The 57,671-nt window shown below is 39.5% G+C and carries 45 protein-coding genes, 3 rRNA genes and 4 pseudogenes (1 of these 52 only partly in view); 31 read left to right on the top strand and 21 right to left on the bottom strand.

Going from position 1 to position 57,671, the window contains the following annotated elements:
• Nucleotides 1-64: 64 nt before the first annotated feature.
• Nucleotides 65-1,036 (bottom strand): annotated as a pseudogene (locus CA730_RS11620) (tetratricopeptide repeat protein); the annotation flags it as partial.
• A 460-nt stretch (nucleotides 1,037-1,496) separates the two neighbouring features.
• The gene (locus CA730_RS11610; protein WP_096667399.1) at nucleotides 1,497-1,955 is read right to left on the bottom strand and encodes an NADAR family protein; all 459 of its coding nucleotides are present in this window, start codon (nucleotides 1,953-1,955) and stop codon (nucleotides 1,497-1,499) included.
• Between the two features lie 159 nt (nucleotides 1,956-2,114).
• Between CA730_RS11610 and CA730_RS11605 the strand changes: the two genes are divergently transcribed.
• From CA730_RS11605 to CA730_RS25590, 3 genes and pseudogenes are all read left to right on the top strand, one after another.
• Nucleotides 2,115-2,366, top strand: a complete 252-nt coding sequence (locus CA730_RS11605) for a hypothetical protein (RefSeq protein WP_197705522.1) — start codon at nucleotides 2,115-2,117, stop codon at nucleotides 2,364-2,366.
• Nucleotides 2,367-2,578: 212 nt separating this feature from the next.
• On the top strand, nucleotides 2,579-3,034 hold the full coding sequence (locus CA730_RS11600; RefSeq protein ID WP_231940089.1) for a DUF4350 domain-containing protein: 456 nt from the start codon (nucleotides 2,579-2,581) through the stop codon (nucleotides 3,032-3,034).
• Nucleotides 2,979-3,209, top strand: a pseudogene (locus CA730_RS25590) (DUF58 domain-containing protein); the annotation flags it as partial. The gene CA730_RS11600 and the pseudogene CA730_RS25590, both read left to right, overlap by 56 nt.
• Here CA730_RS25590 and CA730_RS11590 read toward each other — a convergent pair.
• Nucleotides 3,210-3,554: pseudogene (locus tag CA730_RS11590) on the bottom strand (stage II sporulation protein M); the annotation flags it as partial.
• Nucleotides 3,555-3,802: 248 nt separating this feature from the next.
• On the opposite strand from CA730_RS11590, the gene CA730_RS11580 reads away from it, so the two are divergent.
• On the top strand, nucleotides 3,803-4,582 hold the full coding sequence (locus CA730_RS11580) for an RDD family protein (protein WP_096667395.1): 780 nt from the start codon (nucleotides 3,803-3,805) through the stop codon (nucleotides 4,580-4,582).
• 86 nt (nucleotides 4,583-4,668) lie between these two features.
• Here the strand turns inward: CA730_RS11580 and CA730_RS11575 are convergent, their stop codons facing one another.
• A complete protein-coding gene (locus tag CA730_RS11575) occupies nucleotides 4,669-5,454 on the bottom strand; it encodes a DUF1868 domain-containing protein (protein ID WP_172891178.1) in 786 nt (261 codons plus the stop codon).
• Nucleotides 5,455-5,536: 82 nt separating this feature from the next.
• Between CA730_RS11575 and holA the strand changes: the two genes are divergently transcribed.
• Both holA and CA730_RS11565 read left to right on the top strand, forming a co-directional pair.
• Nucleotides 5,537-6,523, top strand: a complete 987-nt coding sequence (holA, locus tag CA730_RS11570) for a DNA polymerase III subunit delta (protein ID WP_096667392.1) — start codon at nucleotides 5,537-5,539, stop codon at nucleotides 6,521-6,523.
• A 107-nt stretch (nucleotides 6,524-6,630) separates the two neighbouring features.
• A complete protein-coding gene (locus CA730_RS11565; RefSeq protein WP_096667390.1) occupies nucleotides 6,631-7,119 on the top strand; it encodes a DUF4168 domain-containing protein in 489 nt (162 codons plus the stop codon).
• Between the two features lie 398 nt (nucleotides 7,120-7,517).
• Here the strand turns inward: CA730_RS11565 and CA730_RS11560 are convergent, their stop codons facing one another.
• The gene (locus CA730_RS11560) at nucleotides 7,518-8,693 is read right to left on the bottom strand and encodes an ISH3 family transposase (RefSeq protein WP_096667389.1); all 1,176 of its coding nucleotides are present in this window, start codon (nucleotides 8,691-8,693) and stop codon (nucleotides 7,518-7,520) included.
• Nucleotides 8,694-9,320: 627 nt separating this feature from the next.
• On the opposite strand from CA730_RS11560, the gene CA730_RS11555 reads away from it, so the two are divergent.
• The 3 genes from CA730_RS11555 to rrf all read left to right on the top strand — a co-directional run bounded on the left by CA730_RS11555 (nucleotide 9,321) and on the right by rrf (nucleotide 14,194).
• A 16S ribosomal RNA gene (locus CA730_RS11555) occupies nucleotides 9,321-10,807 on the top strand.
• Nucleotides 10,808-11,097: 290 nt separating this feature from the next.
• Nucleotides 11,098-13,923: ribosomal RNA gene (locus CA730_RS11550) — 23S ribosomal RNA — on the top strand.
• A 153-nt stretch (nucleotides 13,924-14,076) separates the two neighbouring features.
• Nucleotides 14,077-14,194, top strand: a 5S ribosomal RNA gene (gene rrf / locus CA730_RS11545).
• The 16S, 23S and 5S rRNA genes sit together here, the layout of an rRNA operon.
• Before the next feature lie 406 nt (nucleotides 14,195-14,600).
• Here the strand turns inward: rrf and CA730_RS24880 are convergent.
• Nucleotides 14,601-14,873 (bottom strand): annotated as a pseudogene (locus tag CA730_RS24880) (Gfo/Idh/MocA family protein); the annotation flags it as partial.
• A 457-nt stretch (nucleotides 14,874-15,330) separates the two neighbouring features.
• Between CA730_RS24880 and CA730_RS11530 the strand changes: the two are divergent.
• Complete coding sequence (locus CA730_RS11530; protein ID WP_096667387.1) at nucleotides 15,331-18,486, top strand: hypothetical protein; 3,156 nt, start codon at nucleotides 15,331-15,333, stop codon at nucleotides 18,484-18,486.
• 739 nt (nucleotides 18,487-19,225) lie between these two features.
• Here the strand turns inward: CA730_RS11530 and CA730_RS11525 are convergent.
• Complete coding sequence (locus CA730_RS11525) at nucleotides 19,226-22,009, bottom strand: efflux RND transporter permease subunit (RefSeq protein ID WP_096667385.1); 2,784 nt, start codon at nucleotides 22,007-22,009, stop codon at nucleotides 19,226-19,228.
• Between the two features lie 100 nt (nucleotides 22,010-22,109).
• On the opposite strand from CA730_RS11525, the gene CA730_RS11520 reads away from it, so the two are divergent.
• A complete protein-coding gene (locus tag CA730_RS11520; RefSeq protein WP_096667383.1) occupies nucleotides 22,110-22,784 on the top strand; it encodes a 5'-methylthioadenosine/S-adenosylhomocysteine nucleosidase family protein in 675 nt (224 codons plus the stop codon).
• Between the two features lie 69 nt (nucleotides 22,785-22,853).
• On the opposite strand, the gene CA730_RS24335 is transcribed toward CA730_RS11520, so the two are convergent.
• Nucleotides 22,854-25,931: a DUF4114 domain-containing protein gene (locus tag CA730_RS24335; protein ID WP_157749960.1), complete on the bottom strand. Its 3,078-nt coding sequence runs from the start codon at nucleotides 25,929-25,931 to the stop codon at nucleotides 22,854-22,856.
• Nucleotides 25,932-27,034: 1,103 nt separating this feature from the next.
• Complete coding sequence (locus CA730_RS11490) at nucleotides 27,035-28,204, bottom strand: glycosyltransferase (protein ID WP_096667379.1); 1,170 nt, start codon at nucleotides 28,202-28,204, stop codon at nucleotides 27,035-27,037.
• A 263-nt stretch (nucleotides 28,205-28,467) separates the two neighbouring features.
• On the opposite strand from CA730_RS11490, the gene shc reads away from it, so the two are divergent.
• The 6 genes from shc (at nucleotide 28,468) to CA730_RS24330 (ending at nucleotide 33,465) form a co-directional block, all read left to right on the top strand.
• Nucleotides 28,468-30,378, top strand: coding sequence for a squalene--hopene cyclase (gene shc / locus CA730_RS11485; protein ID WP_096667377.1), 1,911 nt, complete (start codon nucleotides 28,468-28,470; stop codon nucleotides 30,376-30,378).
• 445 nt (nucleotides 30,379-30,823) lie between these two features.
• Nucleotides 30,824-31,210, top strand: a complete 387-nt coding sequence (locus CA730_RS11480; protein WP_096671460.1) for a DUF2267 domain-containing protein — start codon at nucleotides 30,824-30,826, stop codon at nucleotides 31,208-31,210.
• Between the two features lie 266 nt (nucleotides 31,211-31,476).
• Nucleotides 31,477-31,917 carry an urease accessory protein UreE gene (ureE, locus tag CA730_RS11475; RefSeq protein WP_096667375.1) on the top strand — a complete coding sequence of 147 codons (441 nt, stop codon included), beginning with the start codon at nucleotides 31,477-31,479 and terminating at the stop codon, nucleotides 31,915-31,917.
• The gene (locus CA730_RS11470) at nucleotides 31,895-32,581 is read left to right on the top strand and encodes an urease accessory protein UreF (RefSeq protein ID WP_096667373.1); all 687 of its coding nucleotides are present in this window, start codon (nucleotides 31,895-31,897) and stop codon (nucleotides 32,579-32,581) included. The genes ureE and CA730_RS11470 overlap by 23 nt, the downstream gene beginning before the upstream one ends.
• A 5-nt stretch (nucleotides 32,582-32,586) precedes the next feature.
• Entirely contained in the window at nucleotides 32,587-33,183 is a 597-nt protein-coding gene (gene ureG / locus CA730_RS11465; RefSeq protein WP_096667371.1) for an urease accessory protein UreG, read from the top strand.
• 87 nt (nucleotides 33,184-33,270) lie between these two features.
• Entirely contained in the window at nucleotides 33,271-33,465 is a 195-nt protein-coding gene (locus CA730_RS24330; RefSeq protein ID WP_157749959.1) for a hypothetical protein, read from the top strand.
• A 94-nt stretch (nucleotides 33,466-33,559) separates the two neighbouring features.
• Here CA730_RS24330 and CA730_RS11460 read toward each other — a convergent pair whose 3' ends face one another.
• Nucleotides 33,560-34,135: a Uma2 family endonuclease gene (locus CA730_RS11460; RefSeq protein ID WP_096667369.1), complete on the bottom strand. Its 576-nt coding sequence runs from the start codon at nucleotides 34,133-34,135 to the stop codon at nucleotides 33,560-33,562.
• Nucleotides 34,136-34,504: 369 nt separating this feature from the next.
• On the opposite strand from CA730_RS11460, the gene CA730_RS11455 reads away from it, so the two are divergent.
• The gene (locus tag CA730_RS11455) at nucleotides 34,505-35,065 is read left to right on the top strand and encodes a sporulation/spore germination protein (protein ID WP_096667367.1); all 561 of its coding nucleotides are present in this window, start codon (nucleotides 34,505-34,507) and stop codon (nucleotides 35,063-35,065) included.
• 80 nt (nucleotides 35,066-35,145) lie between these two features.
• Here CA730_RS11455 and CA730_RS11450 read toward each other — a convergent pair whose 3' ends face one another.
• From CA730_RS11450 to CA730_RS11440, 3 genes are all read right to left on the bottom strand, one after another.
• On the bottom strand, nucleotides 35,146-36,240 hold the full coding sequence (locus tag CA730_RS11450) for a hypothetical protein (RefSeq protein ID WP_157749958.1): 1,095 nt from the start codon (nucleotides 36,238-36,240) through the stop codon (nucleotides 35,146-35,148).
• Nucleotides 36,241-37,089: 849 nt separating this feature from the next.
• Nucleotides 37,090-37,275 (bottom strand): type II toxin-antitoxin system HicA family toxin, encoded by a 186-nt coding sequence (locus tag CA730_RS11445; protein ID WP_231940087.1) that lies wholly within the window; start codon nucleotides 37,273-37,275, stop codon nucleotides 37,090-37,092.
• A complete protein-coding gene (locus CA730_RS11440) occupies nucleotides 37,272-37,511 on the bottom strand; it encodes a type II toxin-antitoxin system HicB family antitoxin (protein WP_096667364.1) in 240 nt (79 codons plus the stop codon). The genes CA730_RS11445 and CA730_RS11440 overlap by 4 nt, the downstream gene beginning before the upstream one ends.
• A gap of 446 nt (nucleotides 37,512-37,957) precedes the next feature.
• Between CA730_RS11440 and CA730_RS24320 the strand changes: the two genes are divergently transcribed.
• Both CA730_RS24320 and CA730_RS11430 read left to right on the top strand, forming a co-directional pair.
• Nucleotides 37,958-38,263 (top strand): hypothetical protein, encoded by a 306-nt coding sequence (locus CA730_RS24320; RefSeq protein WP_157749957.1) that lies wholly within the window; start codon nucleotides 37,958-37,960, stop codon nucleotides 38,261-38,263.
• 104 nt (nucleotides 38,264-38,367) lie between these two features.
• Nucleotides 38,368-40,017 (top strand): MBL fold metallo-hydrolase, encoded by a 1,650-nt coding sequence (locus CA730_RS11430; protein ID WP_096667362.1) that lies wholly within the window; start codon nucleotides 38,368-38,370, stop codon nucleotides 40,015-40,017.
• 138 nt (nucleotides 40,018-40,155) lie between these two features.
• Here the strand turns inward: CA730_RS11430 and CA730_RS11425 are convergent, their stop codons facing one another.
• The 6 genes from CA730_RS11425 to CA730_RS11400 form a co-directional block, all read right to left on the bottom strand.
• The gene (locus tag CA730_RS11425; protein WP_027403878.1) at nucleotides 40,156-40,467 is read right to left on the bottom strand and encodes a DUF6679 family protein; all 312 of its coding nucleotides are present in this window, start codon (nucleotides 40,465-40,467) and stop codon (nucleotides 40,156-40,158) included.
• Nucleotides 40,468-41,364: 897 nt separating this feature from the next.
• Entirely contained in the window at nucleotides 41,365-42,153 is a 789-nt protein-coding gene (locus CA730_RS11420) for a Nif3-like dinuclear metal center hexameric protein (RefSeq protein ID WP_096667360.1), read from the bottom strand.
• 36 nt (nucleotides 42,154-42,189) lie between these two features.
• The gene (arsB, locus tag CA730_RS11415; protein ID WP_096667357.1) at nucleotides 42,190-43,266 is read right to left on the bottom strand and encodes an ACR3 family arsenite efflux transporter; all 1,077 of its coding nucleotides are present in this window, start codon (nucleotides 43,264-43,266) and stop codon (nucleotides 42,190-42,192) included.
• Nucleotides 43,267-43,494: 228 nt separating this feature from the next.
• The gene (gene arsJ, locus CA730_RS11410) at nucleotides 43,495-44,757 is read right to left on the bottom strand and encodes an organoarsenical effux MFS transporter ArsJ (RefSeq protein ID WP_096667355.1); all 1,263 of its coding nucleotides are present in this window, start codon (nucleotides 44,755-44,757) and stop codon (nucleotides 43,495-43,497) included.
• Nucleotides 44,758-44,876: 119 nt separating this feature from the next.
• Nucleotides 44,877-45,893, bottom strand: a complete 1,017-nt coding sequence (locus CA730_RS11405; protein ID WP_096667353.1) for an ArsJ-associated glyceraldehyde-3-phosphate dehydrogenase — start codon at nucleotides 45,891-45,893, stop codon at nucleotides 44,877-44,879.
• A gap of 15 nt (nucleotides 45,894-45,908) precedes the next feature.
• Nucleotides 45,909-46,967: a PstS family phosphate ABC transporter substrate-binding protein gene (locus CA730_RS11400; RefSeq protein WP_096667351.1), complete on the bottom strand. Its 1,059-nt coding sequence runs from the start codon at nucleotides 46,965-46,967 to the stop codon at nucleotides 45,909-45,911.
• A gap of 270 nt (nucleotides 46,968-47,237) precedes the next feature.
• On the opposite strand from CA730_RS11400, the gene CA730_RS11395 reads away from it, so the two are divergent.
• Both CA730_RS11395 and CA730_RS11390 read left to right on the top strand, forming a co-directional pair.
• The gene (locus CA730_RS11395; protein ID WP_096667349.1) at nucleotides 47,238-48,671 is read left to right on the top strand and encodes a slr1306 family protein; all 1,434 of its coding nucleotides are present in this window, start codon (nucleotides 47,238-47,240) and stop codon (nucleotides 48,669-48,671) included.
• A gap of 332 nt (nucleotides 48,672-49,003) precedes the next feature.
• Nucleotides 49,004-49,435: a hypothetical protein gene (locus CA730_RS11390; RefSeq protein WP_157749956.1), complete on the top strand. Its 432-nt coding sequence runs from the start codon at nucleotides 49,004-49,006 to the stop codon at nucleotides 49,433-49,435.
• On the opposite strand, the gene CA730_RS11385 is transcribed toward CA730_RS11390, so the two are convergent.
• Complete coding sequence (locus tag CA730_RS11385) at nucleotides 49,403-50,035, bottom strand: Uma2 family endonuclease (protein WP_096667343.1); 633 nt, start codon at nucleotides 50,033-50,035, stop codon at nucleotides 49,403-49,405. The two genes, CA730_RS11390 and CA730_RS11385, sit on opposite strands and share 33 nt — an antisense overlap.
• Nucleotides 50,036-50,174: 139 nt before the next feature.
• Between CA730_RS11385 and CA730_RS11380 the strand changes: the two genes are divergently transcribed.
• The 3 genes from CA730_RS11380 to CA730_RS11370 all read left to right on the top strand — a co-directional run bounded on the left by CA730_RS11380 (nucleotide 50,175) and on the right by CA730_RS11370 (nucleotide 52,182).
• Nucleotides 50,175-51,530 carry a serine/threonine-protein kinase gene (locus CA730_RS11380; RefSeq protein ID WP_096667341.1) on the top strand — a complete coding sequence of 452 codons (1,356 nt, stop codon included), beginning with the start codon at nucleotides 50,175-50,177 and terminating at the stop codon, nucleotides 51,528-51,530.
• A gap of 179 nt (nucleotides 51,531-51,709) precedes the next feature.
• Nucleotides 51,710-51,934, top strand: a complete 225-nt coding sequence (locus tag CA730_RS11375; protein ID WP_196803142.1) for a DUF4258 domain-containing protein — start codon at nucleotides 51,710-51,712, stop codon at nucleotides 51,932-51,934.
• 17 nt (nucleotides 51,935-51,951) lie between these two features.
• Nucleotides 51,952-52,182 carry a type II toxin-antitoxin system MqsA family antitoxin gene (locus CA730_RS11370; protein WP_027403867.1) on the top strand — a complete coding sequence of 77 codons (231 nt, stop codon included), beginning with the start codon at nucleotides 51,952-51,954 and terminating at the stop codon, nucleotides 52,180-52,182.
• Nucleotides 52,183-52,544: 362 nt separating this feature from the next.
• On the opposite strand, the gene CA730_RS11365 is transcribed toward CA730_RS11370, so the two are convergent.
• Nucleotides 52,545-52,748: a hypothetical protein gene (locus CA730_RS11365; RefSeq protein ID WP_231940085.1), complete on the bottom strand. Its 204-nt coding sequence runs from the start codon at nucleotides 52,746-52,748 to the stop codon at nucleotides 52,545-52,547.
• A gap of 114 nt (nucleotides 52,749-52,862) precedes the next feature.
• On the opposite strand from CA730_RS11365, the gene CA730_RS11360 reads away from it, so the two are divergent.
• From CA730_RS11360 to CA730_RS11335, 6 genes are all read left to right on the top strand, one after another.
• Nucleotides 52,863-54,284 carry a serine/threonine-protein kinase gene (locus tag CA730_RS11360; protein WP_096667339.1) on the top strand — a complete coding sequence of 474 codons (1,422 nt, stop codon included), beginning with the start codon at nucleotides 52,863-52,865 and terminating at the stop codon, nucleotides 54,282-54,284.
• 484 nt (nucleotides 54,285-54,768) lie between these two features.
• Complete coding sequence (locus CA730_RS11355) at nucleotides 54,769-54,996, top strand: hypothetical protein (protein ID WP_027403866.1); 228 nt, start codon at nucleotides 54,769-54,771, stop codon at nucleotides 54,994-54,996.
• The gene (locus CA730_RS11350) at nucleotides 54,971-55,255 is read left to right on the top strand and encodes a type II toxin-antitoxin system RelE family toxin (RefSeq protein ID WP_053539305.1); all 285 of its coding nucleotides are present in this window, start codon (nucleotides 54,971-54,973) and stop codon (nucleotides 55,253-55,255) included. The genes CA730_RS11355 and CA730_RS11350 overlap by 26 nt, the downstream gene beginning before the upstream one ends.
• A 452-nt stretch (nucleotides 55,256-55,707) precedes the next feature.
• Complete coding sequence (gene purT, locus CA730_RS11345; RefSeq protein WP_096667337.1) at nucleotides 55,708-56,877, top strand: formate-dependent phosphoribosylglycinamide formyltransferase; 1,170 nt, start codon at nucleotides 55,708-55,710, stop codon at nucleotides 56,875-56,877.
• A gap of 160 nt (nucleotides 56,878-57,037) precedes the next feature.
• A complete protein-coding gene (locus tag CA730_RS11340; RefSeq protein ID WP_027403863.1) occupies nucleotides 57,038-57,334 on the top strand; it encodes a hypothetical protein in 297 nt (98 codons plus the stop codon).
• 97 nt (nucleotides 57,335-57,431) lie between these two features.
• Nucleotides 57,432-57,671, top strand: partial view of a M50 family metallopeptidase gene (locus CA730_RS11335; RefSeq protein ID WP_096667335.1) — the start only. Its footprint extends 510 nt past the window's final position; the window shows 240 of its 750 coding nt (coding positions 1-240); the start codon lies at nucleotides 57,432-57,434; the stop codon falls past the right edge of the window.

The raw sequence follows: 57,671 nt of genomic DNA, 5'->3' as shown, positions 1-57,671 counted from the left end.
TTTGAAACAAAACAGATTTCACCCTCATGCACCCTAAAATACCTTAAAACCCTCCTAATGCACGAATATTATCAAGAATGGTAACTTCTCCATAGGGATCGCCCACAGCCCGAATTAATGGTAAAGCTTGGTTGTAAAAGTCCAGTGCCTTTTGCTTTTCTCCTAAATCATCGTAGACACCACCGATATTATTGAGAGTGGTAGCTTCCCCACCGCGATCGCCCACAGCCCGACGTATGGGTAAAGCTTGGTTGAAAAAGACCAGCGCCTTTTGCTTTTCTCCTAAATCATCGTAGACACGACCGATATTATTGAGAGTGGTAGCTTCCCCACCGCGATCGCCCACAGCCCGATATATAGGTAAAGCTTGGTTGTAAAAGTTCAGTGCCTTTTGCTTTTCTCCTAAATCATCGTAGACACGACCGATATTATTGAGAGTGGTAGCTTCCCCACCGCGATCGCCCACAGCCCGATATATAGGTAAAGCTTGGTTGTAAAAGTTCAGTGCCTTTTGCTTTTCTCCTAAAGCAGAGTAGACACGACCGATATTATTGAGAGTGGTAGCTTCCCCACCGCGATCGCCCACAGCCCGACGTATGGGTAAAGCTTGGTTGTAAAAGTTCAGTGCCTTTTGCTTTTCTCCTAAATCATCGTAGACAGCACCGATATTATTGAGAGTGGTAGCTTCCCCACGGCGATCGCCTACAGCCCTAAGTATGGGTAAGGCTTGGTTGTAAAAGTCCAGTGCCTTTTGCTTTTCTCCTAAAGTATCGTAGACAGCACCGATATTACTGAGAGTGGTAGCTTCCCCACCGCGATCGCCCACAGCGCGACGTAAGGGTAAAGCTTGGTTGTAAAAGTCCAGTGCCTTTTGCTTTTCTCCTAAAGCAGAGTAGACACGACCGATATTATTGAGAGTGGTAGCTTCCATACTGCGATCGCCCAAAGTCCGATACAATAATCTAGCCTCCTGCCATTTTTGAATTGCTTGTCGCAAAGACTCTGCTGATCCTTGTTGATAAAGTGTCTTTCCCTCTTCAAAAAGCCGTTCTGCATTTTCCTTTGTTGCTGCTGGAGATTGAGCAATTTTTGAGGAATCATCTTTTGCCAAAACACGGCTAGAGTCAAGAACCCCACCCACCTCACATAACAACAGAATACTAATGGACAGAGTTATATAGCCACGACCTACCAGTAATACCAGCCAATTATTTTGTTGGTTTTTACTTTTCATAAAAATTACCATTTGGTAAAATTGCAACCTTTACTAAGTGTATCACCTTTTTCAAGGATATTCTCAGTAAGTGATTGCCCAAAAATAAATTACCCAAAAATAAATTATCCAAATCAACAAACCACTTCAGACATACAGGACGGGGAATAATGAGAGTTTGAGTGGTCACTAAGCTTGTCGAAGTGAGATTTTTTGCCTGAAGTGGTTGAGCGTTTTTTAAGTCCCTAAACAGTATTTTAATAGACAAGCAGTATAAAATTTTTCATATTTCTAATAACTGTAACCGTATTTCTGCCCGTACACTCATGAGGATTTTACCGAGGTGATTTTCTCCTGTATGATTTGCACCACATCCCCAGAAATAGTCTGTAGGCGAATTTTCTATGAGCATTTCATCACCTGTGATTAATAATATTTCCCTAATATGAGGATGAGTGATAAATTTCTTGAATACTGCCCTTCGCATCACCTGAGTTTTCACCAATTCCCAATCTGGACGGAGACAACGAGAGGGACAACGTCCTAAAGCAGCAGCTTCTTCAGGGGTAGGAGCAGCAAAGATTAAAGGTATAATCGGGGCATCTGGACTACCAACAAACTTTTGTCCTTGATAATAATGCTCAACAGTTGGCCAATAAGTACCTTCGACATCAATCCCGTGAGGAGAAAAATTAGAAAAACACCCGTATGGCTGGGAAACCTTATAAAAGTAAATAGTCATGCTATTGGAGGAGGTAGGGGTGCAGGGACTGCGCCCAGTCAGAAGGAATGCTGTAAGGCTTTTGACTTAATTTTTGGACTTCATTCAAGTACATACCGCTATAACATTAGCAAAATCAGTAATGATGTAAATAAATAATAGGTTGAGCCATTCTGTTTTATGACTACAGATGCTTTTGAACAAACAAATTGGGTGTGGGAGTTTTCCTTATTCCAACAACAGGTAGGGGAATGGGTAGAATACCAATTTTCCAGATTTGAAACTACATTACCAGAGTTGCCTCCTGGCTGGTCAATCAGTCCTTGGTTAAATGAATTACTAACAATCCTATTTTGGTCAGGATTGGGTTTATTCTTGGTATGGGTAGGTTGGCGCTTATGGCAGGAATTTAATCCTTATATCTATGGCTGAAGGCGGTGAGTAATGCTAGGGGTTCTAAAACCAAAGCTAATTCCAGAGAAACTTGCCTCTTGCCTCTTGCCCTGCCATAACGACAATTTTCAACGCCAATCTACTTATATTCGTTTTGACTTTTGACTTTTGACTTTTGACTTCCGCGAAGCGGTACTAGTGGTTCTAGTTATAATCGCAGCCCTGATGGCTATGGGGCGTGGTATGCTTTTATGCAAGATAAAAATATAAGTATTCAACGTTGGCAAAAACCATTTAGTAATTTACCAACTACAAAAAACCCTATCACCTTATTACAAGTTAATAGCGCCCTTCAAGAGATAGAAATATATTCAGAACAAGAAGAATGGGTAAAAAAAGGGAATAACCTCGTAATTTTAGGAATTAAAAAACCAGTAACAGCAGCAGCATTTAGTACACAGCAGCAATCAACCTTCGGAAACATCAAGATTGATACCCGTCGCCGATATCGTACTTCAAAAGCAGAACAAGTCATATTAGGAGACGAATTTGCAGCCATAATTTGGCAGAAAAAATCCGGTAAAGGCAAAGTAATTTTAGCAACAACACCATATTTAGCTGCTAATGCCTATCAAGACAATGACAGTAATTTTAAACACCACATTGTCCCTAGCATTAGCAGGATTGCACAGAGGCGATCGCGTTAGAGTAGGTATATTTGACAGCCAAATTCATACGTGGATACCCTTAGAACGCGGACAACATCACCTCAATCAACTCATTGATAAACTCACCCCCATTCAACCAGAATTAATCGAATCTGATTATCTAGGTGCAGTTACCCACGTCGTCAAACAACAAACCCGCAGAGCGCTCGTAGTCAATAAAACTCGGATCTTGCCAAGCATACCACCAAGCAATTAAGCCTCCTAAAATAAACATAGCGATCGCTGTGACAATGTATAAAAAAGTTCCCTGCACCACTAGAGGAAAACCCCACAAGTAAAACTCCTTCGCTGCTTGCCATTCCTGTCGCCGCGAACCCTGGTAGATTTGTGTATAGGCGCGAGTTGTCAATGATTGTAAACTTTGAATTAAAGTTTTACCAACTTGCTGAGTCCGCGCCCTAGCTAAATCCGCTGCTACAGAACGATATAAACTCGCCAGTTCCCTAATTTCTGCCGAACGCAGGGACTTTAAGCGTTTTTGTTCTACCTTCTTCAACAAAGCATATAAACGCTGCCAATTATGTTTTTATTTAACTATGTGCCTAATTTATTTCTCATCAAACTAGAGCCGGGTTCTACTATCTACACAGTGGTGTATCTCCTTTCCTTGCTTATAGGAGGAACGTTTGTGATGCCATTCTGGCAATCAATAAAAGCTGTGATTTACTACGACTTGCGAAGTCGTCGAGAAGGGTTGGGTTTACAATTACGTGACCACGATATTTAATTCAATTCAAATATAATATAATGCACCTTTTTAATCGCATTAAATTCACTACACCCGAAAGTGTGGAAATAGAATTTACCCTGGCTGGAATTGGTAGTCGGGCTTTAGTGCTAATGATTGACTACCTAATTTTAGCTTTTACTTTAGTAATATTGGCGTTAATATGGTCGTTTATTTTTCAGCAAATTACTGATTTGGGAGTTAGTATTTTTGGCTCTAATTTCGGCTTGTGGTTGATAGCTATATCTCTATTAAGTTTCTTCTTTATTTACACAGGTTATTTCGTCCTTTTTGAAACTCTTTGGCAAGGACAAACACCCGGTAAAAGAATTGCTAAAATTCGTGTTATGCGCGATGATGGTAGACCTGTGGGTTTACAACAATCAGCATTACGAGCCTTACTCCGTCCTCTTGATGAATCCTTATTTATTGGTGCTTTTTTAATTACTTTTAGTAATCGAGAAAAGCGTCTGGGTGATTTAGCTGCTGAGACAATTGTAATTCGAGCAGAAACGGTTGACAAATCATCAAGTCTAACCATTTCTGAAGCAGCTAAATCTTTTCATATTCAATTACAAAGAATAGCCAACTTATCATCTTTATTGCACGATAATTTTGCCATTATTCGAGAATATTTATTGAGACGAAATGGAATGTCTACAAAAGCCAAGATAGCACTTTCTTTAAAACTTACCCAACAAGTTCAATCTATTATTAACTTAGAAATTCTGCCAGGAAATATTGCTTCAGATATATTTTTAGAAGCTGTTTATCTTGCCTATCAAAACTCTGAATTATAGATTTAATTTTCATTTGTAATTCATAGTTACAGCACATTGCAATTTTTACTCCTGTAGGGATTTAGCAATGCTAAATCCCCATTGACCTAAAAATTTACACTCGGCCAGTCTGGTTGACGATAATAATGGGTCATATTATCAAATTTTCGTAATTCTACCTTATCAATGAGAAAATCCGGGGTATCCAATGGCAATGATTGATTAAACTCACAAAACATGGTACTCAGGTTTACCCGGTTTAATTCTGGGGGAATTTCGCCAAAGTAACCCAATGTCACATGGGCTGTAAAATTATAATGCTGCTCAATACCCAGACCCATTAATGTGCGGTTTTGATAAATTATCCGCCGGAATTGAATAATTTCCTCATAGGAACGTTTATCTTTTGGTACTAAACACACACCTACAGCCCTGGGCATGACAATCAACCCCAACATTTGCCAAGATATAGATGATCCCTTTGTCATCAATTTTTGATATTCTTGAAACCTTTCAGCTAATTGAGAATTCAAATCTTCAGCAAATTGGGGATTTTTTGTACAAGCATGATGAAAAGCACTATCCCAAATTAAATCTGCCACGGTAACATGAAAACTAGCAGGAGGAACAGGAACAATTAAATCACTAGCAATGGGTAGCTCTAATAATTGCTGTTGATAGGCTTGTATTTGGCTGTAAAAAGCAGCATTGTTTGCATCTTCTTGTGCTGGTGGGGTAATCAGCGTATAGCCGGGAAAGGGTGTAGCTTCTCTTACTCCAGCATGAACTCGGAATTTAGAAGATTCCTGAATATGCTGAATCTGGGTTTTGTAAGCTTCTGGTAGCGTCATACGTGCTACCCGATTTAAATAAGTTTGGTAGTTGTCGTCCAATCTTGATCACCTTGCGCTCTTTTGATAGATTGTAGGGAGATTTACTCAATTTGACCAAATTAATTTTTAATTTTAAATTGCTATGCCAATATATGTTTACTGGGGCGAAGATGATTTTGCTATGGAAAAAGCCGTACTCACTTTGCGCGATCGGATTCTTGATCCCCTGTGGACTAGTTTTAACTATACCTCATTTCCCCCAGACCAACCTGATCCTATCGTCCAAGCTTTAAATCAAGCAATGACACCGCCATTCGGGGCAGGTGGGCGTTTTGTGTGGCTCATCAACACCACTATGACCCAAAATTGTCCAGATCACATCCTCGCAGAATTACAACGCACTCTTAAGGTCATCCCTCCAGATTCCACCTTACTATTAACCAGTCGCAACAAACCAGATGAACGCCTTAAAAGCACAAAACTTCTCAAACAATTTGCGACAATTTCCGAATTTTCCCTCATTCCCCCTTGGAAAACCGAACTTTTAGTCCAATCAGTTCAACAAACCGCTCAAACTGTCGGCATAAAAATAAGTCCCCTCGTAGCCGAACTATTAGCTGAATCCGTAGGCAATGATACCCGTCTTCTCCACAATGAACTAGAGAAATTACGCCTCTACAGCCAAGGCAGCGACAAACCCTTAGACGTGAATACAGTATCTGAATTAGTCAGAAACACTACTCAAAATACCTTACAATTAGCAACAGCCATCAGAACAGGAAATACTCCAAAAGCTTTAGGAATCTTAGGTGATCTAAGTAATGCCGCCGAACCAGGTTTACGGATAGTTGCCACACTCATTGGTCAATTTCGCACCTGGTTATTAGTCAAAATGATGATGGACAGTGGTGAACGCAACCCCCAAGCGATCGCTCAAGGCGCTGAAATCTCTAACCCCAAACGCATCTACTTCCTACAGCAGGAAGTCAAATCTCTCCCCCTACAGCAACTCATATCTGCCTTACCACTGCTATTAGAATTAGAAGTCAGCCTCAAGCAAGGTGCATCCGAAACCTCAACACTACAAACTAAAGTCATCGAACTTTGTCAAATATGTCGCCGCACCTAATATCCCCATCAAAATATGCAATTTCAATCTCGACTGGAACTTCTAATTCAGAAAATAATTCAAACCCATTATGGTATTCCCTATTTTCCCTCTGTGTCACCTGTTATATGCTCAAAACTTATAGTCTTTATTTAACCAAACGGTTGCAGAGAACCCGCTGTCAACCCTTAATTTTGGCAACTATTACCAGTGCAAGCCTGATTTCCGGGACTTTCAGCTTCAACTCCAAAGTAACTGCTCAAACTTTAAACCTTAACAATACAGAAGTAACTAATTACGCAAAAGCCGTATTAGGCATGGAACCAGCCCGTCAGCAAGCCTTTAAAGAAATTAAAAACCTTATCGGTAGTAAAGACATTCCCCAATTAATCTGTAATGATTCCAAAAGTTTCACTACACTACCAAACAAAGCCAAAGATATTGCCGTAAATTATTGCAACCATTCTCAAAAGATAGTTGAAGATAGTGGTCTCACTATCGAGCAATTCAACAAAATTACCTTAGAAATCCAAAACAACAGTAATTTAAAACGACAGCTTTACAACACATTACTGCGCTTGCAAAAGGATTCCCCCCAAAAACTTCCCAATAAATAACGATAAATTACATGATCAGGACACAAAAATCGGCATTGTTGATAGCCTGTGTAGCATTCACCAGAGCGTACCGAGGCATCAGCAAGATGCCATATTCGGAAATAAAAATCGAATTTCCTTTCTCAACCTCCTACTCCTTTATGCCTTTCAATAACACAGAACTCACATCTCATTGACCAACACCCAAAAATCCATCAAGATTACAAGAATACCCGGTAAGCGTAAAGCTCAGTCACTTTATTGCTGAGATATAAGCAGTAAACCAAAAAGTTTTTTCCTGAAGGGAGATCGCCAAATACTGTGTAGTATAAAATACTTTTTTATTCCCGATACTCTAATCAGCAGACATAGTATAGATAATAATTACTTATGATTAGCTGGTTAATAATTTCTTGACGCTAACCGGATGGAATATAAATGCTTTCAACGACTTGATATTTCCTCTGTAGGGCTTGAGATAAAAAGGCTAACATCTGTTTGAGTGTAAAAAGTGTGCGATAAATTAATCTACTACCTTTCCTTTTACGACTGATTTTGAGCCATAGTAGATTCACCCAGATGTTAATTAGAAGAAAGGATATTCCAATGAATAGTAATCTCAAGACTGGATTTTTGTTATTCGTCTTAATTCGACAAATATTTTTCAGACGATAACTAGTTTCAATGCCAAATCTTTTTCGATAATCTTGATAGATGTAATTTAAATTTGTTTTTACCTTATAAGCAACATAAACAAAATATTGAACTCCATGCTTTTTATGCTTTCCCTTTCTATATTTACAGACAACCCATAAATCAAATGTGACGAAATCATCTTTATCTCTTGTAATGGTATAGGTAGTTTTATAACTTTTTTTACCCTTGAGGAATTGTTTGATTCCTCCTTTTTTTCCAGTCTTGATAGCAGGCATAAGAAAGGGAATATCTAATGCCTGTAACCATATAATTACAGGAGTATTAAAAAATCCCCTATCCAAATAGAGTTTTTTTACATTTATTTTTAGGGATTCAAGTTCGGCTAATAAATAAGTAATTAAAGCCACACTAGTATCTAATTGGCGAACACCTCTTATTGCTAGAGTTACACGCTTATTATTACTAATAACATATAAAGTGGCATAGGCATAAAATGAATTAGTACCAGATTTAGCTTCACTTCGATATATGTAGGGTAATTCTGACGATGTTGGTTGACCATAATAACAAATTAAATTTAAATCAATCGCTATTTTTAAACACCGTTTTTTTAATCCTAAAGGAATTCGACTTTTTAATGCTTGATTGATTTGCGCTTCTAATTCCTCAAAATTGTTAATTTTATTGAGATGATATCTAATATCATTAGCTGTCGGAATATTTTTTAACAATTTAGCAGTGTTTTCAATACTATCTCCACTGCTGGCTGCTTTAACCAGAATCTCGAATAAAGTTTGTTGGTTACAGGCTCCTTGAGTTTCAATGGAAAAATTTTCTACTAAACACTGAATAACCTCATCAAGAGTTTCTGAGTCGGTTAAAACGAGTTCTTCTGTAGACTCGCCCCGCGTGGCTTTTGTTAGAGATGAAACAGTCAATTTTTTCAGCCAATATGCTACACACTACTTTCATCATTTCATATTTTGATCCAGTGCAAATTATGATAACTATTTCTTATATATTTGGTATTCTATAGTACATGAGTATCTGTCGTATTTTGTTAGTGATGCCTGCTGCGTCTGTAGCAATAGCGTCAGCACTCCGTAAAAATCACTCTTTGGGAAAAACTTTTTGGTTTACTGTTGAACCAAGAATCTCAGTGGATTTAGCCATTAGAGTGTCAACAAACACATAAACACAGGATTTAAACCCCTTATTACCGATTACTTCTTTCCCTAACCTGCATCAAGCAGAAAATATCACTCTTAGTTTTTGCCACATCCATATCATTGATCCAATAACTCAAAAAATACCCTGAATCCTTCATTTCATAACGCTTTCAGTTATTTTCACTCCCTCAAAAAAAATATTTATCAAACCCCTTGACAGAAAGAGAAAGGATTGTTATATTAGATGAGTGCCGAAAAGAGAAACAACTTCCGGCAACTGAACCGAGAAAAAATAATACTTTGAAAGAATAGATTAAACCAATCCTCGTCGTAAAGACAATTGAAAGAGGATTCGAGATTTTAACTAATTTCGGAGCCAACAAACTCGAAAGAAACAAAATGGAGAGTTTGATCCTGGCTCAGGATGAACGCTGGCGGTATGCTTAACACATGCAAGTCGAACGGTCTTTTCGGAGATAGTGGCGGACGGGTGAGTAACGCGTAAGAATCTACCTTCAGGTCGGGGACAACCACTGGAAACGGTGGCTAATACCGGATGTGCCGAGAGGTGAAAGGCTTGCTGCCTGAAGAAGAGCTTGCGTCTGATTAGCTAGTTGGTGGGGTAAGAGCCTACCAAGGCGACGATCAGTAGCTGGTCTGAGAGGATGATCAGCCACACTGGGACTGAGACACGGCCCAGACTCCTACGGGAGGCAGCAGTGGGGAATTTTCCGCAATGGGCGAAAGCCTGACGGAGCAATACCGCGTGAGGGAGGAAGGCTCTTGGGTTGTAAACCTCTTTTCTCAGGGAAGAACAGAATGACGGTACCTGAGGAATAAGCATCGGCTAACTCCGTGCCAGCAGCCGCGGTAATACGGAGGATGCAAGCGTTATCCGGAATGATTGGGCGTAAAGGGTCCGCAGGTGGCATAGTAAGTCTGCTGTTAAAGAGTCACGCTCAACGTGATAAGAGCAGTGGAAACTACAAAGCTAGAGTATGGTCGGGGCAGAGGGAATTCCTGGTGTAGCGGTGAAATGCGTAGATATCAGGAAGAACACCGGTGGCGAAGGCGCTCTGCTAGGCCAAAACTGACACTGAGGGACGAAAGCTAGGGGAGCGAATGGGATTAGATACCCCAGTAGTCCTAGCCGTAAACGATGGATACTAGGCGTAGCTCGTATCGACCCGAGCTGTGCCGTAGCTAACGCGTTAAGTATCCCGCCTGGGGAGTACGCAGGCAACTGTGAAACTCAAAGGAATTGACGGGGGCCCGCACAAGCGGTGGAGTATGTGGTTTAATTCGATGCAACGCGAAGAACCTTACCAAGGCTTGACATGTCACGAATCCTGTAGAAATATAGGAGTGCCTTAGGGAGCGTGAACACAGGTGGTGCATGGCTGTCGTCAGCTCGTGTCGTGAGATGTTGGGTTAAGTCCCGCAACGAGCGCAACCCTCGTTTTTAGTTGCCAGCATTAAGTTGGGCACTCTAGAGAGACTGCCGGTGACAAACCGGAGGAAGGTGGGGATGACGTCAAGTCAGCATGCCCCTTACGTCTTGGGCTACACACGTACTACAATGCTACGGACAAAGGGCAGCTACACAGCGATGTGATGCGAATCTCAGAAACCGTAGCTCAGTTCAGATCGAAGGCTGCAACTCGCCTTCGTGAAGGAGGAATCGCTAGTAATTGCAGGTCAGCATACTGCAGTGAATTCGTTCCCGGGCCTTGTACACACCGCCCGTCACACCATGGAAGTTGGTCACGCCCGAAGTCGTTACCCCAACCTTTTGGAGGGGGATGCCTAAGGTAGGACTGATGACTGGGGTGAAGTCGTAACAAGGTAGCCGTACCGGAAGGTGTGGCTGGATCACCTCCTTTTAGGGAGACCTAATCCATTTAGATTGTCGAGAGCAATGTCAATTGCTAATAGAAACTAAATTGGTCTAACCTAGGTCGGTCGAGATTGGTAGATATCTTTCAAAGTATTATTCGGCTTAGTTCAAAAATTGAATTTTGGATCATCACTGAATCAAAGTCAGCACCTAACCATAACAGTTAGACTGCTGGGTGAAATTCCAGCCAGAACCTTGAAAACTGCATAAGAGAAAGAGAAATAGCAGGCAGACACAGACATTGAATGGATGTGAAAGCAAACAAGAAAAAATTGTGGTCAAGCTAATAAGGGCTAATGGTGGATACCTAGGCACACAGAGGCGAAGAAGGACGTGGTTACCGACGAAATGTTCCGGGGAGTTGGAAGCAAACTATGAGCCGGAAATATCCGAATGGGGCAACCCTATGTACTACCTGTTGAATATATAGACAGGAAAGAGCCAACCCAGCGAACTGAAACATCTTAGTAGCTGGAGGAAGAGAAATCAAACTAGAGATTCCCTAAGTAGTGGTGAGCGAAAGGGGAAGAGCCTAAACCAAGGGATTTATCCTTTGGGGTCGTGGGACAGCAATATCGAATCACTGAGGTTAGACGAAACAGCTAAATACTGTACCAGAGGAAGTGAAAGTCTTGTAGTCAAAAACCAAAGGATAGTAGCTGAATCCCGAGTAGCATGGAGCACGAGGAATTCCATGTGAATCAGCGAGGACCACCTCGTAAGGCTAAATACTACTGTGTGACCGATAGTGAACAAGTACCGCGAGGGAAAGGTGAAAAGAACCCCGGAAGGGGAGTGAAATAGAACATGAAACCATAAGCTTACAAGCAGTGGGAGTCCGATTTAACGGATGACCGCGTGCCTGTTGAAGAATGAGCCGGCGACTTATAGGCACTGGTAGGTTAAAGCGAAAATGCTGGAGCCAAAGGGAAACCGAGTCTGAAGAGGGCGAAAATCAGTGTTTATAGACCCGAACCCTGGTGATCTAACCATGTCCAGGATGAAGCTTGGGTAACACCAAGTGGAGGTCCGAACCGACCGATGTTGAAAAATCGGCGGATGAGGTGTGGTTAGGGGTGAAATACCAATCGAACCAGGAGCTAGCTGGTTCTCCCCGAAATGTGTTGAGGCGCAGCGGTTGTGATTAAATCTGGGGGGTAAAGCACTGTTTCGGTGCGGGCTGGGAGACCGGTACCAAATCGAGACAAACTCAGAATACCCAGAGAACACACAGCCAGTGAGACAGTGGGGGATAAGCTTCATTGTCAAGAGGGAAACAGCCCAGACCACCAGCTAAGGTCCCCAAATCATCACTAAGTGATAAAGGAGGTGAGATTGCCTAGACAACTAGGAGGTTTGCCTAGAAGCAGCCACCCTTGAAAGAGTGCGTAATAGCTCACTAGTCAAGCGATCTTGCGCCGAAAATGAACGGGGCTAAGTGATGTACCGAAGCTGTGGGATTACTAAAAATAATCGGTAGGGGAGCGTTCCGTCGTAGGTAGAAGCAGTAGCGGCGAGCAGCTGTGGACGAAACGGAAGTGAGAATGTCGGCTTGAGTAGCGCAAATGTATGTGAGAATCATACACCCCGAAACCCTAAGGGTTCCAGAGCCAGGTTCGTCCACTCTGGGTTAGTCGGGACCTAAGGCGAGGCCGAAAGGCGTAGTCGATGGACAAAGTGTCAATAGTCACTTACTGTTCTGTGGGAGCATAGATAGGGACGCATGAAAGATAGCCATACCCTGATTGGTTTGGGAGGAGTTTACGAACTCCGAGTGGTGAAGGATAGTGCCAAGAAAAGCTATATATGTGATGAAGATAGAACACCCGTACCCGAAACCGACACAGGTAGGGAGGTTGAGAATACCAAGGGGCGCGAGATAACTCTCTCTAAGGAACTCGGCAAAATGGCCCCGTAACTTCGGAAGAAGGGGTGCCCACTGTATAAGTGGGTCGCAGTGAAGAGATCCAAGCGACTGTTTACCAAAAACACAGGTCTCCGCCAACTCGAAAGAGGACGTATGGGGGCTGACGCCTGCCCAGTGCCGGAAGGTTAAGGAAGCTGGTCAGCGAAAGTGAAGCTGGCGACCGAAGCCCCGGTGAACGGCGGCCGTAACTATAACGGTCCTAAGGTAGCGAAATTCCTTGTCGGGTAAGTTCCGACCCGCACGAAAGGCGTAACGATTTGGATGGTGTCTCAGAGAGAGACTCGGCGAAATAGGAATGTCTGTGAAGATACGGACTGCCTGCACCTGGACAGAAAGACCCTATGAAGCTTTACTGTAGTCTGGAATTGTGTTCGGGCTTCGCTTGCGCAGGATAGGTGGGAAGCGGTGAGTTATTCCTTTTGGGGAATAAGGAGCTAACGGTGAGATACCACTCTGGCGAAGCTAGAATTCTAACCCATCTCCGTCAGCCGGAGAGGGAACAGTTTCAGGTGGGCAGTTTGACTGGGGCGGTCGCCTCCTAAAAGGTAACGGAGGCGCGCAAAGGTTCCCTCAGCACGCTTGGAAACCGTGCGAAGAGTGTAAAGGCAGAAGGGAGCTTGACTGCAAGACCGACAAGTCGAGCAGGTACGAAAGTAGGCCTTAGTGATCCGACGGCGCAGAGTGGAATGGCCGTCGCTCAACGGATAAAAGTTACTCTAGGGATAACAGGCTGATCTCCCCCAAGAGTCCACATCGACGGGGAGGTTTGGCACCTCGATGTCGGCTCATCGCAACCTGGGGCGGAAGTACGTCCCAAGGGTTGGGCTGTTCGCCCATTAAAGCGGTACGTGAGCTGGGTTCAGAACGTCGTGAGACAGTTCGGTCCATATCCGGTGCAGGCGCAAGAGTATTGAGAGGAGTCCTCCTTAGTACGAGAGGACCGGGAGGAACGCACCGCTGGTGTACCAGTTATTGTACCAACAGTAAACGCTGGGTAGCCAAGTGCGGAGAGGATAACCGCTGAAAGCATCTAAGTGGGAAGCCCACCTCAAGATGAGTACTCTCACTACGTTTTGTAGGTAAGGTCACGGGCAGAACACCCGTTAATAGGCTCTAAGTGGAAGTGCAGTAATGTATGAAGCTGAGGGGTACTAATAGACCGAGGGCTTGACCTCTATTCAATTTGTTATTGTGATTTCTCTTTCTTAAATGCAGTCTTCAGGGTTGCTGTAATTACGAATTCCAAATTACGAATTACGAATTCCAAACTACGAATTCCAAATTACGAATTACGAATTACGAATTACGAATTAGCAACTACAGTCTTTCCTGGTGTCTATGGCGCGGTGGAACCACACTGATCCCTTCCCGAACTCAGAGGTGAAACGCTGCTGCGGCGACGATAGTTTGGGGGTAGCCCCACGTGAAAATAGCTCGATGCCAGGTTTAATAATTAACAACATTGCCTCCTCTATTAGTTTAGAGGGGGCTTTGTTTTGCTTATTAAGTACCTGATTAAAATTAATTGAAGATGAATAAGGTGTCAAGAAAAGGGATGTAACTAGTACCGCAAGGCGTAGTCAAAAGTCAAAAGCAATATTGGGCAAGCTTTTTGGCGATTAAGAATGGTTGATTTATTTACGCCGTGCTGTACTAGTTACTGCTCCTTGACTTCAATTATTTTTCTAGTCACAAAAAGCAAAGATAAACTAATAGATAAAATAACCGCAAAGGGAGTGACATAACTCCAGCGTCCGAACATTTTATCTAAAATATGCCAGGGAAGTATAAATAAACATAGATAGGCTAAATTGTGTATTTTTTTCCAATTTGTTTTAAGTTTTCTAATACAGCGCACAGTATACACAGAATGTAGATGATTGGGTAATGCAATATAAACCGCATCTATCAACCTGCTGGTCAGACATTCTTAATAATCTTCATAAGCATAAGTATGCTCAATGCCATACCGTTTACTGATTTCTTCACGCTTAATCGGATCATCGGAAACCAACGCCACTAATTCCGAATTATCAGCTTGAGTAAATGCAGGTAAAGCAGCTTGTTGAGCAAACCAACCCAAACCCACAACAGCGTAACGAATTTTGCGCTTTTCGGTTGTCATTTTTAGCCCCCTTGATGAAAACCTTGTTTTCCCGAAATCATGCTTTTACAGTGATGAAGTTTTTCAAGTATTCCATCGTACTGATGAGAGAGTTTTAATCATCCTTAACGCAGATTTATCATCAGTGCTAAATAAATTCTGTGGAGATATTTCATCGAACGTCTCGACAATTCATCCTGTTGTATGTCGAATGGCAGAAGAATTGAGCGCAAACATAAAGCTAATATTACTACAATCAGATGGGTAGATTTTCATTTACCTAAAAAGCGCAGCAGATATTAATCATTTACTCATTTCATCTGTCCCTAGAAATATCTAAACATCTATTACTCGATTTCGTTTTTTGTCCGAGTAGTAAATAGTTATTTGATAATGGCAATAAGCATAATCATTTCCGCAAGAGGTTTTTATTATCAACCGATTTAGCTATTTTTTTACTTAATTGAAGGAGAAAATCATGATTTTTTCAAATTTGGTAATGAATTTTTCGTGGAACTATTTACATTTAGGATTAGTACCAATAAAGACAACACCTAAAATTGTTACACCAGTAGCAGCGCCATTAATTTTTTCTAGTCCTAAATTTTTAGTGGCATTGCTATGTGGTTTAGTCATGGCATTTGCCTTTCAATTATTATTCACAAATCTTTCCGTAGCTGCGGGAATTTCGGCTTTAGGAACTGGTGCATATTCTGATGTGGATGATACACAAACATTAGGAGAAAGTATTCGCAAAGTAGAAGCCAAGATTGGGACTTGGGCAATTTTCTCTTCCAGTATTGCCTTATTCCTGGCTTGTTTTTTAGCAGTTAAACTCAGCTTAATTGAAAATGCCTTTTTGGGTGCAATTATCGCTGTAGTTATTTGGTCTGCTTACTTCACAGTAATCATGTGGCTAGGTTCTAATGCTGTCGGTTCTTTAATTGGTTCTTTTGTTAGCACTGTAAGTTCTGGTATTCAAGGTTTGCTGGGTACAGCTACTTCCGCTATTGGTGGAAATATCGCTCAAAAACAAATGATTTCTACGGCAGAAGAAATTAGTGCCGCAGTCCGTCGAGAATTAACTTCCGGTTTTGATGCTGAAAGTATTAAAAATACTTTGCAAACTTCTTTGAGTTCTTTAAAGTTACCACAGCTAGATATCAAAGAGATTAGAAATCAATTTGACCAATTGTTAAAAGATGTAGATTTGCGAGATATCGGTGATAGTAAATTTTTAGAAAATATCAATCGTCAGACTTTTGTTGATTTAATCAGCAGTCGGACAGATTTTTCTCAGAGAGATATCAATAAAATTGCTGACCAACTAGAAGCTGCTTGGAAGCAAGTTCTAAATCGCCAAAATACAACGGGAAAAGTCATTGATTTACTCAAGTCTGCGAGTCCAGAAGAATTAAAATCAGAAAAATTAGGTGCAAGACTGCAAGAATTGATCACGGTTGATGGTAATGGTAAGCAAAGCAATGGATCTCTAAAACAAGCTTTTCAATATGGTTTGGGTGCAGCAGGAACAGCAGTATTGGAGAGAGCTAATATTTCTGATCTGAATGTTCAAGAAATCACCACTGAATTGAAAAAAATTGGTAATAAAGTTCAAGATGTTGATGTCAATAAAATTATTGAGCAACTCAAACAGGTTGCTAACAAAACAACTGAACAAGCTACTAAATTAGCTGAAAAATTCTCCAACCAACCTGAGAATACTATCAAGGCTGATGTAGAAGAATATATCCTTAACTCTTTTCCTTGGCATTTTAATCGCTTAACAATTCAAGATGAATTTAGAGAAGTTATTTATGATTCTCATGCCAACCCCAGTGATGTCCGCCGTAATTTAGAAGCAATCAATCAAGGTTACTTTACTAATTTGCTGAATCAACGTGATGATATTGATGAAAACAAGCGGCGAGAAATTGCGGAACAATTAGAAAGCATTCGTCAAGAAGTATTACCAATTGTTCAACAAGCTGACCAACAGGAAAAAACACAACAACTTCGCAGTCAAATAGAAGACTATTTGCAAAATGCTCATAAAGAAGAACTAAATCCTGAAGGGATTGAGCGTAATTTTTCTGTGATGCTGGAAGACTCAGAAGCTAGTTTTGAAGAGTTACAAGAACGGTTGAATAGATTTAATCGGGATACATTTTTTCCCTTACTTCAACAACGTCACGATCTGAGCGAAGAGGAAGCTAGTAATATTATTGGTCAACTGGAAAGCACCCGTGATTATATAATTGATCAGGCTAGAGAATCAAAAGCACAAGCCAGAAATAAAGCTGATGAGTTGCGTCAAAGGGTAGAAGATTATCTGCGAAATACTAATAAGCAAGAACTGAATCCTGATGCGATTAAACGAGATTTTCAAGTGCTGTTAGAAGACCCACAAGCTGGAATAAATATTTTGCGTTCTCGCTTATCGCAATTTGATCAAGATACGTTGATGCAATTATTAAGTCAGCGTCAAGATTTAAGTGAAGAAGAAATTAACCAAACTTTATACGCTTTGGAAAGGGTAAAAGATAACATTCTGCAAGTACCGCAGAAAGTGACCGAAAAAGCGCAAGAACAATATGAACAAACAACAACAGCTATAGCTGAATATCTGAGGAATACTAACTTGGAAGAACTCAATCCTGAAGGGATTCAACGAGATTTACAACAGTTATTTAATGACCCCAAAGAAGGGGCTTTAGCATTACGTAATCGTCTTTCCCAATTTGACCGGGAAACATTAGTTAAATTGCTGGCTGGACGCGAAGATCTGAGTGAAAAACAAGTTAATCAAATCATTGATTCTGTGCAAGAAGCGATCGCTAATATTATTAAAGCACCGCAACGGTTAGCGCAACGCACGACCAAACAAGTGGCAGATTTTGAAGCAAATCTAGAAAATTACCTGCGTAATACCAACAAAGAAGAATTGAATCCAGAAGGGATCAAACGCGATTTGCAATTGTTATTATCTTCACCCCGCGCAGGTTTGGGGACTTTAAGCGATCGCATTTCCAAGTTCGACCGTTCTACATTAGTCGCTTTACTTTCCCAACGGGAGGATATTTCCGAAGCCGAAGCCAACAAAATTGTTGACCAAATTGAATCTGTGCGTGACTCCATAGTTCAACAATTCGAGCAAATTCAGCAAAAACTGCGATCGCTCGTTGAGAATATTTTTGGTAAAGTGCGCGACTATCTCAACTCCTTAAACCGTCCCGAACTCAATTATGAAGGTATTCAACATGATTTTGCCAAAATATTTGACGACCCCCAAGCCGGATTTGAAGCATTACGAGATCGTCTTTCTCAATTCGACCGTGATACTCTAGTTGCTCTCCTCAGTTCTCGTCCCGACATCTCCCCAGCACAAGCCAATCAGATTATCAATCGCGTAGAATCAGCGCGAGATCGGGTATTACACCAAGCAGAACGCATTCAGCAAGAAACCCAAAGAAGACTGCAAGTCATTAGAGAGCAAGCCAAGCAACAAGCAATTGATAGTAAAAAAGCCCTTGCGGACGCTGCCTGGTGGCTATTTAACGCCGCTGTCGTCTCTTTAGTTGCATCAACAATAGGTGGAGTTTTAGCTGTAATTACTCCAAATATGTTTGTTTAAAATTTCTGGAATTTATACCTCAAGCCTCTTCATGGAGAGGCTTTTCCCCTCAGATAACTCCACAGAATGATTGATCCTATAATAATAAAAAATAAATATTAATTAACGTGAGTTCGACGAAAATAATTTGACCTCTCCCTAACCCTCTCCTAAGAGGAGCTACGGTGTACACACAAGTCTTAAAATTCCCCCTATGACTTGGTTTCGTTATCTAATTTTACGCTGTGCGATAGCGTTCGCGTCTTGAAGAGATAGCGCGACCTAGGAATCGCTCTGTAAGTCTTTCATTGCCTTCCCATAGCGTCTCCCACAGAGGAGGAATAACGAAGCGATCACAAAAACCACGGGATTATGTGATTACTTGCGCTCGTAATGACAATTTCAGGGGTCTATAACGCCTGAAACCCTTGCAGATACCACTTGTGTGTACACCGTAGCCTAAGAGGAGAGGGAAAAGGAATAACATTTAATACTGGAGAGGCTTAAAACTCTGATTTTATGCTGCTAAAAACAAACTAATATGCCCCTCTCCGCGTCGGAGAGGGGTTGGGGTGAGGTTCAATGACTCCTACGTCGTCACGCTACGCTATCGAATTCACGTTAATTATTATTGGCTCTAACGCAATATTTTGATATTGTTTACTAATCCAAACCTATCGTTTTTTACTGAAACGGTGCGTCAAATTTGTTAATTCATCATCTAATTGTTAAATTAACTTTTGACGCACCCTACAAGTTGCTATTTTGTTATCTTCTTTCTAGGAAACCAATCATCTAAAATGGCGTAAAATACGGGGACAACAAACAAGCTGAGAATAGTCGAACTGACCAAACCACCGGCTATAGATACAGCCATAGGCGATCGCAATTCTGAACCCGCACCTAAACCCAAAGCAATAGGAACCATTCCCAAAATTGTCGCCGCAGTTGTCATCATAATGGGACGCAAACGGACAGGTCCAGCTTGGAGAATTGCCTCAGTTCTTTCTAGTCCAGAATCCCTTAATTGGTTAATGTAATCTACGATTAAGATGGCATTTTTGTTAGTAATCCCCAGCAAAAATACAAAACCAATTAGAGATATCATCCCAAAATCACTTTTTGTAAATAGCAGCGCCAACAAAGCTCCCACAATTGCTAAAGGTAAAGAAAGACCAATAACTATGGGATCTACCCAACTTTTAAACAACCAAATCAACACCACAATAATACAAAGTGCTGATAATCCCAAAGTTGTGCCGAAACTGCCAAAAACCTCATTTTGACGGGCAGAATCTCCTCCCAAGTTTAAAGAAACACCCGCAGGAATTACCGCTTTGGCTTCCGCTACTACCTGATCAGTTGCATCACCCAAAGTTAAATTTTGACCCAGGTTAGCGCCGATATAAGCTACGCGCTGATTATTTAAACGTTCAATGTGGAAAATAGTATCTTGTTGCACAGATGCACCTGTAATAGTCACATCCACAAACCCTGATATTTTCTCAATTCGGGCTTTTACTGCTTTAGCTGCTGTCGTCAAAGCTCTGAGATTATTACCTTGTAAAGCTATTTGCAAAGGTTTTTGTCCACCGGTGTCTACAAATTGAATATCTTCTACACTTGTGATTACACCCGCTAATTTTGGCAAAGCAGCGCGGAGTTGCTCTTGTACTTCCGCAGTTTTCAATTCTCGCTCTGCTTTGAGCTTAACGTATAGCGTTCCTTTATTTGGCTCACCTTCACGAGAACCGACAGTAGTAAACACCGTTGCCACTGCGGGGGACTTCCTCACTACTTCTTCCAGTTTCTTAGCAACATCCAAAGAATAGTTTAAAGGATTAGGAATAGGAATAGAAGATGATGAAGCAGCTAAAGCCGCAGCAGACAAAGACGAATTTGCTAATTTATCTTTTTGTCCCGCTTGTCCTGGTTGTCCTCCTGGTTTTTGTAGTCCTGCTGGCCCCGCTTGTCCAAGATTCCGAGGAAAATTAGGTAAGGGAGCAGTATAGACAATATTAAATTCTCCTCGATCAAGTTTGGGAATAAACCCTTTGGGAATTAGGGGAATCAGGGCTAAACCAGCTATTAAACTACCAACTGCCAAGCCGACAACTATCAAGCGGTGCTGCAATGACCAGGCTAACAAGTTACGGTAAGCTTGATCAAATTCTAACCAAATTTTACTTTGCTTTGGAGGAGAATTAGATGGTTTGGCTTTGAGCCAGTAAATAGCTAAGACGGGTGATAAGGTTCGGGCTACTAATAAAGATGTCAGCATAGCAGCGGAAACTGTAATCCCAAAGGGTTTGAAAAATTGACCAATGACTCCGCCCATTAAACCAATAGGCAAGAATACCGCTACCGCTGTAAAAGTGGCTGCAGTGACAGTTAAACCAATTTCATTAGTGGCTATAAAAGCAGCTTCGCGGGGGGTTTTTCCTTTTTCTATATGCCGCATGATGTTTTCGACATCAACGATCGCATCATCTACTATCGAGCCAATAACTAAAGCTAAGGCTAACAGGGTGATGGTTTCTAGGTTAAAGCCATATATCGCCATGACGATAAATGTCCCTAACAAAGATATGGGAATTGCTAAGGCAGAAATTAGGGTAGCTTGCCAATTCCATAAAAAGGGAAAGATGACGACAATTGATAAAATTATCGCTTCGATCAGTGCATCTATGGTGGAATGGGTGGCGTTGTGAATATATTCAGCTTGGGTAGCAGCTAAGGTGAGGGTGACATCTTTTAAGCTCAACCTTAGCTGTTGTACTTCTTTTTCTACCCGACTGACTACTTCTAGGGTGTTGGCATTACCTTTTTTAATTACTTGAAAGGCTAAAGCCTGTTTACCATTGAATCTTACTAAAGTGCCCGCTGAGGGTAATAAAACATTCCTCCTTCTTTCTTCTTCCTGCTGAGTGCTATGCGGGGAAACTCCGCCCCTACGCTCCTGACTCCTGCTGTTGCCATCTCCTAAAAGAGAGACTTTGAGGACTCCTGGTAATTTAGCGATCGCTGGGACAATTTTCTCTTTTGCTAGTTGCTGTAAATTATCAATCTTCCCAGTAGCACTTTCAATGGCATAGCTAACAGCCGCTGATTCGTTCAGATTCAAAGGGATGATTTTCTTAGTGGCATTCTTGGGTAGATTTAATTGATTGACAATTTGAGAAATTTTGTTAGTCGCAGTCTCTAAATTTGTCCCCACCACAAAAGAGGAAATTACAGCGGTTTGACCAGGATAAGTTGATGAACGAATATCCTCAAGTCCTTCCAGTGATTTGAGACTTTCCTCCAGTGGTTTAGTTAGTTTTTCTTCCGTATCTAGGGCAGAGGTTAAAGGTGCTTGGGCATTTACCACCACTACCGGAAAGGTGATGTCTGGAAATAAGGCATATTTGAGGGAACTGAATGCAAGCCAACCAGCTACCGCTATACCTATCCAAAAACACACCGTCAACCTAGAAAACTTAATCGCCAATTTGGAAATATTGAAGCTTTCGCGTTTAGATTGTGAGTTATTGGTCTGTACCATCTGATAAAATTATTATCTTAGTCATTGGTCATTAGTCATTAGTTGTCGGTCTTTTGATCACTGACAACTGACAGGTTAGTATAGAACTTCTAGGATAACAATGGTTACGATCTTAGTCCCCCAGGGAGCAGAATATCAAGCCGTCTGTCGCGGATTAAGTCGCGTCCCCAGTTCCCCAGCCAAGGTATTAGCGATACCAATGGGAATTGAACCAGTGCGGAAATATTTACAACAATTCACCCATAATCAAGCAAATCGGATGCTGATGATGGGTTTATGCGGTAGCTTGAGCCAAAAATATCAAGTTGGAGATATTGTTTTATATCAAAATTGTCTTTATCAAGGAAATCTGCAAGAGGGTGATAATTCCTTTACCGTAGATATACATAATAAACTTGGAGATCATGTATCTTTAGTCAAAGGGTTAACGAGCGATCGCATCCTAAGTAAAGCCACAGAAAAACACCAGTTACAAGAACAATCCGGCACTGACGTTGTAGATATGGAAGGATACCCTTTTCTAGAATTTTTTCATCAATCATCTGACGCAGTTTCTCCACAGGTACAAGTAGCCATCCTGCGAGTAGTTAGCGATGATGTTCACCATGACATCCCCAATATCACATCAGCCATTGGTGCAGACGGTTCATTACAACCTTTACCCTTAGCTTGGGAATTCATCCGTCAACCCCTAGCAGCGACTCGATTAATTACAGGTTCATTAAAAGGACTCAAAACTTTAACAGCAGTCACACAATTATTATTTACCCCTTAAACCCTAAAATGAACAACAATATCCCCGACTTCTCTAAGAAATCGGGGATCTGATGCTGATGAATATCGTTTACGCTACAGCCAAATTGACTTTAATAATTACATCATTAAAATCTTTGTCACCACCACCGCGTAAATCTTCAAAACCAAAGGTATTATCACCTAACATCCGCACATGATCTACACCATCTGAGTTCGCACCCAAGAAAGTAAAGTAAATATCTGGATTATTATTAGGATTACTATCAACTAGGGCATCAGGTGTACCATTCGCCACAAGAAATGGTACATAGATAAAGCCACCTTGAAGAGTATTATTGAAATTGGCGGTTCCACCGTTGTTCACAGCTAAATTAATGTCAGAAACACGACCATTAATAGCTGCTTGAACATAACCACTTTGTCCTGGAAGGATATCAGCCGTACCATCACCATTGGTATCAATACCGCCGTTTTCATCAACTACGCGATAAAAACCAATGAAATTGTTGTAACTTGCTTCTCTGTTAACCGTAAAATTAGCGGTTACTGCACCAGTAATACCCCGTAAATCGAGGGATTCCCCTTGTGGTTTACTTTGCAAAGCTGTACCCAAAGGTATAGATTTATCATTTGCTTGAATCTGGACTTGCAAATCATCGAACCCAGTTGGATTACCAGAACCATCTTCCCAATTTAGAGAGAAACCATTAGACCCCAAGTCTGTAATTTTTACAGTAGAAGGGTTAGCAAAGAGAACATTGCCAATGGGTGTGTTCTTATTCAGTACAGAATCGGTTGAACCATCTTTTACTAAATAGAATCTCAAATTGTCATTGGAGTTAAACTCTAATAACCTACCGAGGCTAGTGAGATCAAATCCAGCAGGAAGATTAGTAATAGTAGAGAAAATTATCTGACCTTTTGCTAATGCTTTTTCTGCATAACCAGGTTCACCTGGAACAATTCCATCTATTTTACCAGACGCATCATCAACAGTAAATACTCCTATTTCATAGAAACCATTAAAATTGAATCCTGTCAATTTTACTTCTAGTGTCACTTTGCCGTCGTTGTCTTTGATATTAAAGACATTATCACTAATTAGTGAGAGGGAATCGTTAACGTTAACAGTGCCAGTGTCAGTTCCCGTGTCAGTTCCCGTGTCAGTTCCCGTGTCAGTTCCCGTGTCAGTGCCAGTGTCAGTTCCCGTGTCAGTTCCCGTGTCAGTGCCAGTGTCAGTGCCAGTGTCAGTTCCCGTGTCAGTTCCCGTGTCAGTTCCCGTGTCAGTTCCCGTGTCAGTTCCCGTGTCAGTTCCCGTGTCAGTGCCAAGCCGCACATAGACTGTCCCTGATCCAGGTGCGCCAATAATTAAATCGTTAACACCGTCACCATTAATATCTCCATTACTGATCGAGTTACCTAACTTATCACCTATAGAAGCACCGTCAATTATAAAGCCATTTTGACTGTCGGGACTTTCGAGACTTGAGAGTTCAAAGGTAGGAGCAAAGTCTTCCTCTGTGCCATAAATGACGTAGGCTTGTCCAATATTATTATTAGCATTTTTTGCCCCAATGATGATGTCATCAATGTCATCATCGTTAATATCCTCAGCATCACTGACATACCAATCGGAGTTATCAAGGGTTGAAATACCATTGATGGTAAAGCCATTGCTACCATCAAGGTCAGAAAGATTGATGCTAGAACCAAAATCTTCTTTGCCAAAGACCACATAGCCTTTGCCTTTCCCACCAATAATCAAGTCTCGGATGCCGTCACCGTTGATATCCCCAGCTTTGCTAACAGAGAGTCCTGATTGATCACCATCTTGTCCGTTGATGACAAAGCCATCGCTGCTACTGAGGTTATAAATGTTAATAATATCATCAGTAAAGGGATTGTCATTGCTACGCCCATAAATGACATAACTGCTGCCAGAATTGTTACCATTGGGATTTGCATAGGGCGCACCAATGATGAGGTCATCAATTCCATCACCGTTGATATCCCCAGCGTCACTGACAGAATAACCTAAGCTATTGTTGTCATCACTTGGGTTATCCGGGTTATAGCTGTAGATAATCAAACCGTCATCAAGCCCAAAGTTTGGGTCGTCGAGGTTTAGGGTTGAGTCAAAATTCTCTTTCCCAAAGATGATATAGCTTTCACCTATAGTCCCTGATCCATTATCACCAGGATTAGTTGCGCCAATTAATAGGTCTTTGATGCCATCACCATTGATATCGCCAGCGGCACTAACAGCCCAACCGGCATTACTACTAAAATCACTGCCTTGAATATTAAAGCCCTTACTGCCAAGGTTGGAGAGTTCGATGGGATTGCTAAAATAGTTGGGGTCTTCACTGCCAAATAAGACATAAGCAGAACCGTGACTATTCTCATCTGCACCAGGTGCGCCAATGCCTAGGTCATCAACATTATCACCATTAATATCCCCAATATTCCTAACAGAATAGCCGAAGTTATCACCCGCGTTAGGCCCATTGATCACAAAGCCTTTAGTGTTATCGAGGCTAGAGACATCTATGGTTCGATTAAGTGAATCTCTTTCACCAAAGACTACATAGGTTTTTCCGGCGTTGCTTTTGTTATTAGGATCGCTCGAAGGTGAGCCAATGACGATATCTTCAATTCCATCACCGTTAATATCAACAGCACTAACTGAGTAGCCGAACTCATCGCTACTCAAACCCTTGATAGTAAAGCCGTTGTTGTTGGATATGGGAGTGGAAGTGGGTATAATCTCACCACTTACAGGATCGATAACAATAGTCTCGCCAGTTACAGGATCTATACCGATCAAAAATAACTCTTCATCTTCGCTGCCGGAATTAGGATCTGGTAGGGCTGCTTCAAATGGGATCTCCTCAACTGGGGTATTTTCACTTGTTATGATCGATGGATTGCTGCTATCTTCAGTTGTGGTGGCAATAAGATTAGAATCTTGTTCTGTTGATGGATTGCTGCTATCTTCAGTTGTGGTGGCAATAAGATTAGAATCTTGTTCTGTTGATGAATTGCTGCTATCTTCAGTAATAAGATTAGAATCTTGTTCTGTTGATGGAACGCTGCCATCAGGACTGCCATCAGTGGAATCTGGGATTACATATGAAGTGGGGATAGAATCTGTTGTGGTGTCCATAATGATGTAGTGTTATTAGTTTTTTTCAATGATTGACAAATTTCGGTTACAGCAAAGCTGGTGTAATAGGTAGTTCCACGCTAGTTACACAAGTATTTGCTATAAATCTGCGTTGAGAAATAGCTCTAGGCTGTAGTTGAGTGGCTAGAGTGTTGGTGATAGTATGGACAGAATTTCATACCCCTGGGGTAAATATGCGTGGTTGCCCCTAAGCTTGAGTCGTTAGAGTAACTTTTGATGGAAATAGGGAATAGTAGTTAATACCCTGGGATGATGAGACTTCCCTGGCTTGTAGTTGAGTAGCCAGAGTTGATGTAGATAATTTTTTTGGATGGTCAGATCCGGTTAGTTTCTATGCCAGATCAAACTCTCTTTATATCCATATTTGTGTACCCAATTTTTCACCTCATATAATCAAATCCAGGTCTATTTAAGACTTGGGGTTTTTGCCGACTACACCCAGACGGGGGAAGATGCTGAAGTTTATGCCTGATTTGATTTAAGGACTCTTAGTTTTTCACTAACGAGAAACTTTACTTTGATTGCCCGAAAACAGTATAGCCTAGATATTGTGTTATTAGTTGTGAAGTTTCTGTGAAGTTGAGGTCAATAACACGCAAATTCCTGAGTTGGGCTTTTATCATTGGCTGTAAACATGACAATCTGTTTTAGTCTGCGGTTATGATACTTGATATCAATGGGAAAAATTTCTCTTCCCTGTTCTCAAGTCCAGATTCCTATAACTTAATCCCTAGTTGTGAATGTCCAATCCGGACTTGTTTTAAATATTCTGACTACTTTCAATCTACTGTCTTTACCAGTAATCCTAATGTGTGGTTAATGCTGGGGCTGGTGTTTAATGGGTAAAAATGGGAATTTTGGGAAAAAATGTCTGCTACTGGTTGTCAACGGGGTAAACTCTGGAAGAAGGAGTCAGGAGTCAGGAGTCAGGGGTTCGGAGTTCGGAGTTCGGAGTTCGGAGTTCGGAGTTCGGAGTTCAGGAGTTCAGGAGTTCAGGAGTCAGGAAGAAGGAAATTTTCTGTCCCCTGTTCCCTGTTCCCTGTTCCCTCTCTGAACAAGTGAATTTAATTTTGTCAGACTACTTATTTTGCATATACTCTACCTTTCCATGCACCTCCACGACCTTGCCAATGTTGTAATGCTGAATCTAGTGTCATACAAGTATACATAAATGCAATAGTAGGCAAGCTAAAGGCAAAGGCGGGGGGACATTTGTAAAAGCGAGTAATGGGGAAGTAAGCAAAGGTCATTAGCAGGTATCCAATGACAGAGGTGAGGGTAATTGTCCAATTCCTGAATACCAGTCCGAAAATAATTCCTATTGGTGGGACTATATAAACTAAGGTCATTCCAAAGAGGCTACCTATGAGGAGAAGGGGGGAATAATTTAGTTGTGTGTAAGCACTTCTGGCGACCATATCCCAGATTGTTTTGAGGGAATCGTAGGGGCGTAAGCTATAGGTTAAGGTGCTGAGTCCTAACCAGATTTTTCCGTTGGTTGATTTGACGGCTTTGGCTAGGGAACAGTCATCAATTAGGGCTTGACGAATAACTGGTAATCCACCAATTCGATTGAGGGCTTCTTTCTGAATGAGAATACAACCTCCGGCGGCGGCGGCGATCGCTTTTTTGGGGTTATTTACCCAGGAAAATGGATAGAGTTTTTGGAAGAAGAAGACGAATGCGGGTATTAATAGTTGTTCCCAAAAGCTTTGACAGCGTAATCGTACCATGATGGATACGAGGTCTAATTTCTGTGCTTCGGCTTTGGCTACTAGGCGGCGGAGGTTGCTGGGATGATGTTCTATATCTGCGTCGGTCAGTAAAAAATAGTCGGGTTTGAATTGGCTGGCTGTTTGTATACCTTGTTCCATTGCCCATAATTTGCCTGTCCAACCCGGTGGTAATGGGGGGCTGGATATAATTTGTAGTTGCTGGGTTTTGTCGAGGGCGTAGGCTACTCCTTGGGCAAAGTTGGCTGTACCGTCGCTACTTTGATCGTCTACGAGGACGATGGTGAATTTACCAGGATAGTCTTGGAGGAGGAGCGATCGCAAGCTAATGGGAATGACATCGGCTTCATTGCGGGCGGGAATGATTACGCACACTGTCGGTAAGGTGTTATTATCAATATCTTTGTCTGGCGTTGCTTCTAATTGGTGATTAATTCGCCAAAATTGCCCCCAAAATAAGATTAAAAATAACCAAATGACTAAGGATAGAAGGGTCAAACTCAAGATAATTGTTGCCATAACTGTCGCTGGACTCGAATTTAAAACTTAAAAAACACATTTAATTCTCACTGACTTGGACAGAATACAATGTTTGCTGATTTTGGGGAAGAATTTTCTCGTAATTCGGTTATGTTATGGCGGTATGCACTTGAATGAAATACATAATCTACAGTAAAAGCCTTATGGTAAGAGACTTTTAACTCCTGACTCTTTCTGACTCCTGACTCCTGACTCCTGCTATATTTAAATATTATTTTGGTGCTGAGTAAGGTAGGTATTTGATGAAAACACAAGATAGAACAAAAGTCAAGCAAGTTATTGATGCGATCGCAGGTAGTCAAAAACATCTGCTTTCTATTCAAAATCCCGATGGTTATTGGTGGGCTGAGTTAGAGTCTAATGTTACCATCACTGCGGAAGCTGTTTTACTGCATAAGATTTGGGGAACTGACAAAATCAGACCTTTACATAAAGTTGAAAATTATCTCCGTTCTCAACAGCGAGAACATGGAGGTTGGGAATTATTTTATGGTGATGGTGGAGATTTAAGTACAACTGTAGAAGCCTATATGGCGTTGAGGTTGTTAGGTGTAGCCGCTACAGATCCTGCATTACTGAAAGCGAAATCCTTAATTTTAGCTAAAGGTGGTATTAGCAAAACTCGCATTTTTACAAAGTTACATCTAGCTTTAATTGGCTGTTATAATTGGCGCGGACTACCTTCTTTGCCACCTTGGGTAATGTTGCTACCCGATAATTTTTTCTTCAATATTTATGAACTTTCTAGTTGGGCGCGTTCTAGCACAGTCCCATTATTAATTGTCTTTGATCGTAAACCTGTCTTTAAAATTGTTCAGCCAATTAATTTAGATGAATTATATACTGAAGGTGTAGAAAATGTAGTTTGGCAATTACCCAAAAATGGTGATTGGTCAGATATTTTTAACATTCTCGATGATGGCTTTAAATTAGCAGAAAGTCTAAATTTTGTTCCTTTTAGAAATGAGGGGATTGCAGCCGCAGAAAAATGGATTTTAGAACGTCAAGAAGTTGCAGGTGATTGGGGAGGAATTATTCCCGCTATGTTAAATTCTCTGTTAGCTTTAAAGTGTTTAAATTATGATGCGAATGATCCAATTATCGAACGGGGTTTAAAAGCAGTTGATAATTTTGCCATTGAAACAGAAAATAGTTACTGTGTCCAACCTTGTGTTTCTCCTGTATGGGATACAGCTTGGGCAATTCGGGCTTTAATAGATTCAGGTTTTGCGCCAAATGATCCGGCTATTGTCAAAGCTGGAGAATGGTTAATAGAGAAACAAATTCTCGATTATGGTGATTGGAATGTCAAAAACAAGCAGGGAAAACCCGGTGCTTGGGCGTTTGAATTTGAAAATCGTTTTTATCCAGATGTAGATGATTCTGCTGTGGTTGTCATGGCTTTATATCAGGCTAAATTACCAAATGAAGAACTGAAAAAACAAGCTATTAATAGGGCTTTAAATTGGATTGCGACGATGCAATGCAAACCTGGTGGTTGGGCAGCTTTTGATATTGATAATGATCAAGAATGGCTCAATGCTGTGCCTTATGGTGATTTGAAAGCGATGATTGATCCTAATACCGCTGATGTCACAGCTAGAGTATTAGAAATGTTGGGGGCTTGTAATTTATCCATTCAAACAGATAATTTAGAAAGGTCTTTAGATTATCTTTTAAAAGAACAAGAAACTGAAGGTTGTTGGTTTGGACGTTGGGGTGTAAATTACATTTATGGAACTAGCGGCGTTTTATCAGCTTTGGCTTTAATTAATCCTGTAAAATATGCTGTAAATATCAATCAAGGTGTCAATTGGTTAGTGAAAGTCCAAAATTCTGATGGTGGTTGGGGAGAAACTTGTTTTAGTTACAATGATCCTAATTTAAAGGGAAAAGGTGATAGTACAGCATCCCAAACAGCATGGGCTTTAATTGGGTTAATAGCCGCTGGTGAAGCAACGGGTAAATTAGCTTTTGATAGTATTGAAAAGGGGATTAATTACCTGTTAGAAACACAAAAATATGATGGTACTTGGAATGAGATTTACTTTACTGGGACGGGTTTTCCTTGCCATTTTTATTTGAAGTATCACCTCTATCAACAGTATTTTCCTTTAATGGCTTTGGGAAGATATCAAGCGATACGTTACTAATAGAAAACATTAGAAAAATAGAAATAGATCCCCGACTTCTCAAAGAAGTCGGGGATATGAAATGAAATCTCACTTTAGATATATCTCTATCTATTTCTTTAGCATGAAGTTAAGTTAGTGCTTAAAGTCTAGACTAAGAGGATGTTTGAAAAGTTTTAATGTATAAATAAAACCCCTCTCCAAACCTCTCCCCGATGCGGGTAGAGGCTTTGAAACCCCCATTCCCAGCCTTCGGCACGCTGCGCTAACGTAGGGAAGGGGGAAAGGGAAGGGGGTTAGGTTTCTGAAGATTATCGGTTTCATCTAATACTTTATGGCTAACGCCACGCTTCGCTATCAAACAACCTCTAAAGTAAATTTACTGTTTTCTAAATTAGGATACTCAGGTTTTAGAATACTCACGCATAATTATTTTGTTATTGATTTGAATACTGGAGATAAAAAAATGGAATATACCGAGTTTATAACCCATGTTCAAAGTTTAGCTCAATCGGAATTTCGTGAAGAAGCAGAAGTTGCTACTCGTGCTACTTTGGAAACTATTAAAAAAATTATTCCTAGTGGTGAAAGAGAAGAATTAGCAGCACAAATACCCCAGGAATTGAGAGAATATTTGTATGGAGGTGAAACAGAACCGATTCAATCTTTGAATTTACAAGAATTTATTGAATGTATCAGTGACAAAGAACAGGTAGAACCCACGATAGCTGCTATTCACGTGCGGGCTGTTTTTGCTGTTGTCCAACTTGCTGTTTCTCCAGAAAATTTCCGCAAATTTTATAACTATTTCTCTCATGATTATGAAGAATTATTTACTATCTCACTTGCTTAGTTAAAAGATATTTGCAAGGGGAATATTTGAAAATACTCGATTTCTCTACGAAGTCGGGTATATTTTTGTTTACTAAATATTGAAAATGAATTATTATAGGTAAGAAATCGTCAAAATTAAACAAAACTTAAGCAACTGGCGCATTGGAGGGTGCGTCAGATATCAACAATTTGTTTATTTGCAGGATTTATGCAGTCTGACGCACCCTCCAACAGATTTTTAGTGTGACACTTACGTAACCTCTATTAAAGTTAATTTCGGGAATTATGCTGACTTTTACTCAACGTCAACCACCTCATGATGATGCTATAGTTACTCTCACTCTTTCGCTGACTGCGGAAGAACGGACTCGTAGCCGCCATAAATTTACATTAGCAGATGGTGAGGATGTTTGTTTACGTTTAGCTAGAGGTACGGTGTTAAAAGATGGTGATATTCTGACTGATGAAACTGAAAGTATTTATATGAGAATTATTGCTAAACCTGAACCTGTTTTAACTATTTTAGCAGAAATTCCTTTATTATTAAGGGCTGCATATCATTTAGGAAATCGTCATGTACCTGTGGAAATTACTCCTACTTATTTACGCTTATCTCCAGATACGATTTTAGCTGCTATGTTGACACAATTGGGATTAGAAATTCAAGAGGAAGTTGTACCTTTTCAACCAGAATTAGGGGCTTATGGAAATCACTCTCACGCATAGCCATTTTTTGGCGATTTTACAATTAGCAAGTCCAGCTTTACCTGTTGGTGCTTATGGCTATTCGGAAGGGTTGGAAATGTTGGTGGCAAATGGGACTATTACTAATGTTGAAAATCTCCAAGATTGGCTAAAATCTGAGTTGATTTATGGCTCAATTCGCCTAGATGGGGCGATAATAGTGAGGGGTTTTCATGCTATCCAATCAGGTGATAGGTCGGCTTTAAAGCGGTGGAATTTATGGCTATCAGCGGCGAGGGATACGGAGGAATTACGGGCTGGTAGTTGGCAAATGGGACGTTCTCTGATGCAATTATTAGGGAAGCTAGAACCGGATATTTTACCTGTGGTGAATGCTGTGGGTTATCCTGGCAATTATGCGATCGCTTTTGCTATAGCTTGCGCTCATTGGGATATAAATATTCAAGCTGCTTTATTAGCCTATTTACACAGTTGGGCGAATAATTTAATTACGGCTGGTATCAAAATTATCCCCCTGGGACAAACTGCGGGACAGGAGTTATTACTGGGTTTACAACCTTTATTAACTACTACCGTGGGGGAGATTTTGACAATGGCAGATGATGATTTAGGATGTTGTAATTGGGGTTTGTCTTTAGCGAGTATGCAGCACGAAACCCAATATACTAGATTGTTTAGGAGTTAAAAATTATGACGGCTTTAAGAGTAGGGGTTGCAGGTCCTGTAGGTTCGGGGAAAACGGCTTTGGTAGATGCTTTGTGTAAGGGTTTACGGGAAAAATATCAGTTAGCAGTGGTGACAAATGATATCTATACTCAAGAGGATGCTCAGTTTTTAGTCCGTTCTCAGGCTTTGTCAAGCGATCGCATTTTGGGAGTAGAAACAGGAGGTTGTCCCCATACTGCTATCCGCGAAGATGCTTCCATGAATTTAGCCGCAATTGAACAATTAGAAGAAAAATTTACCAATTTAGATTTAGTCTTTTTAGAAAGTGGTGGAGATAATCTAGCGGCTACTTTTAGTCCTGAATTAGTAGATTTAACAATTTATGTCATTGATGTCGCTGCTGGTGATAAAATCCCCCGTAAAGGTGGTCCAGGTATTACTAAATCTGATTTATTAGTTATTAATAAAACTGATCTTGCTCCCTATGTTGGTGCTGATTTGAATGTGATGGAAAGAGACGCAAAAAAAATGCGTGGTGATAAGCCTTTTATTTTTACAAACCTGAAAACTCAAACTGGTTTAGGAGATGTGATTCAGTTTGTGAATTCGGCTATTTGTTAATTGTTTGAATCAGGATTTATAGGATTAAAGGATTTTCAGGATTTCATATTATTTCTCGTCAATCATGCAACAGTGTAAAGATATTTTATGAACAGTTTATTAATGGTGAGTTACGGTGCTTCCTCGATTATCAATAATAACTTTCTAGAAATGCACCTAACCCATAACTCACCCTACGAACTCAAGAAAAATCAAGCCTCAAATGTATCCTTTAAACAGCTAATCTCAACTGTTGAGGTATTTGCTGTAGAATTAAGTGAATTACCTCTGGACTCCATTTGAGAACTCCACTAGTAAAGTCTGCAAACTGCTTTGCTTTTTGCTTTTTCAGTTGGTTGCCATTGCCATTCCTATTCTATATGAAGGCTTTCCTTATTTACCCAGGAAATACTTTAGATAAATCCAAAACTAAATCAGTAAAAGATGGCAATTTGACAGACTCATTAGGTAATAAAATTAATTTACGACGATAATCGAAATTACCTTGGGAATCTTGATAAGGTTCACTGTAACACTCTAAACAGTATTTGCTTAAATTAAATATCCAATAATCAGAAATACCTGCTTCTGCATAAAGAGGTAATTTTATTTCTCGATCATATTTCAAAGTAGAATTAGAAATTTCAATTAAAAGTAATATATCAGATGGTTTGGGATGACTTGAAAGATAATTATCATTGACATTATGAACAATGGCTAAATCTGGTTCTGGTTCACTGTGGTCAGGGATAATAATAGGTTGTTGTCCTCGTACCATAGCGCGGTCTAGCAAAAGCTTGACTAATTCCCTAAATAAAAGTGTTTCACAAACACAGTGCGGTGTACCTTTTGCAGCCATTTGAATTATTTCACCCTTGATTAACTCAACTCGCTCATCTTCTCTAAAGAAGCCGATTTCCGCTAGACGGTGATATTCAGCAACAGTGAAGCGTTTAGCAGTAACTACAGTCATAAAAATTACAGAATTACTATAAGCTATATCTCATATTAACTCTTTCTCAAGCTTTCAGAAAGCCTGGGAAATAAAATTCGTCTTTGACTTTTCAAACATCATCTTAGTAATGTGGAGTCAGATGTATTACCCATTTGTGCTATAGAAGGTGCTATCAGATAGCTCAATGCTATTTCCCCAAAAATACCCAAAATCAAAGTTAGAATTATGGAGAAGAATTGACGCATAATTAGGATTGCTATAGGAATCCGGTTTGATTCCTGAATTTTCCTCCGTAGGAAGGCAAGAGGCAAAAGGCAAGAGGCAAGGGGATTCGAGAATATGAAGGTGTACCGAGGTTTGTTCAAAAATCAAATAGGAGTCTTATATATGTATAATTACAAACGATATATTTTATCCTTACTCTTAGTAGCATTTTCTACTTTTATTAGCAGTTGTGATACTAATAATACCGCTGATAACCCAACTCCAGAAACAACACCAACCAGTAACATTAACCCCAGTCCCCAAAGAAAAATACAAAAGTCTCCAACCCCCGTAGTTGAACCATATACCAATAATGCCAATACTAAAGCTATCTCCGGGAAAACTACCAACATCACGGTATACACAAGTGATGCTCAATGTCAAGAGCTAATTCCCCAAAAAGCTGATGTTTCCGCAGTAGAACCCATAAATGAAGCCATAGGTAAAATATTCAAAGAACAAAGTACAGCAGATTTTAGCGTGTCCGGTTATCGTGTTAATGTGAAAAATGGTGTTGCAATTGTTGATCTCCGCATCTCACCAGAGTCAAAAAGAAAAGTATCTTCTCTTTCTAGTTGTGAACAGTTTGCGTTGTTTAGCAGTGTCCGCAAAACATTAATTAGTAATTCTTGGAAAATTAAAGATGTCCGCTTTACTGAACGTGGAGAGGAGATTATGCTGTGAGGAACGTGAATTTATTAACTTAACAATACAATTCTTGGTAACTACAGTCTAATCGTATCGGCTCAATAAAATGAAGCAATTTAGCGGTTATACTGCTCAAACAGTGTTACCGCATCAGAGCATAGCTCTCCATTCTGATTTAATACTGTTGCTTTAGACAAAACAACAGCTAAACAGCCAGCTGAATTGAAAAGCATTCGTAATTGCTTAATATCCTGAAAATCTTGTTTGGGAGAGCCAAAGTTAAAATAGCTATAAGCGAAATTTTTAATCGCAAACAGGATACAGTAGAAAACTCTGACTAGCATATTGCCATTGCCGTTCAGAGTGCGAATAGCTCTATTTCTGCGATGCTCAGGTAAAGCATTAAACTCAGCTGAATTTGCTTTGAGCAATTCTGTCATCGAACATACACCATCATTTAACTCTAGTAGTCGGGCTTCAACAAGGGATAACTTATCACGAAAGCAATTAATACGTGCTATTTCAAGATCAATATTGGCTTGGTATTCTAACGCTTTAGTAAGGATTGTTTCAGTATCAGCAGAAAACTTAGTAGCCATTATTGCGAGCGCTGGCGGTAGTATAACCCCGAAAGCACTACCCACAGCAAGACCTGAAGTAGATGCAGTGAAAAGCTTGATAGTAGCTGCTTTTGTGCCATATAACGCAAATGAGTTTAAGGTGTTTTGAAATCCAATCCTCGTGATTTCTTGAACCATGCTAGAGGCTGAGAGGTTAATTGCCGCTTTTGTTACTGCCCCTGCTCCACCGTATATAATTTTACCAGATTCTACTGGGCGCATCTCATATGTGTCAACATCCTTATTAAATGAGACACTGAAGGAATCAAGGATTTTAGGCTTGAAATCCAATAATTTGTAAATAGCATTGATAGTATTCAATGCTTGTAGTTGAGTTTCACCATATTGTTGAGCAAGTAATCCAAGCTGCTTCACCTCCCATTTTAGTCGTAAACAAAGATCCTGGTACTTGTGTTCGGCACTCTTTCCAATGGACTGTGCTTTACTTAAATTGGATAGTGCAAATCCTGTGTGACCAACAGCCTTGCCGATACAAGCTCCAGTCACCAATGGCACAGCTATTTGCGTAAAAATAATTAAAATTGGAAATGGCATAAAGGTTGCTGGACAAGCTTCTAAGATTGTAATCACTTACTAATCCCCCCTTGGGGGGCTAGGGGGGAACGGTCATTTTTGCCACCTGTAAACAAAATGTTACTTTGCTGTCGATGACCTTACCAGTTCAATTCCAGCTTGGACAACTGCTCCAGTCAAGCAACCTGCAAGGGGAGTAACCGGAGAAATAATCAGACCTGATAGCGCACCTGTAACACAGGCACTTGCAATATTCTGAGATGCTGTCTGCGCTTGACTAGAGCTAGACTGTCGATTGCTTGATGCCATAATAAGCCTTCTTTTTAATGTAATTAGGGACTGAGTTTTTACCGATTATTTTGATGTTGACACAAGATCCTCCAAGATCCTGAAAATAAAGTTCGCTTTTTGTATCTGAAACGTTCGTTTTTTGTATCTATAATTAGATAATGGGTATAACCTTTGTTCAGTAAGGATTCTAAAGATGAGGTGCGTTTGTCTTGCTCATTTATCTCTATAAATGCGTCCTGTATGCGTATATAAAATTTAATAATTATCTTTTTAAGCCGAAATTTCCCTTAAATTTAGTTTTTGTGCAAAAATATGTTTCAATAAATACTGGAGATACGAATTTCCTAACCAGATATTTAAAGATTTTTTCACAATGTTTTTCATTAGAAGAGAATTTAAATCTCTGGACAGATTTAAGTCACAAGATATTTTTCGCCAACATCGTACCAGATGGGAGAGATTTTTGAAAGTGGCTGAGAGTGGATATCCTATAATTTTTGACGAGGACGAGGAAGTTAATTAATATTAAGAATGATCGCTTATCGAGATTTGCTGTGAAATAAAATCTAAGAAGATATATCTTATTTTCCTAACAAATTGAAGAATGTTTCTTTATCAATACCAACATCTTGATAAAGTACCTTGTTTGATATCTTTTCCTGAATGAATAGGAATCACAACTCTACGCCCATCATTATGCTTGTAAATAGCGTGACTCCCCTTTTGACGATCAAAATAAAAACCTAATTTTTCAACAATTTTAATAAAGTCTTTAGCTTTGACGCTCGGAAAAATACTCATACTAAAACACTTAATGGCTTAACAATATAATCTTCTTTAGGGATAGGTTGATGATCAGCCATTAGACTTTCAAGATATAATTCTACAGCTTCTGTTATATTGGCGATCGCTTCTTCAAAAGTATCTCCTTGGGAATGACAACCCTTAAGAAGAGGACAAAAAGCGTGATAACCTCCGTCTTCTTCCCTTTCGAGAATGACGGTGTAATTGTAAACTTTTTTGCTGTTGTTATTCATATACCGTAAGTTTCTCACCGAAATCTATTTCATTAGAAACTGTTTTGATAAATTCGCTAAAGGTCAAGAGATTTTGGATTTACGATTTTGGATTTTGGATTGACTCCAACAAACAAGTGTGGAGCTTGAGGATTTTAGATTGGCGAAAGCGTTGCGTACGCAGCGAGTATTTTTGATTAATTCCGCCCTGAAGGGGCGGGGCTTGTACCGAAAATTCCCAATCCAAAATCTAAAATCCAAAATCTAAAATTTTTCGGTCATTGAATCTGTACCCGGACATACAGAAATTAAGGAATTGTTAAGACAGAAAATTCTGAAAAACTTAAATGCTCAATAGCTCAATAGCGCAATAGTGAAGCGCGACCTAGTAATTGCTTATAGGTAATTGGTGATAAAATTCCTATTTTCATCCCGTCTATCCTCTCATCCTGGACATTATCTCGACTATGGCTACACCACGCAGGCTATCGCTCTATAACCACTTGATTCTGACAAGTTGCCCCTGCCCATACCATAAAAGTGCTATATTTACTTATAATCCAAGTATGGTAAAGATTTCTAGTGATTTTGCCCAAATGCAAAAACACGATATTAAAATCAAAAAGTCGGAAGTTAAGAGGATAAAATCAATGGATATCAAGCTAATTTTAGTGGGGTTAACTGTTATATTTACGGTTTCGTGCTTATTCTTTGGTACGAAAAATGGCTTTTATGATTCCGATAACTATCATGGTAACGGTTCTGCACATTAACAAGAGTGACAACTTAGGTTTCCAACTTTTTTGAACTTTGCAGAGGAATATTGCTAAAAGCCAACTTTCTCAGCCAATAGTTTGATTGAGGGGAGGAGCAAATAATGAATAATATATCAATTGATGCTAGAACAACAGCTAACGAGTTGGAATGCTTTCCCTATAGTGTTCAGCATCAAGATGAAGGCGTGTGTCTACTGGTCAGGATGGGACCACACCGGATCATGTTAGATTTCGGTTTGACAAATATTTCCCCTGTAGCACAGGAAATGACTCAATCGGCACATCATGGGATACCAGCGGATTTAGTCCTAATTAGTCATGCTCATCCAGATCATGCCAGAGGCTTATTAACACTACATCAAGCTTTTCCCCAATTACCTATATATGCTAGTGAGGTGACAACGAAGTTATTACCGCTAAATTGGCTAGATGAAGAACTACCAGGAATTGTATCATTTTGTCAGGCGCTACCATTGCGATCGCCTGTGGAAATCAGAGAAAATTTAATAGTAGAATTATTTCCCGCAGGTCATTTACCCGGTGCTGTGGCGATTCTCCTCACTTACCACACCCCCAACCGTGATTATAAATTACTTTACACAGGTGATTTTTTCCTATCCAACTCCCGTTTAGTCGAAGGGTTGCGACTAGATGAACTCCGGGGTTTAAATTTAGACGTGCTATTAATTGAAGGTAGTTATGGTACATCCCGTCATACCCATCGTCGTAACCAAGAAAATCAACTAGCAGAAAGGATTAATCGCGCCATTAGTTCTAGTGGCACAGAGAAAAACAATTCAGTAATTTTACCAACCCCAGCATTAGGATTAGGTCAAGAATTACTCATGCTGTTACGTTCCCATCACCACTTTACAGGTCGAGATTTAGATATTTGGGTTGATGGTGCTGTAGCTGCTGGTTGCGATGCCTACTTAGAACTTTTACCCCATCTCCCCGCCGCTGTCCAGAATTTTGCCCGACACCAACCTTTATTTTGGGATGAACGGGTAAAGCCTCGTGTAAGAAGATTAAAGCCGGAAAATCTAGCCAATTTAGGGACATCTCCTTGTATTGTTCTCACGGACTCTTCCGCAGATTTACGTAAATACTGCCAATATAACACAGGCAATTGGTTGATTCTTTTACCAGAAAAAATTGATCTTCCCGTTAACCCAGAATATTTAGCACCAACGAAATTTGAAAGTTATCTGTTAGCGCAACATAGTGACGGACCAGGAACAACCCAGCTAATTCATAATTTACGACCCCAGCACGTTATTTTTGTGCATGGTTCTCCCAGTTACTTGGCAGATTTAACTTGCTTAGAAGAGTTACAAAACCGCTATCATGTCCACTCACCAGCAGCCGGAACTCTAGTAGAATTACCAATTGGGGAAACATTTTTACAACCTGCTGCCCCAGAAACTAATTATGAGGGAGAGTTGACGGAGTTAGGTACTGTTATTACCATCACTCTCCCTGATACAGTAACAGCAGACCCCCGCTGGAGACAATTCGCTGATACCGGTTTAATAGAAGCGCGTTGGCAGGGTGAAGACCTGGTATTACGGGGGTTATCCCCACGAGAACTCATAAACCCCAATCATCTTCGCCCTAATTCTGGTGATGTTGCGTGCTGTGGTAGCTGCCGACACCAAAGGGGGCAACGGTGTTGGAACCCCGCTGCCCCCTTATATAATTTCAAAGTTACCCTTGACGGATACTGTCCTGCTTTTGAACGCTTGACGTGAATTTAATTTAGGAGCGTTTAATAAGCCATTGGCAATCAGCATTGAGTTAATTTTGGGTTTAATTCCGCCACCTCTACAGGTGAAATGTTGCTGAGGTGGGGTTTAAATCCTCTTGTTAACAACACGCTGACGGCTCTTTCAATCTGGATTTAGGTCAGTATAAGGGTTAGGGATACGCTCTGCTTCTGGACATTCTTCAGTTGTCAGCGGATCTATGTTACCGCGTTGCACTGAAGCTAATTTTTGAGTAACAGATCCGATGCTTTCAAGACGAACCATCTCCTCCCAAGAACAAACTTCATCTTCTTCGTCTGTCTCATAGCGTAAAGTCACTAAATCGCCCTCGATATCAATGATGCGGGCCCGCTCTATCCAGCGTTGCTGATCCCGCAAAAAAACACATACCTCCCGCCCGTCGCAACACAGTTGATAAATTTTGCGGTGTAGCATGTAGTGCTTCTGCCTTTTTATACAACGTAGTTAAACCTGTCAAATTCGGGTTTTATCTCTGGAATATCCGCCTCTAAGAGGTGAATTTCGTAGTCAGAACCCAGTAAGTTTAGTGACTCAATTTTACCACTTATTTTTAGTCATTAGTGTTAGGTGAAATTTTGGGTCTTAAGCTTTAGTTTACCGCATTAGTTGAACGGCTATGGCAACTGTTAACATCTACAGACATTTTTCTCTGATTTGGCGTTTCTAGGGGCAAGGTTAGTGATCCTTATTAGCACGCTTTGTCAATAGAAATATTATGTCTGGGCGCAACATAGCTTTCAGCCCTTTAATGAGACTATCTAGCTAAGTACAGATAACCGATTGGATAGTCTATAGAAGACTTTCCCCAAGGTTAAAATCTGCATTCTATATAAATGATAACATTATTTCTAGTTTCTTAAAGGTAAATAATTTTTTTTGTATAAATTTTTGAATAAGATTAGCCAGGCGTTACGGAAGCAAAATGTAAATTTATATGTGGAGATATTTTAGTGGCACATTTCTACATCGGGTTTAAGATGGTATAAGTGATTGTATCCATGAAATTAGCAATCTTACATACAGTGTAAAGGTCAGTTAAATTTGACTCGATTAGTTTTTATGCGTTTTATGTCAGATAGTTAGTGATGATTGAGTTTAATGTTGCCACTGCGAATTTCACCATTAAGGGCGGCAGAAGCAACCAAATCATTAGATTGATAACATCTAGTTGTTAGCACTTGATGGATAAATTACTGTGATCTAACTAGTACAACACGGCATAAATAAACCAACCATTCTAAATCGTTAAAAAGCCTATACTGTCTTCATTTTGACTGTTGACTGTTGACTTTTGACGAACGCCCTGCGGTGCTAGGTTAAAAATTGGCGAAGATCTTCATCTTTCTGACTCAATTGCACCCAATTTAAGTTAAGAGCTTGAAATTTCTGAACTAGGCGATCGCACGCGGGGCGTTCTGTGGCATAATGTCCAGCATCAATTAATACAAGATTACGATCACGACTTTCTTGGAATTGATGAAATTTGCAGTCAGAGGTTAGGTAAACCTGAGCATTAGTTTTGACTACTGCTGAAATATAACCTGCACCTGAACCACCTAAAACAGCTACCCGTGAAATTTGCTGTTGTAAGTCAGCCATTGGCGAAAAAATTAAATGGGGCGGATTTAATTGAGTTTGAATATTACTAATTAATTCTTGCAATGTCAAAGTAGGTTTTATTATTCCTACACGACCATAACCTAAATCTGATTGAGTAGGGACAATGGGCGATACTTGTTGAAGTTCAAGCAGTTGGGCTAAAACGTCGGCAGTTCCGTCTGCTACTTGATCAAAATTAGTATGGGCAGTGTAAATTCCGATATTATGGGCAAAAGCTAACCGCACCATTTCTGTTAAAGCGTCTCCAGTGCGGAAAGATTTGGGGGGATAAAAAATGAGGGGGTGATGGGCAAATATAAGGTTAGCATGGAGAGCGATCGCTTCCTGCATAACGGCTAAAGTCGGAGTTAAACACACCAAAACCCGTGCTTCTGTAGACAAAATACCTGGTTCTACTTGCCAACCGCAATTATCCCAGCTTTCGCACCAAGCCGGATTTGCCCATTCTTCAAACCAAGTAATTAAATCAGTAACTTTCATTAAATTCAAATAAATCAATAGATTAAACGTATTTAATTATAATCCTACTGGTGGAGATAACCTAAAAAAATGTTTCTTAATCCAAAAAGATACATTGACTAAACTAATTAAGACTGGCACTTCTACCAATGGTCCAATGACAGCAGCAAAAGCCACACCAGATTTAATTCCAAATACAGAAATAGCGACGGCTATTGCTAATTCAAAATTATTACCAGCAGCAGTAAATGCCACACTAGCAGCTTTTGCATAGTCGGCTTTAATTTTCCATGCTAGGTAAAAACTACTCAAAAACATGAATAGGAAATAGATAATTAGGGGAATGGCAATGCGGACAACATCTAGAGGAATCTGCACAATCAAATTACCCTTTAAACTAAACATGACCACAATGGTAAATAAGAGAGCAATTAGAGTAATGGGACTAATTTTGGGAATAAATTCTTGATGATACCACTGCTTACCTTTAGCTTTCATTAAAATAAAGCGAGTCATAAATCCAGCCAGAAAAGGAATACCTAAATAGATAAAAACGCTGTTAGCAATTTCCCTAATACTGATATTTACAATAGTTCCTTGTACGCCAAATAAAGGCGGTAAAATCGCCAAAAAGAACCAAGCATAAACGCTGTAAAATAAAACTTGAAAAATACTATTAAAAGCAACCAGTCCGGCTGTATATTCAGTGTCTCCCTTAGCTAATTCACTCCAGACAATTACCATAGCAATACAAGGGGCTATTCCCACCATAATTAACCCAGTCATATACTCAGGTTTATCACGTAAGAAAAGCATGGCAAGCGTAAACATCACTATTGGGGCAATTATCCAAGTTAGTGATAACGATAGTCCAAGAATTTTTTTATTCCGAAATACATCTGCTAATTCTTCATATTTTACCTTTGCCAATGGCGGGTACATCATCAAAATTAAACCAATAGCAATTGGGATGTTAGTTGTTCCTACTTGGAAATGATTGATAAAAACTTCTACTGTGGGGAAAAAATACCCTAAACCCACTCCAGTTGCCATTGCCAGAAATATCCACAATGTCAAAAAGCGATCAAGAAACGAAAGGCGTTTGATAATTGGTTTTTTAGTTATATATTCCACTTAATTGACCTCTATAAATTTAGTTTCAGATCCCCGACTTCTCCAAGAAGTCGGGGATCTTGTTGTTGTCATTATAAAATGTGTATTTATTACAAATTATTATTTAGGCAAGCGGCAAAAAATTTCACCAATTGCCCCTTATCAAACTTAAACTCAAATAGATTTTGGAGTCATCCAACTACGGGATGATATACCTGTTTATATGGCATATCTTTAAACTGAGAAATATTAGTCTCCGTCTCCAGCTTTCCAAGCTATAGATTTACTAGGTTGAGGATTAGGTAACTTTAGAGAAACTAAACCTGCTGCTAATACGAAAAACATTGATGTCCACAGACAACCAACTAAGCCAAATATTTGATAAACCAAACCAGATAACACTGTCCCCACAAGACGACCACCGGAGTTTGCCATATAGTAAAAACCCACATTTAAGGCAACTTTATCATCATCAGTAAATGCTAAAACCAGATAGGAATGGACAGCGGAATTGAAAGCAAATACGACACCAAAAACGAGAAGTCCAGCAATAATTACGATATTAGCAGGTAAACCTAATTGTAATGCCAGAGCGATCGCACCAGGAACAGCCGTTAAAGTAAATGTCCAGAATCGAATAGTTTGAGATTGAGGTGGACGACCAGAACCAAATCGCTGCATGAGTGTTGGTGCTAAAAACTGAATAATCCCATAACCAATCACCCAACAAGCTAAAAATCCCCCTACCTGATAAAAAGACCAGCCCAAAGTCCCACGCAAAAACACTGGTAAAGCTACAACAAACCATACATCTCTAGATCCAAATAAAAAGAATCGCGCCGCCGAGAGAATATTTATTTCTGCGCTTTTAGAGAAAATTTGGCTAAATTTGACCTTTTTCTTGATTTTACCCATGCCTTTGGGCAGCATTAACCCAGAAAACATAATTAAAGCCAGTCCCCCAGCCATAATCCACAGGGAATTAATAAAACCCACAGAACTGAGAAGGGCGCTACCAATAAAGAAACCAACACCTTTCAAAGCATTCTTAGAACCTGTGAGTACAGCCACCCACTTAAACAAAGAAGATTGGGCATCTTGAGGGACAACTAAGCGAATGGCACTTTTAGAACTCATCTTCGTTAAGTCCTTAGCAATTCCCGAAAATGCCTGTGCAACCATCACATAAAGGACTGAAAGCCACTGCGCCCACCCTGGATTCAGAAAAGACAGCATAATTAAAGAAAACACCTGTAATCCAATCCCAGTGTAAAGAGTCACCTTTAACCCAAACTGAGAACCAATCCAACCGCCGAGAAAGTTTGTAACAATTCCAAATACCTCGTAAAACAGGAACAGAGAGGCAATTTGAATAGGTGTATAACCAATTTTATTAAAATAGAGCAAAACCAACATTCGCAAAGCCCCATCAGTCAAAGTGAAGCCCCAGTATGCCAGTGTCACCAGAATATAATTCTTGAAATTAGAATTAGAAGCAGTAGTAGAAGCCATGATTAAAAGTTCAAAATCGTAAATACAAACTAAAATTCTCTCTCCCTCTCTGCGCCTCTGCGCCTCTGCGTGCAAAAATATTTATGGGGTAGGACCGAAAACCCACCCCTAGAAAACCATTATTTCTGCAAACTTAAAGCCACCTTTCGCGCTAATTCAGTCATGCGGTTAACATAACCCCATTCATTGTCATACCAAGCCAATATCTTCACCTGAGTTTCATTGACAACCATTGTCGAAAGGGCATCAATAATTGCAGAACGAGGATCATCTTTATAATCAATAGAAACTAAAGGACGTTCTTCATAACCCAAAATTCCTATTAATGGTGCTTGTGCAGATGCAGTTTTCAATAAATCATTAACTTCGGCTATTGTTGTCGGGCGAACAACTTCAAATACACAATCTGTAAGCGAAGCATTTAACAAAGGTACACGCACTGCTAAACCATTTAACTTACCATTCAATTCTGGATAAATTAAACCAATCGCTGTTGCTGAACCTGTGCTAGTGGGAATTAATGACATACTTGTAGCCCTAGCGCGACGCAAATCTTTATGAGGTGCATCTACAATAGTTTGAGTATTAGTATTGTCGTGAATTGTGGTAATTACTCCATGTTTAATTCCTAAACCTTCATGAATTACTTTTACGACTGGGGCTAAACAATTAGTAGTACAAGAAGCTGCTGTTAATAAATGATGTTTATCAGCTTGATAGAGGTGATCATTTACCCCCATGACAATATTTAAAGCCTCTTGTTTAACAGGTGCAGCAACAATTACCTTCTGCACACCTCTTTTAAAATAGGGGTCAAGGGTAGCGGGGGTTCTAAACTTACCAGAACATTCCAAAACTATATCAATCCCAAAATCTTCCCAAGGAACTTCACCCGGTTGAGAATATTCAGTAAAACTGAGAGATTTACCATCAATAACAACTTGGTTTTTGACCGCTCCTACTTCTGGTGTCCAACGCCCATGTACAGAATCAAATTTGAGTAAATGTGCTGCGGCTTCTGTTCCACCTTTGGTTTCGTTAATGTGGACAAATTCTATTTCTGGCCAATTCCAAGCAGCACGAACGGACAACCTTCCCATGCGCCCAAATCCATTGATTCCTACTCTAATTGTCATGATTTTTATTAATTACTAAAATTGCTTTTGTTTGCGTAATAATTGCCCAAGAGTTAGGTTAAACTCCGCCTTACCACCAAATACTGTTCCAACTTTGCCTTTGTATAAATGAACGTAATCAAGGTTGTAAGCTTCCGCTGATAAAGGAACATACCCGACGGAACTAGCTGTTTTTGCAGCGTTTTTAATGTAGAAATCTGCAAACTTGTAAACTACAGTTTTGTTTTGACTAGACCACAGATTCACATATATAAACAAAGGTCGAGAAAGTGGTTGATATTTGGCATTTTCTACTGTTTCTGGTGATGGTAAAATAGCGCCTTTTCCGTTATTAACTGCTAGGACTTTTAACTTATCTTTGTTTTCTTCGTAGTAAGCATAACCAAAATAACCCAAGGCATCAGGATCTTTATTTATACCTGCAACTAAGACTTCATCATCTTCGCTGGCTGTGTAATCTTTACGACTGGCTTTAGATTTGCCGACAATTGCTTCGGTAAAATAGTCAAATGTCCCAGACTTATCACCAGCACCGTATAATTTAATGGGACGGTCTGGCCAAGAAGCACGGATTTGATTCCATTTTGTAATTTTTCCCTCAGCCGCAGGTTCCCAGATTTTTTTTAATTCGGCTACTGTGATATCTTTTGCCCAGTTGTTTTGCGGGTTAACAGCGATAGTTAGGGCATCAAAGGCTATGGGTAATTCCATATAGCTGATGCCATTTTTTTTACAAGCTACCATCTCTGACTGGTTAATTGGCCGAGAAGCATTACTGATATCTGTTTTACCAGCACAGAATTTCTCGAACCCACCGCTAGTACCGGAAATACTGACTTTTACTTGACTATTATTTTTGGGGTCGGCTTGATATGCTTTGACTACAGCCTGGGTAATGGGATATACGGTACTAGAACCATCTACTTTGATAATTGTGTCAGTGGTAGAATTAGTAACTTTTGTGGCTTTAGTTGGTTGCTGAATATTATCGGTAGAATTGGAAGTAGTTGTACAACTAGTTGTCAATACTAACATTCCCAGGGTTAAGACTAATTTTTTTGCTGTGTTATTCACTGATTTTACCTGTATAATTAGTGAGCAGGCTACTTGTCTTATCTACTTATTATTTCAAGAAAAGTTGATATGTCAATATTTACTTTACCATCAGATGTAAAAATTAATCAAAAAAAATTGATAGATTGTTTATACATAGCAGGAATAATGTTTTTAGCTGCTTGCTAGTCTTCAGAATCAGAAGAGGTTTGTTCATCAACCGCAATCCGATTAGCAGATTTTGGACTAAAGTGAAATAAAAGCTTTTTCCTCGCGTGGAGAATCACAATTGTGAAGTTACAGCGACCAATATTAGTGGGAGGACTAGGACTATCGTTCTCCCTGTGGATGTTAGACAGTTGGCATGATTCAATAGTACAAGTGGGAGAATTCGGACTCTTGAGTGCTTTAGCTGTCGGTGGGGGTTTGTGGTTATTCAATAAAAATCAGCCCCAATTAGGTGAACAGTTAAATGATATGTTTGTAAATCGGGCGGATGTGGACAAGGCGATCGCTCAAACAGAAGTAATAATTAATCAACTGGCACAAGAGGCAGGCAATCATCCCCACCTAGCAATTCTCCGGGAAAACCTGGCTAAATTGCCCTTAGAATTGAACAGAAAGGAAATTACCCTGGCCGTTACTGGTGGTAAATCCGTAGGTAAAAGTACAGTTATTGAAGTTCTAAAAACTGCCCCAACTATTCCGGGAATGTCTTTAAATTTCGCGGAAACAGCGCCTTTATTTTCCGTAGCTGGTGAAAATTCTGATGTTGTTACTTTATCAGAAATGCAGAAATCTGATTTTGTCTTATTTCTGACAAACGGTGATTTAACAGATTCAGAATTTCAAGTTTTACAACAGCTAAAAGCCGTAAAACAACCGAGTTTGCTAGTTTTCAACAAACAAGATCAATATCAACCTGACGAACGCGCTACAGTTTTCCAATCATTGAAACAGCGCATTGGTGCAAATGTAGTTGCGACTGCGGCTTTTCCCGTACCTGTGAAAGTGCGAAAACATCAAGAAGATGGTTCTTTCCAAGAATGGATGGAAAAACCAACGCCAGATATCCAGCAGTTGACACAACAATTAGGGGAAGTTGTCGGACAGCGGGGAGAACAGTTAGTTTGTAATACCACAAATCGCAAAGTATTATTACTGAAAGCTGAAGCTAAAAATTGTTTAAATGGCGTGAGAAGAGATCAAGCTACACCCTTTATAGAAAAATATCAGTGGATCGCAGCGGCAGCAGCATTTGCTAACCCTGTACCTGCGTTAGATATTCTCGCAACTGCGGCGATTACTGCTCAAATGGTGATAGATTTAGGTAATATATATCAGCAGAAAATTTCCTTAGAACAAGCGCAACAAGTAGCCGGAACTATGGGAAGTTTGATGTTGAAATTAGGTTTAGTGGAACTTTCAACTAGGGCTGTAACGGGTATTCTAAAAACTAATGTTGCTACTTTTGTCGCTGGGGGAATGGTAGAAGGAGTTAGTGCGGCTTACCTAACCAGAGTAGCGGGATTAAGTTTAGTTGAATATTTTGAACAGCAAGAAGTTGCTTTAGAATCGGGAAGTGCTTTAAATCTCGACAAACTGCGTCAAGTTTTGCAAACTGTATTCCAGCAAAATCAAAAAATGGCTGTTTTGGAAGCTTTTGTCAAGCAAGGTGTAAAGCGGTTGTTACCAGAAGCAAAACCAGTAGAAGTTGTTGCTTAACCTTTCATATCCCCGACTTCTTAAATAAGTCGGGGATATGAATCTCTCTCTCAATTGTCAGAATCAGGATATCCAGGATTTTAGGATGTACAGGATGTTGGTTTATAGATGGTTTGTTGGTTGGTGATGAAAGTTGTATTTTTCTGAATCAGGATAACCAGGATTTTAGGATTTTCAGGATATTAGTTTATAGATGGTTTGTTGGTGATGAAAGTTGTATTTGTCTGAATCAGGATAACCAGGATTTTAGGATTTTCAGGATATTAGTTTATAGATGGTTTGTTGGTGATGAAAGTTGTATTTTTCTGAATCAGGATAACCAAGATTTTAGGATGTACAGGATATTAGTTTATAGATGGTTTAAATTATTCAAAAACAATCATTTAAAAACATCCTTAAAAACCTCAAACTCCCACCAAAAATCATCCAACAACATCCTGAAAATCCTCAAATCCTCGACATCCTCATTCAGACAAAAAAACCTCAAACTCCCACCAAAAATCATCCAACAACATCCTGAAAATCCTCAAATCCTCGACATCCTATTCAGACAAAAAAACCTCAAACTCCCACCAAAAATCATCCAACAACATCCCGAAAATCCTCAAATCCTCGACATCCTATTCAGACAAAAAAACCTCAAACTCCCACCAAAAATCATCCAACAACATCCCGAAAATCCTCAAATCCTCGACATCCTATTCAGACAATTAAAATTCCTAGATATATCATCAACTATTCACCCAACTTCTGAAAGCCTTTAATGTTGCATTTCTTCCTATAGTTCGACTTTTTTCTAAATATTGAGGAATGACTTCAATTAAAGGTAAATCAGGAAAATTTAAACTAGATTTCGATTCCACATAAACACAATCTTGTAAAATATTAATTCGCAAAATTCCGTTTTCAAACCGCCATACTTCAGGAACTTTTAAACCTTGATATATGTTCAAATGGGTACGGGAAGTAATATCAATTTCCAAAGCTAAATCTGGAGGAGGGTAAATTGTTAAATCTAATCTTTTTTTACCCCGAATTACAGCTTCATTTTTAATATAAAAACATTGGTCAGGTTCTATACCCTGTGCCATAAATTGATTTTTAAAGGTCGTAGAACCAAGACATCTAAACTCAATATTTAATTCTTCTAGTAAAGCCTTAACTAAATCGCTAATAATTTCTTTATCGTCTTCATGTTCTGGTAAAGGACTCATAATTTCTAATCTTCCCCTATCATAAGCAATTCGCGCGGCACGATGTTCTCCCAATTCTTCAATAATTGTTTCTAATTCTTTCCAAGTCACATTTTCTAATATAACTCTTTGTCCTGGTGGTACATGAATGCGCTTTAATTCTAACAACATCATTGCCACTCCTTATGATTTAAATATTTTGATATTATAACATCCAGGACAAGATCCCCGACTTCTTCAAGAAGTCGGGGATCTAACGCAACGCAATGATATATTTAAATTAATCTCCACCGTATCTACTAACAAAGGTATGATTATTTGGCAACCAGAGCAACAAATTAATAACGGTAGATTTATCATTCAAGGTAAACCCTTGGGTAGCGGTGGTTTTGGTACTACTTATAAAGCCTTAGAACCCAGCACGGGTAAATTATACGCCATTAAAACCCTCAATCAGCAAATGCAATTGCGAGAGGACTTTGCAGAACAACAAGTTAAGTTTATTAACGAAGCCTTGACAATTAAAGGTTTTGATCATCAGCATATTCTCAAAGTCCATGAAGTCATTCAATCAGGTGAGCTTTTTGGCGTAGTGATGGAATATATTGATGGAGTAACTTTATCTCAATATATTAAACAAAATGGACAACTTGCCGAAAGCGAAGCACTATTATATATAGATCAAATTGGTCAGGCTTTAGAATATATTCACGCTAAAGGCAGTTTACACCGGGACATTAAACCTGCAAATATTCTCTTACGCCAAAATAAACAAGAAGCGGTTTTAATTGATTTTGGTTTAACTCGCAGTATTGCCACCAAAAGCATGACAGCTTCTTTAACGGAAGGTTATGCACCTATTGAACAATATCGTCGCAAAGGGAGTTTTGGACCCCATACCGATGTTTATGCTTTAGCCGCTACTTTATATTATCTGCTCACGGCTGATGGACTCAACAAAGAGGGTGAATTTAGTCCCGTACCCGCGCAAAACCGGAAATATGATGATGAACCTTTACCCGCACCTCAACATTATAATTCTCGCATTAGTCAGAGGGTGAATGATGCTATTTTAGCAGGGATGGAAATAGAACCGGAAAAGCGGACTCCGACGGTGTTGAAGTTTCGGGAAAATTTGGGTTTGGTAAGAACCCCACCCCCTAACCCCCTCCCCGCAAGCGAGGAGGGGGAACTAAAATCATCCTGTGGAATGGACTACAGGAAACTGCGTGACTACCTCGCACAAGGGAAATGGAAGGAAGCAGACGAGGAAACAAGACGGGTAATGTTAGCAGTTGCGAAACGGGAAAAGGAAGGTTGGTTAGATGTTGAAGATATTGATAATTTTCCCTGTGAAGACCTCCGCACAATTGACCAGTTGTGGGTAAAATACAGTGATGGTAAGTTTGGTTTTTCTGTGCAGAAACGAATTTATCAAAGTTTGGGTGGAACGAGAGAATATGATAAGGAAATATGGAGACAGATTTGTAACAAGGTAGGATGGAGAAAAGGAGGAAACTGGTTGTACTACAAAGATATTACTTTTGACAAGAAAGCACCAGAAGGCCACCTCCCCTCTGCAACCTTTGGGTGGATTTTTACACAGTTGGGTGCACGGAAGTGGGTAGTGGGTTGGTGGGGTCTTCTCTCGCGTCGAGACTTGTAGATTGTAATATTTAAGGGTTACAAGAAAATTATTAAGTCTGAATCAGGATAACCAGGATTAAAGGATTTTCAGGATTGTGATACTATACATTACCTATCCTGAAAACCAACATAAATCATGTCATGTTTGATGAAATATTACAAAGAATAAGAGAAAAAATTACATCACTTCAATATGTAATGACACTTCATGCAGAAGAAGAAATGAACGATGATAACTTAACAATATATGACATCGAACAAAGTATCCTGAATGGTGAAATTATAGAACGTCAAAAAGACAGAATTACCGCAGAATCAAAATATCGCATTAGAGGAGTAACCACCGATGGTGTAGAAATTGAAATTATCACTAAACTCAGTCTGAGCGGAAAATTAGTTATCATTACAGTATATACAGTTTAAAATCAGGTAACAGAAATATGAAATGCGACATTTGTAATAGCGAAGGTGTACATATCCGCAACATTACCAGAACTTATGGGAAAGGAGAAGAATTACTAATAATTGAAAATCTACCTATTATTAGTTGTCCTCATTGCGGTGAAAGTTACATGACAGCAGAAACATTACATAAAATTGAACAAATTAAACTCAACCGCAAAAATCTTGCAGTTGCACGTTTTATAGATGTTGTAAGTTTGAGTGCGTAGAATGTGTTAGGAATGCGTTAATTGTCACAAATCAGGTGGTTATCGAGCGAAGTCGAGATAATATCCAGGATTAAAGGATGTACAGGATGGTAATTTATAGATGGTTTGTTTGGTGATGAAAGTTGTATTTGTCTGAATCAGGATAACCAGGATTAAAGGATGTACAGGATGGTAATTTATAGATAGTTTGTTGGTGATGAAAGTTGTATTTGTCTGAATCAGGATAACCAGGATTAAAGGATTAACAGGATAGTAGTTTATAGATGGTTTAAATTATTTAAAAACAATCATTCAAAAACATACTGAAAATCCTCAAATCCTGGACATCCTGATTCAGACAAATAAAATTCCTAGATATATCATCAACTATTCACCCAACTTCTGAAAGCCTTTAATGTTGCATTTCTTCCTATAGTTCGACTTTTTTCTAAATATTGAGGAATGACTTCAACTAAAGGTAAATCAGGAAAATTTAAACTAGATTTCGATTCCACATAAACACCATCTTGTAAAATATTAATTCGCAAAATTCCGTTTTCAAACCGCCATACTTCAGGAACTTTCAAACCTTGATATTATAACATCCAAGACAAGATCCCCGACTTCTTGAAGAAGTCGGGGATCTAACGCAACGCAATGATATATTTAAATTAATCTCCATCGTATCTACTAACAAAGGTATGATTATTTGGCAACCAGGGCAACAAATTAATAACGGTAGATTTATCATTCAAGGTAAACCCTTGGGTAGCGGTGGTTTTGGGACTACTTACAAAGCCTTAGAACCTAGCACGGGTAAATTATACGCCATTAAAACCCTCAATCAGCAAATGCAATTGCAAGAGGACTTTGCAGAACAACAGGTTAAGTTTATTAACGAAGCCTTGACAATTAAAGGTTTTGATCATGAGCATATTCTCAAAGTCCATGAAGTCATTCAAGCAGGTGAGCTTTTTGGCGTGGTAATGGAATATATTGATGGAGTAACTTTATTTCAATATCTTCGACAAAAGGGACAACTTACCGAAAGCGAAGCACTATTATATATAGATCAAATTAGTCAGGCTTTAGAGTATATTCACGCTAAAGGAAGTTTACACCGGGATATTAAACCTGCAAATATTCTTTTACGTCAAAATAAACAAGAAGCGGTTTTAATTGATTTTGGTTTAACTCGCAGTATTGCTACTAAAAGCATGACAGCTTCTTTAACGGAAGGTTATGCACCTATTGAACAATATCGTCGCAAAGGGAGTTTTGGACCCCATACCGATGTTTATGCTTTAGCCGCTACTTTATATTATCTGCTCACGGCTGATAGACTGAACAAAAAGGGTGAATTTAGTCCCGTACCCGCACAAAACCGGAAATATGATGATGAACCTTTACCAGCGCCAAGACATTATAATTCTGGCATTAGTCAGAGGGTGAATGATGCTATTTTAGCAGGGATGGAAATAGAACCGGAAAACCGGACTCCGACGGTTTTGAAGTTTCGGGAAAATTTGGGTTTGGTGGTTCAACCTGTACCAGTTCAACCTGTGATAATACCATCTATTTCTACACCTCAACCACAACCAAGACAACAGCAAAATATCCCCGCACCTCAATTGAATAACCAAGAGGTACAATTAAAATCATCCTGTGGAATGGACTACAGGAAACTGCGTGACTACCTCGCACAAGGGAAATGGAAAGAGGCAGACGAGGAAACAAGACGGGTAATGTTAGCAGTTGCGAAACGGGAAAAGGAAGGTTGGTTAGATGATAAAAGTATTGATAATTTTCCCTGTGAAGACCTGAGTATTATTGATAAGTTGTGGGTAAAATACAGTGATGGTAAGTTTGGTTTTTCTGTCCAGAAACGAATTTATCAAGGTTTTGGTGGAACGGGAAAAGAACACGAAATATGGAAGAAGTTTGTGGACAACGTAGGATGGATGGGAGACGGACTGGTTTACGACAAAGAGAAAGCACCAAAAGGCCACCTCCCCTATACTTCAAGATACTCACCAGAAGTTACTTGGATTTGGGCGATGAAGATGGTGCTAGGGCTGAGGTGCTCTTCCCTCGCGTCGAGACTTGTGAGTTGTAACATTTAAGGGTTACAGAAAATTATTAAGTCTGAATCAGGATATCCAGGATTAAAGGATTAACAGGATAGTAGTTTATAGATGGTTTGTTGGTGATGAAAATTCCATTTGTCTGAATCAGGATAACCAGGATTAAAGGATTTTCAGGATGGTAATTTATAGATGGTTTGTTTGGTGATGAAATTTGCATTTGTCTGAATCAGGATATCCAGGATTAAAGGATTGACAGGATGGTAATTTATAGATGGTTTAAATTATTAAAAAATAATCATTCAAAAACATCCTAAAAAAAACCAACTCCCTACCAAAAATCATCCAATAACATCCTGTACATCCTCAAATCCTGGACATCCTGATTCTGACAAATAAAATCACCAACTCCCTACCAAAAATCATCTAATAACATCCTGTAAATCTTTACATCCTGGATATCCTGATTCAGAATATTACAGAATAAGATATGATCAAATTGGGTAAATAATCAAAATAATCTATGAATACATTAGAACTTCGTGAACAAATCCAAGAATATGTTGAACAACTGTCACCGGAAAAATTACTAGTAGCAGTTGATTTTTTAGCATATCTAGCAACAAGAGAAGATGATGCTACTCAAGAGTTATTAGAAATTGTAGGATTTAAAGAAAATTTTGATCATGCTAGAGAAAACGTAAAACAAGGAAAGGTGATTACTGTTGACCAACTTAAACGAAAATATTAATTATACTGTTGTTATTAGTATTGATGCAGGGGAGTTTTTTGAATCTGCTTCTGCCATCTTACAACGGAAGTTAGATAGATGTTTTGATCGTTTAAAAATTAATCCTCGTAATCATCCTAATATAAAATCTCTCAAAGGTGAGTTATCAGGTTATTATCGTTATCGAGTAGGTGACTATAGAGTTATTTATGAAGTTAATGATGATTTAAAAATGGTAACAGTTGTTTTTATTGCCCATAGAAGTAAAGTTTATGAATAGCTTGTAGGGTGCGTTAGGATAACCAAAAGATTATAAAATGTACACATAAATTAACTACGCGACGCAACGCACCATTGATATTGTCTGAATCAGGATAACCAGGATTAAAGGATTAACAGGATGGTAATTTATAGATGGTTTAAATTATTCAAAAATAATCATTCAAAAACATCCTAAAAAAAACCAACTCCCACCAAAAATCATCCAACAACATCCTGAAAATCCTCAAATCCTGGATATCCTGATTCTGACAAAAATACTTTCGGGAAAACAAAACCCTATATATGGGCGCACAGATTTCCATTATAATTAAACAATAACCGAAACTTGGAAACTTGTCAACAGTATTTTGAATAATTGTCCTGTTTTTTATCCAACCTCCTCGGCAAAAATCCCCAAACTATGTAAAATAATGACAAGATATTTAAATCAACATCTGCGGTATCGAACTTATGATTAAGAAGCTAAAACTACCCCAAAAATTAATGCTGCTTGGTTCAGGAGAACTGGGAAAAGAATTTGTCATTGCGGCTCAACGTTTAGGCAATTATATCATTGCTGTGGACAGATATGCCGATGCACCCGCCATGCAGGTAGCTGATTGTGCAGAAGTTATTTCTATGCTGAGTGCTGATGATTTAGAAGCAGTTGTAAATAAACATCAGCCCGATTTTATTATTCCCGAAATTGAAGCAATTAGAACCGAAAAATTACAGGAATTTGAACAAAGAGGAATTACAGTTATTCCCACAGCAGCGGCGACTAATTACACCATGAACCGTGACAGAATTAGAGAATTAGCACATCAAGAATTAGGAATTAGAACTGCTAAATATGGTTATGCTGTCACGTTAGAAGAGCTAATTACTATTTCTGAAAAAATTGGTTTTCCCAATGTTGTCAAACCTGTGATGTCATCTTCTGGAAAAGGTCAATCTGTAGTTAATGATAGAAGTGAAGTGGAAAAAGCTTGGAATTATGCTATTTCTAATTCTCGTGGTGATAGCCAAAAGGTAATTGTTGAAGAATTTATTAATTTTGAAATTGAAATTACTTTACTAACTATTAAACAATGGGACGCACCGACAATTTTCTGTTCTCCCATTGGTCACCGTCAAGAAAGAGGTGATTATCAAGAATCTTGGCAACCCGCAGCTATTTCTGAAGATAAAATTTTAGCATCTCAAGAAATTGCTAAAAAAGTTACTGATGCTTTAGGTGGTGCGGGAATTTTTGGGGTTGAATTTTTCATTACTAAAGATGAAGTCATTTTTTCAGAACTGTCTCCCAGACCCCATGATACAGGAATGGTGACATTAATTTCTCAAAATTTAAATGAATTTGAATTACATCTGCGAGCTATTTTAGGTTTACCAATTCCCCATATTGACCAGTTAGGATTTTCCGCAAGTGCAGTAATTTTAGCTTCGGAAAAATCTGATTTTATTACTTTTAGTGGTGTAGCTGAAGCTTTAGCCGAAAAAGATGTAGATATTAAGTTATTTGGTAAACCTACGGCTCATCCTTATCGTCGCATGGGGGTAGCTTTAGCAAAAGGTGGGGATATTCAAGAAGCTAGAGAAAAGGCGACAAAAGCAGCTAGTCAGGTGAAAATAAATTAAGCATTCAGCTATAGCGGTATGCACTGGCAATGAGATGAAAGGTTTATTATAAAAGTCTATAATAAGGAACTTTTTCTTCTTTCTTGCTATTGAATGGGCGCAGTCCTTTGGTTCAACGGGCGCAGGGCCTGCGCCCCTACAGAATATTTGTTTTATGAGTATGAGAGCCAGAATTGAAAATAATGTTTTATTTATTCACCATGAAGATGTACCAGAATTTAAAAAAGGCGGTTCTGTAGTTAGAAATTCTTACTTTTGGGCTTTACGTTCCATTGCTGGACGTGCTAGACGCTATCATGATTGGGAATATGAATCAGAAGTTTGGTTTGCACTGGAACGAATGCTTTTGTCTTTTACTGAATCTGGGTATTTAGGTTATAAAGAAACAATGTTAGAGTTTCCTTTATCGCAAGGTGAAATTCCCAGTGTGTTGCGGAATGCAGCCACTTGGGAATAAATTTAAGGAAATCAACACTTCCTCTTGAAGTAAATTAGGATAGATTCAAGAATACTCAGCTAATTAATTGGTGTAATTACGTGCAGGAGAGTCACTAATGAGAGAACCCAGTAAAAATTCTAAACCTTTATTTACTCAAGAAACACCAACAGAAGTAGAACAAATGGGGCTAACCTGGTTAGTAGCAGCGGCTATAGTCACAGCAATTATGTGGCAAATACCCATAGGTAATTATATTTTGTACCCATTTTCTATCTTAGCAACTTGGTTTCATGAAATGGGTCACGGTTTGATGGCTTTGATGTTGGGGGGACAATTTCAAAAACTAGAAATTTTT

Origin of the sequence: Dolichospermum compactum NIES-806 (assembly GCF_002368115.1) — a bacterium.
In the GTDB taxonomy this organism is placed as follows: Bacteria; Cyanobacteriota; Cyanobacteriia; order Cyanobacteriales; family Nostocaceae; genus Dolichospermum; species Dolichospermum compactum.
Note: the sequence above shows the minus strand (reverse complement) of the source record. Positions and strands in the feature narration are given on the sequence as shown.

What these genes read in the sequence shown, in the direction of transcription:
- CA730_RS11610 (WP_096667399.1), bottom strand. Translation starts at nt 1,955, where the DNA reads ATGACTATTTACTTTTATAAGGTTTCCCAGCCATACGGGTGTTTTTCT.
- CA730_RS11605 (WP_197705522.1), top strand. Translation starts at nt 2,115, where the DNA reads ATGACTACAGATGCTTTTGAACAAACAAATTGGGTGTGGGAGTTTTCC.
- CA730_RS11600 (WP_231940089.1), top strand. Translation starts at nt 2,579, where the DNA reads ATGCAAGATAAAAATATAAGTATTCAACGTTGGCAAAAACCATTTAGT.
- CA730_RS11580 (WP_096667395.1), top strand. Translation starts at nt 3,803, where the DNA reads ATGCACCTTTTTAATCGCATTAAATTCACTACACCCGAAAGTGTGGAA.
- holA (WP_096667392.1), top strand. Translation starts at nt 5,537, where the DNA reads ATGCCAATATATGTTTACTGGGGCGAAGATGATTTTGCTATGGAAAAA.
- CA730_RS11565 (WP_096667390.1), top strand. Translation starts at nt 6,631, where the DNA reads ATGCTCAAAACTTATAGTCTTTATTTAACCAAACGGTTGCAGAGAACC.
- CA730_RS11530 (WP_096667387.1), top strand. Translation starts at nt 15,331, where the DNA reads ATGATTTTTTCAAATTTGGTAATGAATTTTTCGTGGAACTATTTACAT.
- CA730_RS11525 (WP_096667385.1), bottom strand. Translation starts at nt 22,009, where the DNA reads ATGGTACAGACCAATAACTCACAATCTAAACGCGAAAGCTTCAATATT.
- CA730_RS11520 (WP_096667383.1), top strand. Translation starts at nt 22,110, where the DNA reads ATGGTTACGATCTTAGTCCCCCAGGGAGCAGAATATCAAGCCGTCTGT.
- CA730_RS24335 (WP_157749960.1), bottom strand. Translation starts at nt 25,931, where the DNA reads ATGGACACCACAACAGATTCTATCCCCACTTCATATGTAATCCCAGAT.
- CA730_RS11490 (WP_096667379.1), bottom strand. Translation starts at nt 28,204, where the DNA reads ATGGCAACAATTATCTTGAGTTTGACCCTTCTATCCTTAGTCATTTGG.
- shc (WP_096667377.1), top strand. Translation starts at nt 28,468, where the DNA reads ATGAAAACACAAGATAGAACAAAAGTCAAGCAAGTTATTGATGCGATC.
- CA730_RS11480 (WP_096671460.1), top strand. Translation starts at nt 30,824, where the DNA reads ATGGAATATACCGAGTTTATAACCCATGTTCAAAGTTTAGCTCAATCG.
- ureE (WP_096667375.1), top strand. Translation starts at nt 31,477, where the DNA reads ATGCTGACTTTTACTCAACGTCAACCACCTCATGATGATGCTATAGTT.
- CA730_RS11470 (WP_096667373.1), top strand. Translation starts at nt 31,895, where the DNA reads ATGGAAATCACTCTCACGCATAGCCATTTTTTGGCGATTTTACAATTA.
- ureG (WP_096667371.1), top strand. Translation starts at nt 32,587, where the DNA reads ATGACGGCTTTAAGAGTAGGGGTTGCAGGTCCTGTAGGTTCGGGGAAA.
- CA730_RS24330 (WP_157749959.1), top strand. Translation starts at nt 33,271, where the DNA reads ATGAACAGTTTATTAATGGTGAGTTACGGTGCTTCCTCGATTATCAAT.
- CA730_RS11460 (WP_096667369.1), bottom strand. Translation starts at nt 34,135, where the DNA reads ATGACTGTAGTTACTGCTAAACGCTTCACTGTTGCTGAATATCACCGT.
- CA730_RS11455 (WP_096667367.1), top strand. Translation starts at nt 34,505, where the DNA reads ATGTATAATTACAAACGATATATTTTATCCTTACTCTTAGTAGCATTT.
- CA730_RS11445 (WP_231940087.1), bottom strand. Translation starts at nt 37,275, where the DNA reads ATGAGTATTTTTCCGAGCGTCAAAGCTAAAGACTTTATTAAAATTGTT.
- CA730_RS11440 (WP_096667364.1), bottom strand. Translation starts at nt 37,511, where the DNA reads ATGAATAACAACAGCAAAAAAGTTTACAATTACACCGTCATTCTCGAA.
- CA730_RS24320 (WP_157749957.1), top strand. Translation starts at nt 37,958, where the DNA reads ATGGCTACACCACGCAGGCTATCGCTCTATAACCACTTGATTCTGACA.
- CA730_RS11430 (WP_096667362.1), top strand. Translation starts at nt 38,368, where the DNA reads ATGAATAATATATCAATTGATGCTAGAACAACAGCTAACGAGTTGGAA.
- CA730_RS11425 (WP_027403878.1), bottom strand. Translation starts at nt 40,467, where the DNA reads ATGCTACACCGCAAAATTTATCAACTGTGTTGCGACGGGCGGGAGGTA.
- CA730_RS11420 (WP_096667360.1), bottom strand. Translation starts at nt 42,153, where the DNA reads ATGAAAGTTACTGATTTAATTACTTGGTTTGAAGAATGGGCAAATCCG.
- arsJ (WP_096667355.1), bottom strand. Translation starts at nt 44,757, where the DNA reads ATGGCTTCTACTACTGCTTCTAATTCTAATTTCAAGAATTATATTCTG.
- CA730_RS11405 (WP_096667353.1), bottom strand. Translation starts at nt 45,893, where the DNA reads ATGACAATTAGAGTAGGAATCAATGGATTTGGGCGCATGGGAAGGTTG.
- CA730_RS11390 (WP_157749956.1), top strand. Translation starts at nt 49,004, where the DNA reads ATGTACAGGATATTAGTTTATAGATGGTTTAAATTATTCAAAAACAAT.
- CA730_RS11385 (WP_096667343.1), bottom strand. Translation starts at nt 50,035, where the DNA reads ATGTTGTTAGAATTAAAGCGCATTCATGTACCACCAGGACAAAGAGTT.
- CA730_RS11380 (WP_096667341.1), top strand. Translation starts at nt 50,175, where the DNA reads ATGATTATTTGGCAACCAGAGCAACAAATTAATAACGGTAGATTTATC.
- CA730_RS11375 (WP_196803142.1), top strand. Translation starts at nt 51,710, where the DNA reads ATGACACTTCATGCAGAAGAAGAAATGAACGATGATAACTTAACAATA.
- CA730_RS11370 (WP_027403867.1), top strand. Translation starts at nt 51,952, where the DNA reads ATGAAATGCGACATTTGTAATAGCGAAGGTGTACATATCCGCAACATT.
- CA730_RS11360 (WP_096667339.1), top strand. Translation starts at nt 52,863, where the DNA reads ATGATTATTTGGCAACCAGGGCAACAAATTAATAACGGTAGATTTATC.
- CA730_RS11355 (WP_027403866.1), top strand. Translation starts at nt 54,769, where the DNA reads ATGAATACATTAGAACTTCGTGAACAAATCCAAGAATATGTTGAACAA.
- purT (WP_096667337.1), top strand. Translation starts at nt 55,708, where the DNA reads ATGATTAAGAAGCTAAAACTACCCCAAAAATTAATGCTGCTTGGTTCA.
- CA730_RS11340 (WP_027403863.1), top strand. Translation starts at nt 57,038, where the DNA reads ATGAGAGCCAGAATTGAAAATAATGTTTTATTTATTCACCATGAAGAT.